The 55,938-nt window shown below is 73.5% G+C and carries 53 protein-coding genes and 1 pseudogene (1 of these 54 only partly in view); 20 read left to right on the top strand and 34 right to left on the bottom strand.

Annotated features, from left to right (window positions below; translation table 11 throughout):
* Positions 1–759, bottom strand: partial view of a DmpA family aminopeptidase gene (locus ACWCXC_RS11320; RefSeq protein ID WP_450888229.1) — the 5' portion only. Its footprint begins 354 nt before the window's first position; only the first 759 of its 1,113 coding nucleotides appear in the window; it begins with the start codon at positions 757–759; the stop codon falls past the left edge of the window.
* Between the two features lie 83 nt (positions 760–842).
* Positions 843–2,141 carry a multidrug effflux MFS transporter gene (locus tag ACWCXC_RS11315; RefSeq protein ID WP_450888227.1) on the bottom strand — a complete coding sequence of 433 codons (1,299 nt, stop codon included), beginning with the start codon at positions 2,139–2,141 and terminating at the stop codon, positions 843–845.
* Between the two features lie 66 nt (positions 2,142–2,207).
* On the opposite strand from ACWCXC_RS11315, the gene ACWCXC_RS11310 reads away from it, so the two are divergent.
* The 4 genes from ACWCXC_RS11310 (at position 2,208) to ACWCXC_RS11295 (ending at position 6,113) form a co-directional block, all read left to right on the top strand.
* The gene (locus ACWCXC_RS11310; protein ID WP_450681148.1) at positions 2,208–2,756 is read left to right on the top strand and encodes a MarR family winged helix-turn-helix transcriptional regulator; all 549 of its coding nucleotides are present in this window, start codon (positions 2,208–2,210) and stop codon (positions 2,754–2,756) included.
* A 169-nt stretch (positions 2,757–2,925) separates the two neighbouring features.
* Complete coding sequence (locus tag ACWCXC_RS11305; RefSeq protein WP_450888225.1) at positions 2,926–5,085, top strand: hypothetical protein; 2,160 nt, start codon at positions 2,926–2,928, stop codon at positions 5,083–5,085.
* A 261-nt stretch (positions 5,086–5,346) separates the two neighbouring features.
* Entirely contained in the window at positions 5,347–5,916 is a 570-nt protein-coding gene (locus ACWCXC_RS11300; RefSeq protein ID WP_450888223.1) for a DUF6069 family protein, read from the top strand.
* A gap of 26 nt (positions 5,917–5,942) precedes the next feature.
* A complete protein-coding gene (locus tag ACWCXC_RS11295; RefSeq protein WP_450888221.1) occupies positions 5,943–6,113 on the top strand; it encodes a hypothetical protein in 171 nt (56 codons plus the stop codon).
* Between the two features lie 13 nt (positions 6,114–6,126).
* On the opposite strand, the gene mnhG is transcribed toward ACWCXC_RS11295, so the two are convergent.
* From mnhG to ACWCXC_RS11260, 7 genes are all read right to left on the bottom strand, one after another.
* Positions 6,127–6,480 carry a monovalent cation/H(+) antiporter subunit G gene (gene mnhG, locus ACWCXC_RS11290; protein ID WP_450681151.1) on the bottom strand — a complete coding sequence of 118 codons (354 nt, stop codon included), beginning with the start codon at positions 6,478–6,480 and terminating at the stop codon, positions 6,127–6,129.
* Positions 6,477–6,806, bottom strand: a complete 330-nt coding sequence (locus ACWCXC_RS11285; RefSeq protein WP_450681152.1) for a monovalent cation/H+ antiporter complex subunit F — start codon at positions 6,804–6,806, stop codon at positions 6,477–6,479. Before ACWCXC_RS11285 ends, mnhG begins: the two co-directional genes overlap by 4 nt.
* Positions 6,803–7,447 carry a Na+/H+ antiporter subunit E gene (locus ACWCXC_RS11280; RefSeq protein ID WP_450681153.1) on the bottom strand — a complete coding sequence of 215 codons (645 nt, stop codon included), beginning with the start codon at positions 7,445–7,447 and terminating at the stop codon, positions 6,803–6,805. The genes ACWCXC_RS11285 and ACWCXC_RS11280 overlap by 4 nt, the downstream gene beginning before the upstream one ends.
* Positions 7,444–9,096: a Na+/H+ antiporter subunit D gene (locus tag ACWCXC_RS11275; RefSeq protein ID WP_450888218.1), complete on the bottom strand. Its 1,653-nt coding sequence runs from the start codon at positions 9,094–9,096 to the stop codon at positions 7,444–7,446. The genes ACWCXC_RS11280 and ACWCXC_RS11275 overlap by 4 nt, the downstream gene beginning before the upstream one ends.
* Positions 9,093–9,710, bottom strand: coding sequence for a Na(+)/H(+) antiporter subunit C (locus ACWCXC_RS11270; RefSeq protein ID WP_450681155.1), 618 nt, complete (start codon positions 9,708–9,710; stop codon positions 9,093–9,095). Before ACWCXC_RS11270 ends, ACWCXC_RS11275 begins: the two co-directional genes overlap by 4 nt.
* Positions 9,707–12,616 (bottom strand): Na+/H+ antiporter subunit A, encoded by a 2,910-nt coding sequence (locus ACWCXC_RS11265; RefSeq protein ID WP_450888216.1) that lies wholly within the window; start codon positions 12,614–12,616, stop codon positions 9,707–9,709. The genes ACWCXC_RS11270 and ACWCXC_RS11265 overlap by 4 nt, the downstream gene beginning before the upstream one ends.
* Before the next feature lie 116 nt (positions 12,617–12,732).
* Complete coding sequence (locus tag ACWCXC_RS11260) at positions 12,733–13,164, bottom strand: (4Fe-4S)-binding protein (RefSeq protein ID WP_450681157.1); 432 nt, start codon at positions 13,162–13,164, stop codon at positions 12,733–12,735.
* 324 nt (positions 13,165–13,488) lie between these two features.
* Here ACWCXC_RS11260 and ACWCXC_RS11255 point away from each other — a divergent pair, with 324 nt between their 5' ends.
* Genes ACWCXC_RS11255 through ACWCXC_RS11235 form a run of 5 tightly spaced genes read left to right on the top strand, consistent with a single transcriptional unit; the run spans position 13,489 to position 18,966 of the window.
* A complete protein-coding gene (locus ACWCXC_RS11255) occupies positions 13,489–16,359 on the top strand; it encodes a nitrate- and nitrite sensing domain-containing protein (RefSeq protein ID WP_450888214.1) in 2,871 nt (956 codons plus the stop codon).
* Positions 16,356–16,793 carry a roadblock/LC7 domain-containing protein gene (locus ACWCXC_RS11250; protein WP_450681159.1) on the top strand — a complete coding sequence of 146 codons (438 nt, stop codon included), beginning with the start codon at positions 16,356–16,358 and terminating at the stop codon, positions 16,791–16,793. The genes ACWCXC_RS11255 and ACWCXC_RS11250 overlap by 4 nt, the downstream gene beginning before the upstream one ends.
* A complete protein-coding gene (locus tag ACWCXC_RS11245) occupies positions 16,790–17,209 on the top strand; it encodes a DUF742 domain-containing protein (RefSeq protein WP_450681160.1) in 420 nt (139 codons plus the stop codon). The genes ACWCXC_RS11250 and ACWCXC_RS11245 overlap by 4 nt, the downstream gene beginning before the upstream one ends.
* 6 nt (positions 17,210–17,215) lie before the next feature.
* Complete coding sequence (locus ACWCXC_RS11240) at positions 17,216–17,782, top strand: GTP-binding protein (protein WP_383642320.1); 567 nt, start codon at positions 17,216–17,218, stop codon at positions 17,780–17,782.
* A gap of 50 nt (positions 17,783–17,832) precedes the next feature.
* Complete coding sequence (locus ACWCXC_RS11235) at positions 17,833–18,966, top strand: FAD-dependent monooxygenase (protein WP_450888211.1); 1,134 nt, start codon at positions 17,833–17,835, stop codon at positions 18,964–18,966.
* 123 nt (positions 18,967–19,089) lie between these two features.
* Here the strand turns inward: ACWCXC_RS11235 and ACWCXC_RS11230 are convergent, their stop codons facing one another.
* A complete protein-coding gene (locus ACWCXC_RS11230; RefSeq protein ID WP_450681162.1) occupies positions 19,090–19,491 on the bottom strand; it encodes a RidA family protein in 402 nt (133 codons plus the stop codon).
* Positions 19,488–20,618, bottom strand: a complete 1,131-nt coding sequence (locus tag ACWCXC_RS11225; protein WP_450888209.1) for an acyl-CoA dehydrogenase family protein — start codon at positions 20,616–20,618, stop codon at positions 19,488–19,490. Before ACWCXC_RS11225 ends, ACWCXC_RS11230 begins: the two co-directional genes overlap by 4 nt.
* Positions 20,619–20,767: 149 nt before the next feature.
* Between ACWCXC_RS11225 and ACWCXC_RS11220 the strand changes: the two genes are divergently transcribed.
* The 4 genes from ACWCXC_RS11220 to ACWCXC_RS11205 all read left to right on the top strand — a co-directional run bounded on the left by ACWCXC_RS11220 (position 20,768) and on the right by ACWCXC_RS11205 (position 24,585).
* Complete coding sequence (locus tag ACWCXC_RS11220; RefSeq protein WP_450888207.1) at positions 20,768–22,405, top strand: AMP-binding protein; 1,638 nt, start codon at positions 20,768–20,770, stop codon at positions 22,403–22,405.
* Between the two features lie 4 nt (positions 22,406–22,409).
* On the top strand, positions 22,410–23,225 hold the full coding sequence (locus ACWCXC_RS11215; protein WP_450888205.1) for a PaaX family transcriptional regulator: 816 nt from the start codon (positions 22,410–22,412) through the stop codon (positions 23,223–23,225).
* A gap of 90 nt (positions 23,226–23,315) precedes the next feature.
* Positions 23,316–24,152 (top strand): GNAT family N-acetyltransferase, encoded by an 837-nt coding sequence (locus tag ACWCXC_RS11210; RefSeq protein ID WP_450888203.1) that lies wholly within the window; start codon positions 23,316–23,318, stop codon positions 24,150–24,152.
* Complete coding sequence (locus tag ACWCXC_RS11205) at positions 24,145–24,585, top strand: hypothetical protein (RefSeq protein WP_450681167.1); 441 nt, start codon at positions 24,145–24,147, stop codon at positions 24,583–24,585. The genes ACWCXC_RS11210 and ACWCXC_RS11205 overlap by 8 nt, the downstream gene beginning before the upstream one ends.
* On the opposite strand, the gene ACWCXC_RS11200 is transcribed toward ACWCXC_RS11205, so the two are convergent.
* Both ACWCXC_RS11200 and ACWCXC_RS11195 read right to left on the bottom strand, forming a co-directional pair.
* Positions 24,572–26,887, bottom strand: coding sequence for a bifunctional salicylyl-CoA 5-hydroxylase/oxidoreductase (locus ACWCXC_RS11200; RefSeq protein ID WP_450888201.1), 2,316 nt, complete (start codon positions 26,885–26,887; stop codon positions 24,572–24,574). The genes ACWCXC_RS11205 and ACWCXC_RS11200 overlap by 14 nt on opposite strands.
* Positions 26,884–27,711, bottom strand: coding sequence for an enoyl-CoA hydratase family protein (locus ACWCXC_RS11195; RefSeq protein WP_450888199.1), 828 nt, complete (start codon positions 27,709–27,711; stop codon positions 26,884–26,886). The genes ACWCXC_RS11200 and ACWCXC_RS11195 overlap by 4 nt, the downstream gene beginning before the upstream one ends.
* Before the next feature lie 267 nt (positions 27,712–27,978).
* Here ACWCXC_RS11195 and ACWCXC_RS11190 point away from each other — a divergent pair, with 267 nt between their 5' ends.
* Positions 27,979–28,410, top strand: a complete 432-nt coding sequence (locus tag ACWCXC_RS11190; protein ID WP_450681170.1) for an ATP-binding protein — start codon at positions 27,979–27,981, stop codon at positions 28,408–28,410.
* A 13-nt stretch (positions 28,411–28,423) separates the two neighbouring features.
* Here ACWCXC_RS11190 and ACWCXC_RS11185 read toward each other — a convergent pair whose 3' ends face one another.
* From ACWCXC_RS11185 to ACWCXC_RS11165, 5 genes are all read right to left on the bottom strand, one after another.
* Complete coding sequence (locus ACWCXC_RS11185) at positions 28,424–29,839, bottom strand: amino acid permease (protein WP_450888196.1); 1,416 nt, start codon at positions 29,837–29,839, stop codon at positions 28,424–28,426.
* A gap of 179 nt (positions 29,840–30,018) precedes the next feature.
* Positions 30,019–31,029: an ornithine carbamoyltransferase gene (argF, locus tag ACWCXC_RS11180; RefSeq protein WP_450888194.1), complete on the bottom strand. Its 1,011-nt coding sequence runs from the start codon at positions 31,027–31,029 to the stop codon at positions 30,019–30,021.
* Between the two features lie 166 nt (positions 31,030–31,195).
* The gene (locus ACWCXC_RS11175) at positions 31,196–32,428 is read right to left on the bottom strand and encodes an arginine deiminase (protein WP_450888192.1); all 1,233 of its coding nucleotides are present in this window, start codon (positions 32,426–32,428) and stop codon (positions 31,196–31,198) included.
* 113 nt (positions 32,429–32,541) lie between these two features.
* Complete coding sequence (locus ACWCXC_RS11170) at positions 32,542–35,136, bottom strand: polynucleotide kinase-phosphatase (RefSeq protein WP_450888190.1); 2,595 nt, start codon at positions 35,134–35,136, stop codon at positions 32,542–32,544.
* A complete protein-coding gene (locus ACWCXC_RS11165) occupies positions 35,133–36,632 on the bottom strand; it encodes a 3' terminal RNA ribose 2'-O-methyltransferase Hen1 (RefSeq protein ID WP_450888188.1) in 1,500 nt (499 codons plus the stop codon). Before ACWCXC_RS11165 ends, ACWCXC_RS11170 begins: the two co-directional genes overlap by 4 nt.
* 165 nt (positions 36,633–36,797) lie before the next feature.
* On the opposite strand from ACWCXC_RS11165, the gene ACWCXC_RS11160 reads away from it, so the two are divergent.
* Positions 36,798–37,187 carry a RidA family protein gene (locus ACWCXC_RS11160; RefSeq protein ID WP_450888187.1) on the top strand — a complete coding sequence of 130 codons (390 nt, stop codon included), beginning with the start codon at positions 36,798–36,800 and terminating at the stop codon, positions 37,185–37,187.
* Between the two features lie 198 nt (positions 37,188–37,385).
* On the opposite strand, the gene mmuM is transcribed toward ACWCXC_RS11160, so the two are convergent.
* The 12 genes from mmuM to ACWCXC_RS11100 all read right to left on the bottom strand — a co-directional run bounded on the left by mmuM (position 37,386) and on the right by ACWCXC_RS11100 (position 47,105).
* Positions 37,386–38,333, bottom strand: a complete 948-nt coding sequence (gene mmuM / locus ACWCXC_RS11155; protein ID WP_450888185.1) for a homocysteine S-methyltransferase — start codon at positions 38,331–38,333, stop codon at positions 37,386–37,388.
* Positions 38,334–38,345: 12 nt separating this feature from the next.
* Positions 38,346–39,269, bottom strand: a complete 924-nt coding sequence (locus ACWCXC_RS11150) for an LLM class F420-dependent oxidoreductase (protein WP_450681178.1) — start codon at positions 39,267–39,269, stop codon at positions 38,346–38,348.
* Between the two features lie 71 nt (positions 39,270–39,340).
* Positions 39,341–39,859: a DUF6099 family protein gene (locus tag ACWCXC_RS11145; RefSeq protein ID WP_450681179.1), complete on the bottom strand. Its 519-nt coding sequence runs from the start codon at positions 39,857–39,859 to the stop codon at positions 39,341–39,343.
* A gap of 125 nt (positions 39,860–39,984) precedes the next feature.
* Positions 39,985–40,344 carry a nucleotide pyrophosphohydrolase gene (locus ACWCXC_RS11140; RefSeq protein ID WP_450681180.1) on the bottom strand — a complete coding sequence of 120 codons (360 nt, stop codon included), beginning with the start codon at positions 40,342–40,344 and terminating at the stop codon, positions 39,985–39,987.
* Positions 40,345–40,453: 109 nt separating this feature from the next.
* Positions 40,454–40,852, bottom strand: a complete 399-nt coding sequence (locus tag ACWCXC_RS11135; protein ID WP_450681181.1) for a cell division protein SepF — start codon at positions 40,850–40,852, stop codon at positions 40,454–40,456.
* 104 nt (positions 40,853–40,956) lie between these two features.
* On the bottom strand, positions 40,957–42,228 hold the full coding sequence (locus ACWCXC_RS11130) for a cytochrome P450 (RefSeq protein WP_450888181.1): 1,272 nt from the start codon (positions 42,226–42,228) through the stop codon (positions 40,957–40,959).
* Positions 42,225–42,839 carry a GTP-binding protein gene (locus tag ACWCXC_RS11125; protein WP_450681183.1) on the bottom strand — a complete coding sequence of 205 codons (615 nt, stop codon included), beginning with the start codon at positions 42,837–42,839 and terminating at the stop codon, positions 42,225–42,227. Before ACWCXC_RS11125 ends, ACWCXC_RS11130 begins: the two co-directional genes overlap by 4 nt.
* Complete coding sequence (locus tag ACWCXC_RS11120) at positions 42,817–43,170, bottom strand: DUF742 domain-containing protein (protein ID WP_450681184.1); 354 nt, start codon at positions 43,168–43,170, stop codon at positions 42,817–42,819. Before ACWCXC_RS11120 ends, ACWCXC_RS11125 begins: the two co-directional genes overlap by 23 nt.
* On the bottom strand, positions 43,167–43,592 hold the full coding sequence (locus ACWCXC_RS11115; protein WP_450681185.1) for a roadblock/LC7 domain-containing protein: 426 nt from the start codon (positions 43,590–43,592) through the stop codon (positions 43,167–43,169). Before ACWCXC_RS11115 ends, ACWCXC_RS11120 begins: the two co-directional genes overlap by 4 nt.
* Entirely contained in the window at positions 43,589–44,950 is a 1,362-nt protein-coding gene (locus tag ACWCXC_RS11110; RefSeq protein WP_450888178.1) for an ATP-binding protein, read from the bottom strand. The genes ACWCXC_RS11115 and ACWCXC_RS11110 overlap by 4 nt, the downstream gene beginning before the upstream one ends.
* Before the next feature lie 57 nt (positions 44,951–45,007).
* Positions 45,008–46,003 carry an MBL fold metallo-hydrolase gene (locus tag ACWCXC_RS11105; protein WP_450681187.1) on the bottom strand — a complete coding sequence of 332 codons (996 nt, stop codon included), beginning with the start codon at positions 46,001–46,003 and terminating at the stop codon, positions 45,008–45,010.
* 301 nt (positions 46,004–46,304) lie between these two features.
* Positions 46,305–47,105 (bottom strand): DeoR/GlpR family DNA-binding transcription regulator, encoded by an 801-nt coding sequence (locus ACWCXC_RS11100; RefSeq protein WP_450681188.1) that lies wholly within the window; start codon positions 47,103–47,105, stop codon positions 46,305–46,307.
* 186 nt (positions 47,106–47,291) lie between these two features.
* Here ACWCXC_RS11100 and ACWCXC_RS11095 point away from each other — a divergent pair, with 186 nt between their 5' ends.
* Entirely contained in the window at positions 47,292–48,176 is an 885-nt protein-coding gene (locus ACWCXC_RS11095; protein WP_450681189.1) for an SIS domain-containing protein, read from the top strand.
* 77 nt (positions 48,177–48,253) lie between these two features.
* Here the strand turns inward: ACWCXC_RS11095 and ACWCXC_RS11090 are convergent, their stop codons facing one another.
* Positions 48,254–48,811, bottom strand: coding sequence for a hypothetical protein (locus ACWCXC_RS11090; protein WP_450888175.1), 558 nt, complete (start codon positions 48,809–48,811; stop codon positions 48,254–48,256).
* A gap of 173 nt (positions 48,812–48,984) precedes the next feature.
* Positions 48,985–51,693 carry a cellulose binding domain-containing protein gene (locus ACWCXC_RS11085; protein WP_450888173.1) on the bottom strand — a complete coding sequence of 903 codons (2,709 nt, stop codon included), beginning with the start codon at positions 51,691–51,693 and terminating at the stop codon, positions 48,985–48,987.
* 295 nt (positions 51,694–51,988) lie between these two features.
* On the opposite strand from ACWCXC_RS11085, the gene ACWCXC_RS11080 reads away from it, so the two are divergent.
* From ACWCXC_RS11080 to ACWCXC_RS11070, 3 genes are read left to right on the top strand one after another with little or no spacing between them, the layout of a single operon-like run.
* Positions 51,989–52,657 carry a DedA family protein gene (locus ACWCXC_RS11080; protein WP_450681192.1) on the top strand — a complete coding sequence of 223 codons (669 nt, stop codon included), beginning with the start codon at positions 51,989–51,991 and terminating at the stop codon, positions 52,655–52,657.
* A 29-nt stretch (positions 52,658–52,686) separates the two neighbouring features.
* On the top strand, positions 52,687–53,841 hold the full coding sequence (locus ACWCXC_RS11075; RefSeq protein WP_450888171.1) for a sensor histidine kinase: 1,155 nt from the start codon (positions 52,687–52,689) through the stop codon (positions 53,839–53,841).
* Positions 53,841–54,476, top strand: coding sequence for a response regulator transcription factor (locus ACWCXC_RS11070; RefSeq protein WP_450681201.1), 636 nt, complete (start codon positions 53,841–53,843; stop codon positions 54,474–54,476). The genes ACWCXC_RS11075 and ACWCXC_RS11070 overlap by 1 nt, the downstream gene beginning before the upstream one ends.
* A 30-nt stretch (positions 54,477–54,506) precedes the next feature.
* On the opposite strand, the gene ACWCXC_RS11065 is transcribed toward ACWCXC_RS11070, so the two are convergent.
* The gene (locus ACWCXC_RS11065; protein ID WP_450681194.1) at positions 54,507–54,911 is read right to left on the bottom strand and encodes a zinc ribbon domain-containing protein; all 405 of its coding nucleotides are present in this window, start codon (positions 54,909–54,911) and stop codon (positions 54,507–54,509) included.
* A gap of 110 nt (positions 54,912–55,021) precedes the next feature.
* On the bottom strand, positions 55,022–55,744 hold the full coding sequence (locus ACWCXC_RS11060; protein WP_450681195.1) for a TetR family transcriptional regulator: 723 nt from the start codon (positions 55,742–55,744) through the stop codon (positions 55,022–55,024).
* Between the two features lie 110 nt (positions 55,745–55,854).
* On the opposite strand from ACWCXC_RS11060, the pseudogene ACWCXC_RS11055 reads away from it, so the two are divergent.
* Positions 55,855–55,938: pseudogene (locus tag ACWCXC_RS11055) on the top strand (electron transfer flavoprotein subunit beta); the annotation flags it as partial.

The raw sequence follows: 55,938 nt of genomic DNA, 5'->3' as shown, positions 1-55,938 counted from the left end.
CAGCAGCGGGGCGTCCGTCGCGACGACCACGATCACGGAGCCGGCGCCCGGCGGGACCTGGCGTTCGGCCTCGGGCTCCGGGCGGGGCGGGTCGGGCAGTTCACGGCCCACCGGCACCCCGGCCACGGTCAGCTCGCGCCGCGCCCCGAAGTTGGCCTGGACGAACGCGCCCACGGTGTAGCGGTCCGTGCCGTATCCGACCGTCCGCGAGGCGGTGCCGGAGCCGCCCTTGAAGCCGTAGCAGCGCATGCCGGTGCCGCCGCCGACCCCGCCCTCCTCGACCGGTCCGGAGACGGCCGCCTCGATGGCCTCGGCGGCGTGGTGGGGGCGGACGGCGTCGCCGTGGATGTCGTTGAGGTGGCCGTCCCAGGTCTCGGTGACGACCGGCAGCAGCCATTCCGGGGCCATCCCCCGGCAGTTGGCGCGCACCCAGTCGACGACGCCCCGGTGCACCGGGCCGACCGCGTAGGTGTTGGTGAGGAGCACGGGGACGGCGAGGGCGCCGCTCTCCTCGATCCAGGTGGTGCCGGTCATCTCCCCGTTGCCGTTGAACGAGTGCCAGCCGGCCGCGCAGGGCGTGCCGACGCCGTCCCGGCCGCGCGGGAGGAGCGCGGTGACGCCGGTGCGGACGTCCTCGCCCTCCTGGAGGGTCACATAGCCGACCTCGACCCCGGGGACATCCGTGACGGCGTTCCACTTCCCGGGTTCACCGGTCAGCCGGATGCCCAGGTCACGTGCCCTCGTGCGGCTCTCGTCCACTGCGTCCTCCCGCGTGCCGTCGTCGTCGTGCCGGTGAGGCTACGGGAACGGTGGTACGCCCCGACAGCGTGCCCCCGGCCGGTTCAGTGGGTGCCGGGTCCGGGGCGGACCTCGCCGTGGGACTGCCACGGACGGGCCAGCGCGGCCAGGCAGAGGGCCGCAGCGCCGAGGGAGGCGAGCACGACGACGGCCATCGGGGTCGCGGTGTCCTCGCCGAACAGGCCGACGAGCGGGGAGGCGACGGCACCGAAGAGGAACTGGAGGCCGCCGATGAGCGCGGAGGCGGCGCCGGGCGCGCTCCGGCCCAGGTTCTGGCCGATGCTCATGGTCGCGGGGAAGATCAGCGCTACTCCGGAGACCGTGACGAAGAGGCAGATCCAGGTGACGGCGAGATGCGTTCCGGTCAGGGCCGGAAGCACCAGCAGGGCCACCGCGCCCGCGCCGGAGAGCGCGAGGCCGGCGATGAGGAGCGTGTTGAGCCGGACGCGTGCGGAGAGGCGGGCGAAGGCGAATCCGGCGATCAGCATGCCCACCGCGTTCGACGCGAAGATCAGCGAGTAGCCGGTGGCCGAGACGCCGTGGACGTTCTGGAAGACGAAGCTCGATCCGCTGATGTAGGCGAACAGGGCAGCCGAGGTGAAGCCGAGCACGAGGACGTAGCCCATGAAGGCGCGGTGCCCGAGCAGGGTCCCCATGGTGCGGAAGGTGCCGCTGAGGCCCCCGGCGTGCCGGCGTTCGGGCGGCAGGGTCTCGGGGACGGTGTGCACCACGGCGAACAGCAGGGCCGCGCCGAGGACGGCGAGGACGCCGAAGACGGCGCGCCAGGTGGAGAGCGGGAGGACGGCGCCGCCGATGACCGGGGCCACGATCGGGGCGATGCCGAGGATCTGGGAGAGCAGCGCGAAGTAGCGGGGAACGTCGGCCCCGTGGAAGCGGTCGGTGATGACCGCGCGGGCCAGCACCATGCCGGCGGCGCCCGCGAAGCCCTGGAGGAAGCGGGCGGCGGTGAGCAGTTCGACGGTGGGCGCGGCGGCGCAGAGCAGCGAGAAGAGGACGAAGCCCGCGGTTCCGGCGATCAGCAGTCCGCGGCGGCCCCGGCCGTCGCTGACCGGGCCGATGAGCAGTTGGCCGACGACCATCCCGACGAGGAAGGCGGTGAGGGTGAGCTGCACGGCCGAACCGCTCGCGTGCAGCGCGGCGCTCATGGACGGCAGGCCGGGCACGTACATGTCGGTGGCGAGCGGGGCGACGGCGGTGAGCGCGCCGAGCACGGCGATGAGGGCGGCGGCGCGGGCGGGCGCGGCCGGGGTGGGGGCGGGCGTGTCCGGGGTGCGGGCAGCGCGGAGCGCCGCCTCGTCGGAGGCGGGGGAAGGGGATACCATGACGAAAAAGGTAACTAATGATTCACCGGTTAACAAATATGTCCACCGGCCGACGAAGGAGTGCGGGTGCAGTCCCATCCCGATGGTGTGCGTGACGACTGGGTACGCCACAACCCCGGGCTCGACGTCTCCGCGATGGAGATCGCGGGCCTGGTCAAGCAGGTGTCGGCGCTCTTCGACCGCGCGCTGGAGCCGATCTACGAGGGCGCCCCGCTCACCGCGCCCGAGGCCGATCTGCTGATCCCGCTGCGCCATGCCACCGAGCCGTCCATCGCGCGCCGGCTGGCCGACAACATGGGGTTGTCGCGCGCCGGGGTGAGCAAGACCCTGGCCAAGCTGGAGAAGCGCGGCCACATCGAGCGCACCCCCAATCCGGCCGACCGGCGTGCCGCGCTGGTCACGATCACGGAGTCGGGCAAGCGGGCCATCGACGCGATCTTCCCGCGCCAGCTCACCGCCGAGGCCGCGCTGCTGGCCGGTCTCGGCGAGGACCGGGCCGCCGTGGTCGACGCCCTCGCCCGGCTCGTCGCGGTGATGGAGACCGGCCTGACCGAGAGCCAGGGGCGCAGCCTCGGCCTGGGCCTGTCCAACATCCGGGGCCCCCAGGCCCCTTGAGCGTCCGGGAGGCCGGGGTGGACGTGCGGGGAGCCGGTTGAACGCGACGGGGGCCGGGGTGGACGTGCGGGAGGCCGGCGGGGGCCGTCCTTACCCCGTTGTCAGACCCATGTGATGGACTTCACTCATGGTGACGACAACATCAGTGACCGGAGCGGCCGGTGACGGCGTGACAGCCGTGACGGGGGCGGAGAGCCGGCCGACGACCGGCGGCGCGGACGACGGCCACACCGACCGGACCCGGTCCGGGGTCCACTGGGCCCCGTTCCGGTCGACCGAGCGGGCCGCCGTCGCGGCCATCGATCTGCTGCGGCGCCTCGCGGCGGACGGGGGCGACGGCCCGCCGCCCCTGCCGCGCGATCCCCGGACCGTCCGGTTCCTCGGCGCCACCCACCGGGAGCTCATGCCGAGAGCCACGGGGTGCCCCGACTGGCTGGTGGAGGCGTGGGCGGGCTGCGGATTCCCCGAGGGGCATCCGCGCGGACCGCGCTCGGTGTCCCTGCCCGGCCGGGCGGAGATCCTGGAAGAGCTGCGCACCAGGGCCGACCGGAACGCCCGCGGGATGATCGGTTACAAGAACACCCCGTCCCTCGCCGCCTGGCTCTCCCCCTTCTATCTGGGCGGTCTCGTCACGGCCGGGGACATCCTGGGCGTGCTGCCGGCCTCGCTGACGATGACCCACCGGGTGAAATGGCAGCTGCGCCCCCTGCGGTTCGCCATCGAGCGCGGGCTGCGGAGCCTGCTGAGCGGGGCGCTGGGCACCGACCGGGACGCCTGGCTCCGGCTCCTGACCGCCGTGGAGCTGAACTGCCGCGCCGACTCCGACCGCCCGGACATCACCTGGCCCCAGCTGCTCGACCTGGCGGGGACCGTCACGCCGGACCCCGGGATGCTGCGGCCCACGCTGGACCTGGACAGGCGGCGCGCGGTGGCGCGCGGGGGAAGCGGCCTGTCGCCGGAGGACGCGCTGTTCGGCTCGACGTGGTGGTGGCCGGCGGGAGAGGTGCTGCGCCGGGTGGACCGCACCGTGCTCGGGCTCGTTCTGCCGGCGCTGCCCGAGGACACCGGGACGCAGCTCGCCCGGTACGTGGTCGCCCTGCGCCACGGCACTCCCCCGGACCTCCTGGAGCATCTGATCGCCACGGACGACCGCGAGGCGCTGTGCGCGCTGGCGGGCGGGCCGGACCTGGACGAGCGGACGGCCGGTCCGCTCCTCCGCCTGGGCGATCACGAGCTCCACCTGAAGGTGGCCAGATCCTGGTACCGGGTGGGTCCGGACCGGCGGCGGGCGGTGTTCTCCGACCCCTCGGTGACGCTCGCCCCGCACGCGGCGCGCCTCAGCAACCTCGTCCACCGCGAACTGCTCCTGGCCCGGGAGCCCGAACTGGTCGAAACGGCGTTCACCGGACCGCGCGTGAAGAGCTTCAGGATCCAGGAGCATCTGACGGGCGCGCTCTCGATCCTGCGCGGGGGCGGCCCCGCCCGGCTGACCGCGTTCCTGGCCACCGGTCTGCTCTCCCCCGCCGTGAGCCGCGTCTGCGCGAAGGCGCTGACCGCCTCCGACCCGCTCGCCGCCCTGCGGACCCGGGCCGAGCGGGAGTTCACCACTCCCAAGCTGGCCGCCCGGCTGCGCCGGGTGGGCATCACCTCGGGCGCCTCCGAATCCGCCCAGCTGATGCTGCTCTTCGACGACTGGTCCATCGACTGGGCGTACCTGGAGGCGGAGCACCTGCGCGAGCCGTTCAAGCACTGGCCCCGGATCGTCAACCGGATGCCGACCCCGCCGGAGGTCCTGGCCCGGCACACCGCCGCGGCCGCCGAGGACCGCAGCCGGCCCGTGTGCCATCGCGAGAACCCGGTCGTGGCGCGCGGCATCCTGCGCGACGGCATCAGCTACTCCAGCACGCCCGACGGGGCGATCGACCGGCTGGACCGGATGCTGGAGGCCGGCACCGTCACCGCGGACGAGCTGATCACCGTCGCCGGAAAGGGCCCCTGCGTCCTGCGCTACCTCGGGGACACCCGCCACCGCCCGGACGCCCCCGAGGGGGTGGCCGAGGCCGTGGCGAAGGTCGCCGCGCTGGTGCGTACGCATCTGCCGGTCACCGACGAGGCCGCCTGGCACCGCCTCTACGCCCGGCTCGCCTCCCAGGAGCCGCATCCGCTCCAGGAAGGCACCATCGAGGCCCTCCTGACGGCCGGCCCCGACGACGAGGAGACGGAGGCCGGCGGGGGCGGGGCGGTTCCCGGGTCCGGGACCGCCGCCGGTGAGGGCGGGACCGGGGCCGCGCCCGGTTCGGGCCCGGCCCCGGAGGCGATACCCGCCTGAGCCCCGGACGCCGTGCCCGGGTGCCGGGCCGGGGCAGGTCCGGTTCCGGGCTGGGGGGGTGTCCCGGCCGGGCCCCGGGGATGGACCCCGGACGCCGTGCCCGGCCCCGGCCCCGGGGACGGACCCCGGCCCCCGCCCCGGTCCGCCGGGCAGCCTCGGCACCGCGTCCGCGGCACTCACCCGTTCGGACGGGTCCGGTCGCCGTCGCCCGTGCTCCGTTCGACGATCGGGATCCGGTCGATCGAGGGGAGAGGTCCGGGCATGGACCCACAGGACGGTTACGAGAGGCAGTCGCGGCAGGAGCCTTGGGACGAGGACGGCCGGCAGGCGTGGCAGGAGCCGCAGGGCGGGGCCGCCCGGCCGCGGCGGACCGGGTTCGTCCCGCCGCAGTCCCGGCCCCGGCCGCCGGGGCCCCGGCTCGACGCGGCGCGGCTGTGGGCGGGCGGTGCCGTGACGGCGCTGGTCGCCGCGCTCACCGCCGTCGTGGGCCTGCTGCTGATCCGGGGCGTGCTGGGCATTCCGGTCTTCGCCCCGGAGGGGGACGGGGCGATGGGCGACGCGTCGACCGGGGTGCTGGCCGTGGGCGCGGGGTTCTCCGCGCTGGTGGCCACGGGGGTGCTGCATCTGCTGATCCTGGCGACACCCCGGCCGGGCACCTTCTTCGGATGGCTCGTGGCGCTGGCCACCGCCGTCATGGTGCTGCTGCCCTTCACCACGTCCGCTCCCCTGGACGCCCGGATCGGTTCGGCGGCGCTGTATCTGGTCATCGGGATCGCGATCGGGTCGCTGCTGTCGGCGGCGGGGCGCGGCGCGGTGCGAAGGGACTTCTGAACGGCTGGGCCCGGGGCGGTGCGCAGGTGGGGCTGAGCGGCGCGGTGCGGCGCGGTGCGGCGCGGTGCGGCGCGGTGCGGCGCGGCGCGGTGCGGCGCGGCGCGGTGCGGCGCGGCGCGGTGCGGCGCGGCGCGGTGCGGCGCGGCGCGGTGCGGCGCGGCGCGGCGCGGTGCGGCGCGGTGCGCAGGTGGGGCTGAGCGGCGGGTCCCCTCAGCCCTCCTCGGTGAGCTGTTCGTCGAGTTCGTCGAAGAGCAGCTCGCCGTGGTCGATCTGGCCCGTGCGGTACGCGGAGCGCGCGACCAGATGGGCGGCGACCGGTCCGGTCATCAGCTGGAAGAAGCCGATCAGCCCCAGCGTGGCGAGGTCCATCCCGCTGCGCAGCCGCAGGGCGACGCCGGCCAGGACGAGCAGCATGCCCAGGGACTGCGGTTTGGTCGCGGCGTGGCTGCGGGAGAGCACGTCGGGCAGGCGCAGCATGCCGACCACGCCGAGCAGGCAGATGGCGGCGCCGATCAGGACGAGGACCGAGCCGGCCGTGTCGGCGATCCGGAGCCAGACGCTCATGGCGCGTCCTTGTCGGCCGGCCCGTCGGTGCGGGGGTGGCCGGGGGGCCGGTCGCGCACGGCGATGAACCGCGCGATGCCGACCGATCCGGTGAAGCCGAGGAAGGCCAGCACCAGCATGATCGGGAAGTAGAACGGGTCCCGGGCGAAGGCGGACTTGGCGCCGAGCCCGGCGATGATCAGGGCCGCGCAGACGTCCAGCGAGATCGCCCGGTCGAGCATCGAGGGGCCGCGCCAGATGCGGGCGAGGAGCCCGGCCCCGGCGAGGACGACGAGGACGACGGCGGCGATCAGCAGGCCCCGGTCGACGGTCTCCGGCACACTCATGCGTCTTCCTCCGGATCGTCCGGCCGGTGGCCGGAGTGCGGTGCGGTCGGGGGCGGTGCGGCGACGCGCTCGATCTCGTCGCGGGTGCCGAAGGCGCGGACGGTCAGCTCCTCCAGCCGCCACACCGAGCGCCGGGCGGCGTCCAGTTCGGCGGGCCGGTCGGCGTCGAGGACGTGCAGGAACAGGGTGGCGGTGGCGCGGCGGACCTCGACGACCGAGCCGCCCGGCACGTTCGAGACGGCGACGGCGGTCGCGGTGAGCATCAGGTCGGAGCGGCAGCGCAGGGGTACGGCCATGACGGCGGCCCGGTGCGGGTGGTCCACGAAGATCTGCCGGGTGACCTTCACGCCCGATGTGTACATGTCGTACAGCAGATAGACGGCCAGCCGCAGGATGCCCCAGGGGTGGAGCCGCAGTCCGAGGTCGACCTGCGGCAGCGGGAAGGCCAGGCAGACGGCGACGGCGACGAGGGCGCCGGTCAGCAGGTTGGCCCAGTTGAGGCTGGACCAGAGCAGCACCCAGATGACGGTGAGCCAGGCGATCAGGGGCAGGTCGAGCACCCGGGGCCGGCGGCGGCCGATGTCGAGGCTGAAGGGCGGCAGTTCGCGGTTGCGGAAGGAGAACGTGATGAGCCTTCTCACCGGCCGAGCACCGCCTCGATGTAGGGGGCGCGCGCGAGGAGTTCGGCGGCCGAGCGGTCGGTGTACGAGGTGAGCGGTCCGGCGAGCACGGTGAAGGCCAGGCCGAGGACCACGGCCGCAGCGGTGGCCCAGGTCATCGGTCGGGGCAGCCGGGTGGTGGTGGTCACGGCATGGCCGTGCAGGGTGGCGGCGACGGCCCGCCCGGCCGGTTCGTGGCGGTGGCGTACGCCTTCGTCGCCGGTGCCGGGCATCCGGTCGGGGCCCTCGTCGGTGTCGTCGTCGCCGTCCTCGTCGGTCTCCAGGACGGTGCCGTCGGCGGCCTGGCCGGGCGGCGCGGCCCGCCAGAAGGCCAGGTTCCAGACCTTGGCCATGACGTACAGCGTGAGCAGGCTGGTCACGGCCGATCCGGTCACCAGGGTCCAGGCCCAGAACCCGCCGGCGTCGACGCCCGCCCGCATCAGCCCGAGCTTGCCGATGAAGCCGGAGAGCGGCGGGATGCCCGCCAGGTTCATCGCGGGGACGAAGAAGAGCACGGCGAGCGCCGGGGCGGCCCGGGAGAGGCCGCCGAGGCGGGTGAGTTCGGTGGTGCCGCCGCGCCGTTCGATCAGCCCGGCCACCAGGAACAGCGTGGTCTGGACGGTGATGTGGTGGACGACGTAGACGATCGCCCCGCCGTACGCCTCGCGGGTGGCGAGCCCGATCCCGAAGACCATGTAGCCGATGTGGCTGATGAGGGTGAAGGAGAGGACCCGTTTCAGGTCGGTCTGGGCGACCGCGCCGAGGATGCCGACGGTCATCGAGGCGAGGGCCGCGGCCATCAGGAGGTCGCCGAGCCGGTTGCCGGGGAAGAGCAGCGTCTCGGTACGCAGCATGCAGTAGACGCCGACCTTGGTGAGCAGTCCGGCGAAGACGGCGGTGACGGGGGCCGGTGCGGTGGGGTAGGAGTCGGGGAGCCAGGCGGCCAGCGGGAAGACGGCGGCCTTGACGGCGAACACGGTCAGCAGCATCGCCTGGATGAGGGTCTGGACGCCCAGCGGCAGCACGGCGAGGCGGCCCGCGAGCTGGGCGAAGTTCGCGGTGCCGGTGGCCGCGTACGTCATGGCGATGGCGGTGAGGAAGAGCATCGACGAGAACAGCGAGATGATCACGTACGTGGAACCGGCGCGGATCCGGGGGCCGGTGCCGCCGAGGGTGAGCAGGACGAAGCTGGCGACGAGCATGATCTCGAAGCCGACGTACAGGTTGACCAGGTCACCGGCGAGGAAGGTGCAGGAGACCCCGGCGACCAGGATGAGATAGGCGGGGTGGAAGACCGCCACCGGTGTCTCCTCGTCCCGGTCGGCCATGCCCTGGCCCAGGGAGTAGACGAGGACGCAGAGCGTGACGGCCGAGGAGACGGTCAGCATCAGTCCCGAGAGCCGGTCGGCGACCAGGGTGATGCCGAGCGGGGGTGCGAAGTCGCCGAGGTGCACGGAGAGCGGGCCGTCCGTGTCGGCGACGATCATCAGGGTGACGGACAGGCCCAGGACGGCGGTGAGGACCGCGACGCTGATCAGGCGCTGGATCTGTTTGAGCCGGGTGCCGAAGGCGAGGCTCAGTCCGGTGGCGCAGAGCGGCAGCAGCACGGGCAGCGGGACGAGTGCGTTCATCCGGTCTCTCCTCGGTTCGGGCCGCCGTGGCCGGGGGCCCCGTCGCCGGGGGGTGTCGCGGGCTCCTGCGGGTCGGCGCCCAGTACGTCGTCCCACAGGTCGCCGGTGGCGTAGCGGCCCCGGGCCTGGAGGGCGCGGTCGGCGCGGAGGCGGGCGCGGAGCCGGCGGCGCTCCTCGCGGTAGCGGCGGCGTTCCTCGGCGGAGGGGTCGGCGGCGGCGCGGTAGCGCTCGCGCAGTTCGTCGCGTTCGTCCAGGACCTCGGCGCGGAGCACGATGCGCCGGTCCTCCAGGTCGTCGTGGACCTCGTCGGTGCCGTTGAGCTGGTGGCTGCGGTAGGCCATGGCGAGGAGGAAGGCGGTGGTGGCCAGGGTGATGACGATCGCGGTCAGGGCGATGGCCTGGGGCAGCGGGTCGGTGACCTTGGCCAGGTCGACGCCGTAGAGCAGCGGTTCGCGGCCGGCGGAGCCGCCGGCGGCCAGGACGAGCAGGTTGATGCCGTTGCCGGCGATCACCGCGCCCAGCAGGATCCGGGTGAGCGGCCGGGTGAGCATGAGGATGCCGCCGACGGCGCAGAGGACGGCGGCGGTGGCGAGCAGGGAGGCGCTGACGGTCACCGGGCGGCGCCTCCCGTCCCGGGTGCGGGCCGGGAGCGGGCCGCCTGTTCGGCCGCCGCCCGTTCGATCTGCCGGTCGATCTTGGCGCCCAGGGCCCGCACGATGTCCAGGACGACGCCGAGGACCAGCAGATAGACCCCGCAGTCGAAGATCACCGGGGTGCCGAAGTGGAAGTCGCCGACGAGCCGCAGGTGGCCGTGGTACGTCCAGGCGTGCAGGACCGTTCCGTCGGCGAGGCCGAGGAGCGCGACGCCGGTGGAGAGGAAGAGGCCGAGGCCGGTGAAGAGGCCCGGCTGGAGCGGGGCGGCCTCCGCGAGTTCGAAGCGGCCCCCGGCGAGGTAGCGGGTGATCAGGGCGACCCCGGCGACGAGCCCGCCGACGAATCCGCCGCCCGGCATGTTCTCGGCGCAGAACAGCAGATAGACCGAGAGGACCAGGATGGGGTGGAACAGCAGCCGGGCCACGACCTCGAAGACGACGGAGCGGTGCTCGGGGGCGAGGGTGGCCCCGGCCGCCAGCCAGCCGCGTTCGGGGGCGCCCTCGTCTCCGAGGGGGACACCGGTCAGCGGGGCGGCCGTCACCGACCAGGCGGTGTGCGCGGGCCGTTCGGGCGGGGCCCCGGTCCCCTCGGCGCGGCGGTGCAGATAGATGAGGCTGGTGACGCCGATCGCGGCGGCGGCCAGGACGGCGGACTCCCCCATGGTGTCCCAGGCGCGCAGGTCCACGAGGATGGTGGCGACGACGTCCTTGAGGCCGTGGTGCGCGGTCTCCTCGACCATGGCGGCACCCGCCGCGTCGGCGGTGCGCCCGGCGGCGGCCACCCAGACCACCACGCTCAGCGTCGCCGCGGCGGCCAGCGCCACGGGGACGCGGACGGCCCGCCGCCAGGTGCTGACCGTCTCCTGGAAGTGCACCGGCATCCGCCGCAGCACCAGCACGAACACGATCATCGAGACGGTCTCCACGCAGAACTGGGTGAGCGCCAGGTCGGGCCCGCCCTGGACGACGAAGAGCAGCGCGGTGCCGTATCCGGTGAGTCCGGCGAGGACCACGGCCTTCATGCGGCGGCGCACGGTCAGGCAGAGCAGCGCCGCGGCGCAGGTGAGCGCGGCGACGGCGCCCTGGAGCGGTACGTCCCACAGGCGCGGCGCGGCGGCGTCGCGCCAGGGCCGGTCGACGCCGAGGACGGTGAGCTGGGCGGCGAGCATCACCAGCAGGGTGGTGGCGAGGTAGACCGACAGGGAGCCGCGCTGGACGAAGCCGGTGGTCTGGAGGGAGAGCCGTTCCAGGCCCAGGACGAGCTGGTTGAAGACGCTGTCGGCGGTCGGCCAGGCGATGCGCCGGGAGAGCCGGGTGACGGGTCCGCGGGCGGCGAACAGGACGGCGCCGCCTGCCGTGGCGACGGCGGAGAGCAGCAGGGCGGTCCCCCAGCCGTGCCAGAGGGCGAGGTGGTACGGGTGGGCGGTGGGCGCGAAGGTGTCGGCGTAGGCGCTCAGCAGCCGGTCGGTCCAGCCGATGCCGGGGCCGAGGACGAGCCCGCACCCGGCGAGCAGCGCGGGCGGCGCGACGAAGGCGGCGCCGACGCGGTGGACGGGGGTGTCGGGGACGCCGGGTTTGCGCAGGAAGGCGCCCCAGACGAACCGGACGGTGTAGGCGACGGTCAGCATCGATCCGATGACGGCGACGGCCAGGGCCCAGCGGTCGGCGGTGTCGCCGTGCAGCAGGGCGCCGAAGGCGGTCTCCTTGGCGGCGAAGCCGAGCAGCGGGGGCAGTGCGGCCATGGAGGCGGCGGCGGCGGTGCCCACGGCGCAGACGTACGGGAGCGCGCGCCCGACGCCGGAGAGCCGGCGCAGGTCGCGGGTGCCGGCCGCGTGGTCGACGATGCCGGTGACGAGGAAGAGCGGTGCCTTGAACAGGGCGTGGCCGAGGATCATCACGACGGCGGCCAGCGCGGCGTCCCGGTTGCCGACGCCCGCGAGGAGGGTGAGGAAGCCGAGCTGGCTGACGGTGCCGTAGGCGAGGACGAGTTTCAGGTCGTGGAGGCGCAGTGCCCGCCAGCCGCCGAGCAGCATGGTGGCGCCCCCGAGGACGAGGACGAGGGGCCGCCAGACGGGGACGTCGGCGAAGGCGGGGGCGAGCCGGGCGATCAGGTAGACGCCCGCCTTGACCATGGCCGCCGCGTGCAGATAGGCGCTGACGGGGGTCGGTGCGGCCATGGCGTTGGGGAGCCAGAGGCCGAAGGGCCAGACCGCGGATTTCGACAGGGCCCCGCACAGCACGAGGACCACGGCGGTGGTGAGGGCGGGGCCGTGGGCGGGCGGATCGGCGAGGATCGCGGAGATGCGGTAGGTGCCCGCCTCGCGGCCGATGATCAGGAAGCCGACGAGCATGGCGAGGCCGCCGAGGGTGGTGACGGTGAGCGCCTGGAGGGCGGAGCGGCGGCTGTGGCGCTGGGTGCTGTCGAAGCCGATGAGCAGGTAGGAGAAGACCGTGGTCAGCTCCCAGAAGACGTAGAGCGTGATCAGGTCGTCGGCGAGGACGAGGGCGAGCATGGCCCCGGCGAAGGCCAGCAGGTTCCCGGCGAATCCGGCGAGCCCGGGGGTGCCGGTGCGGAAGTACGACGCGCAGTAGAGCAGCACGAGGGTGCCGATGCCGGCCGCGAGCAGCACCATGAGTTCGGCGAGCGCGTCCAGGCGCAGCTGGACGGTGACGTCGTACGCGGGCATCCAGGCCCAGGACCAGGTGTCGGAGCCGCCGGAGGCCGCGGTGTCCCACTGGGTGAACGCCCAGCAGGTGGTGGCGGCCGGGGCCAGGGCGAGGACGAGGAAGGCGCGGGCGCCGAGCCGGCGCACCAGGGGGCGCGCGCAGGCGGCCAGGACGAAGTGGCAGACGACGAGCGCGGTCATGCGGCGGGTGCGGGGGCACGATGGGGTGCGAAACGGGCTTTGGGCACTAAATACAGATATATCCCCGACCGGGCTTCACCCGTACGGCGCGCCGCGCCCGTCGCGGTGCGCTGGGATCAGTCGGGTGCGCCGCAGGGTCCGCTGTGGTCGCAGTAGGGCGTGTTCCGGGTGCGTCCGCAGCCGCAGAGCATGGCCCGGGTCTCCTTGCGGGGCCCGTCGGGGGTCTCCACCTCCAGATCGCCGCGCAGACGCAGCACTCCGTCGCCGCCGAGCGAGACACGGGTGGGCGTCTCGGGCTCCTCGGCGGACCCGCCGTCGGTGCGGCGGTACTGGAGCGCGCCGCTCGGGCAGCGGTGGACGACCTCGGCGATGTCGTCGGCGGGGGCGGCGCCGGGCTGGATCCAGGGCCTGCGGCCGGTGTCGAACACGGCCGGCAGGCCGCGTACGCACTCGGCGGCGTGCAGACAGCGGCGCACGTCGTACTCGACGGTGATGCCGTCTCCGTCGTACGACCTGACCGCGGGGCGCGGGGGCGGTTCGGCGGCCACCTGGAGCCTCCCTCGGGGCTGCGGGGTCCGCGTGCGGGGGCGGGGGCGCTCCCGTACGGATGTTTTCAGCCTCCCCCCGAACGGCGGCTCCCGCTACTCGGAGCCACCGCCGTACCGCCCATTTCCGGACAGCTCACCGCAGTGATGAACGAGGTGTGAGCGACTGGTGTTGCACATGTGAGCCCGCTTCCTTTCGTTTTTCGCAGTGTGACTAATATCTATCTGTCGAAGTTCTCAACGGAATTGACCAGTCGTGAGGCTGGCACCATCGTCAAGGAGCATGCCCTGCGCACGCGCGCGTCACGGCGGAGCGGCTCGACCACAATGTCGCTGCGGACGGCCCTGCTCGTACTGGCCATCGTCCCCGGTGTCGCACTGGCCGCCCTCTGGGCCGTCACCAGTGGTCAGACTCTGCTCGACTTCCAGAAGCAGGCGGCCCAGGGGCAGTTGGCCCAGAAGGCCGGCCAGCCGTCCAACATCGTGTACTACAACCTGCAGGAGGAGCGCCGGCTCAGCGCCGAGGCTCTGGCCCGCCACGGAGGTACCACCGACGCGCTGCGCAAGCAGCGCAAGCTGACCGACGAAGCGATCGACACCTTCCAGTCGCTCTCGGACATCGCCACCGACGACGCCCCCACCGAGGTGCGCGAGGCCGTCGTCGCCGCCCGGTCGGCGATCACCCAACTCCCCGCCCAGCGCACCCTCGTCGACGAGGGCGGCGACGGACAGCAGAAGGTCGTGTACCGCTACTACACGGACCTGATCGCCGTCGACCTGAAGCTCTTCACCGCGCTCAGCCACGTGGACAACGGCAAGATCACCACGCTGTCCCAGCCGCTGGTCGACGTGTTCTGGGCCAAGGAAATGATCTCGCGCTCCGACGCCCTGCTGGCCCGCGGCTGGCCCAAGGGCAAGCTGAGCACCTCGGACCTCCAGCAGGTCCGCCAGGCGGTCGCCGGGCAGTCCTTCCAGTTCACCACGAAGGTCGCCCCGTACCTCTCGGCCGAGGAGAAGGCCATGTGGGAGGAGATCTCCGCCAGTTCGGCGTGGAAGACCAAGACCCAGGTGGAGAACGAGGTCCTGCGCCCCGCCGACCCGGACGCCTCCGGATTCGTCACGCTCGGCGCGAAGGAGACGACCTGGCGCGGCGCCATGGACGAGGTCACGCCCCAGCTGGTGAAGCTCATGGAGCACCGCACCGATCTCGTGGTCGCCAACGGCAAGGACAGCGTCATCTCGCTGCTCATCCGCGTGGTGCTGACCACGGTCGTCGGCCTGCTCGCCGTCGTCGCGGTCATCTGGTTCACCTGGCGTCTCACCCGCAACCTGCGCCGCCGGATCGGCGGACTCCAGGAACGCGCCGAGGAGCTGGAGAAGGCCCTGCCCGATGTCGTCGAGCGGCTCGCCAACGGCGAGCGCATCGACATGGAGGCCGAGGTCCGCGCCATCGGCCAGCAGGGGGAGGCCGGCAAGGGCGACGAGCTGGCCCAGCTGGGCAACGCGCTCGACCTGGCCCGCACCAGCGCCCTGCAGGCGGCCGTCAAACAGGCCGACCAGCACCGCGGCTTCGAGCGGCTGCTCCAGCGCATCGCCCGCCGCACCCAGCAGCTGATCGGTCAGCAGCTGAAGAAGCTGGACGAGCTGGAGCGCAAGCACGAGGACCCCGAGGTGCTGGACGGCCTCTTCGACCTCGACCACCTCACCGCCCGTCTGCGGCGCTACGAGGAGAACCTGGTGATCCTCGCCGGCGGCTCCCCGCACCGCCGCTGGCGCAAGCCCGTACCGCTGCTGGACGTCATGCGCTCCGCCCAGGGCGAGGTGCAGGACTACCAGCGCGTGGTGCTCGACCTGGACGGGGCCCCCTGGCTCGCGGAGCGGGCCGTCGGCCCGGTCTCGCACGTCCTGGCCGAACTCATCGAGAACGCCCTCACCTTCTCCAAGCCGCCCAGCCCCGTCGAGGTCAGGGCCGCCCGGGTGAGCCGGGGCCTGGCCATCGAGGTCGAGGACCGCGGACTCGGGATGGAGGAGGAGCAGCTCGCCGAGGCCAACCAGCTGATGAGCGTGCCGCCCCGGATGGACGTGCTGGCCCACTCCGACGACATCCGTCTCGGTCTGCACGTGATCGCCCGCCTCGCCGACCAGCACGGTCTGCGGGTGGAGTTCCGCCAGTCGGCCTTCGGGGGCACCCGGGTCGTCGTCCTCGTCCCGGACGCGCTCACCGTCCCCGGCCCGCACTCCGGTCCGGCCGCCGTGCCGTCGCCCGAGCCGGCCGCCGCCCCCGCGGCGCCCGTGCCCCCGGCGGTGCCCGCGCCGACGGCCGACACCGACGCGCTGCCCAGCCGCGGCCGCGGCCAGGCGCTCGCCGACGTCACGGCCCTGCACGCCGCGGGCGCCCCGTTCACCACCGACGGCACGGCCTACACGGTGGCGGAGGACCCCTTCCCCGCCCGGGAGGAGCGTCCGTCGCCGGCCGCCGAGCCCTTCGGCGAGCCGGAGCACCCGTACGCCGCGTTCCCCGGCTCCACGCCGGACGGCGCGTACAGCCACGTGGCGCCCGCGTCGCCGTACCGGGGCGCGGACCAGAACGCGTACGTCGCCGCGCCGGACAGCGCCTTCGGCGGTGGCCGGCCGCACACGTACGAGGAGGGCGAACAGCCCTACATGAAGGCCGAGGGCCAGTACCCGGTGCCGCACCAGCAGCCGTACGCGACGCCCGAGGAGCCGTACATGCCTGCGCAGCAGCCCTACCCGGGCGCCTACGGAGGGAACGTCCCCGCCCCCGCGGGCTTCCCGGTGCCCGGTCCCCGGCAGCCGGAACCGGCCGCCGCCCCGCCCGGACGGTTTCCGGTCTCCGAGCCCGACCACCCGGCTCCCCCGCCGGCGGGCACCACCGGCCACGGCGGCGGGCCCGCACGGCCCGCGCTGCCCTCCGGCCCCGCGACGGAACCCCCGTTGCCGCGCCGGGTGCGCCAGGCCAGCCTCGCGGACGAACTGCGGATCAACCCCGCGGCCGGTTCCACCGGGTCCGCGCCGGCCGCTCCCTCCGCCGGCCCCGCTCCCAGCCCGGCCCCGCGCCGCGCCGGAGCCGCCATCGGAGCCTTCCAGCGCCGGTCCCGCGCCGCCCGCGCGACCGAGGAGCCGCCGAAGCAGCCCGAACCCCCCTCCCCCCTCCCCACGAGAGAAGAACGGTCATGACACGCACAACCGCCACGCATCAGGACCTCGACTGGCTCCTCGACGGTCTGGTGGACTCGGTGGCCGAGACCCTGAACGCCGTCCTGCTGTCCGACGACGGCCTGGTCGTCAGCCACTCGCGCACGATCGAACGGTCCGACGCCGAGCGGCTGGCCGCCATCTGCACCGGTCAGCAGAGCCTGGCCCGCGGTGTGGGCCAGCTCTTCAACGGCGGCGGCGTGCACCAGGTGATCGTCGAACTGTCGGAGCTGTGGCTCTTCATCATCTCGGCCGGCCAGGGCACGCATCTGGCCGTGGTGGCCTCCCAGGAGGTGGACGCCGAGATCATGTCGCTCGCCATGCACAACCTCGTCCAGCAGGTCGGCCAGAAGCTCAGCACCCCGGTGCGCAACGAGTTCGACGCCTTCGGCGGTGGGGACGGGCCGCGCGTGTGACCCCGCACTGGGAGGACGACGAGCTGCACCACGACGACGGTGAGGACGGGGCGGGCACCATGGTGCGCCCGTACACCATCACCCGGGGCCGGACCGCGCCCGAACGGGACGACTTCAGCCTCATCACGGTACTGACGACCGCGGACACCCCGCGGGACGACCGCGGCGCGCCGGTGCATCCGGGCAGGCTCCAGCCGGAGCACCGGATGATCCTGGACCGCTGCCGTCGCCCCGCGGCGGTCGCCGAGGTCGCCGCGGATCTCAACCTCCCGGTCTCGGTGACCAAGATCCTGCTGGCGGACCTGGTCGCCCAGGGCCTGCTGCTCGCCCGCGCCCCGATCTCGGTGGCACGGGCGGCCGGCGGTGCCGACATGGCCATGCTGGCCACTGTTCGCGAAGGACTCCGGAGACTCTGAGCCAAGATGACCATCAGTCAGGCGGCCCCCGCCGCCGTAAAAATCCTGATCGCCGGCGGCTTCGGCGTCGGCAAGACCACCCTCGTGGGCGCCGTCAGCGAGGTCGCGCCGCTGCGGACCGAGGAGTTCCTCACCAAGGCCAGCATCGGCGTCGACGATCTGGCCGGGATCGGGCAGAAGGACACCACGACCGTGGCCCTGGACTTCGGCCGCATCACGGTCAGTCCCGAGCTGGTCGTCTACCTGTTCGGCACCCCGGGCCAGGAACGCTTCTGGTTCATGTGGAACGACCTCGTCAACGGCGCCCTGGGCGGCGTCGTGATCGCCGACACCCGGCGGCTGGAGACGAGTTTCGCGTCGATCGACTTCTTCGAGAGCCGGGACATCCCGTTCGTCGTCGCGATCAACTGCTTCCACGGCCACAACACCCGCACCCCCGAGGAGATCAGGGCCGCCCTGGACCTCGACCCGCATGTGCCGATGCTCGTCGGTGACGTGCGGGAGCGGCATTTCGGCCGCGATGTGCTGCTGGCCCTGGTGGACCACCTGATGAGCCTCCCGGTCGCGGGCTGACACGCCCCCGCCCCCGTCCCTTTCCCCTTCCCCCGTTCTGGAGATCCGATATGGCAACACCCCTGCGCGTCCTGATCCACGGCGGCGGCATCGGCGGCCTCACGCTCGCCACCGCCCTGGGCCGGCGCGGCCACACCGTCGAGGTCGTGGAACTCCGCGAGGAGCTCGACGCCCTGGGCGTCGGCATCATCCAGCCGTCCAACGCCCTGCACGTCATGCGGGAGATCGGCGCCCTCGACGCCTGCCTGGAGGCGGGCTTCGAGTGGGACGTCCTCACCATCGCGGACCCGGCCGGCAACACCGTGGCCGCGATACCGCAGCCACGCATGGGCGACGCCCCGTCCAACAACGGCATCCCGCGCCCGGCCCTGGCCCAGGTGCTGGGCGCCGCGGCCACCGGGGCCGGCGCGAAGATCCGCTTCGGCACGACCATCACCGACCTCACGGACGACGGCGAGGGCGTGGACGTCACGCTGTCCGACGGTTCGTCCGGCCGCTGGGACCTGGTCGTCGGCTTCGACGGCATCGGTTCGCCGCTGCGCACCCGGCTGTACGGGGACCGCTACGCCCCGCAGTACAGCGGCTTCGCCAACTGGCGGGTCACCGTGCCCCGCCAGGAGCAGGTGCGCGGGGTCGTGATGGCCACCGCGGGCCAGGCCGCGAAGGCGCTGCTGACGCCGATCACGGACGAACTGATGTACCTGGGCTCGGTGTTCGCCGAGGCCGAGGACTTCCGGCCGGACCCGGAGCGGGCGCACGAGCAGCTCAAGGAGCGGCTGCCGATGTTCTCGGGCCCGATCGCCGAGGCGCTGGAGCAGGTCACCGGACCTGAGGGCGTCGTCTACTCGCGGATCTCCCAGGTGACCGTCGAGGAGCCGTGGCACGTGGGCCGGGTCGTCCTGGCCGGTGACGCCGCGCACGCCTGCACCCCGCACATCGCGCAGGGCGCGGCGATGGCCGTCGAGGACGCCCAGGTGCTCGCGGAGTCGCTCGACGCCGAGCAGGACCTCGCCACCGCGCTGGACGTCTGGGAGGCCCGTCGCCGCCCGCGCGCCATGTGGGTGCAGGCCATGTCGCGCGCGGTCCTCAAGCAGGAGACGGGCGGGGAGACCACGCCCGAGGAGGACGAGCTGCTGAAGACCGGTATCCCGGGCGCGGCGCACGTGCTGGTGCAGCCGTACTGACCCGGTCGCGAGCGGGCCGTCCGGCACTGCCGGGCGGCCCGTTCGCCGTTTCCGGACACCCCCCGGGGGGCGAGCGTGGCGTCGCCCGGCGGACGGGAAGGGCGGGGAAGGGCCGGCCAGGCCCTACGGCACGGCGGCCATGCCGTCGATCTCGACCAGGGCCTGTTCGTCCCAGAGGCGGACCACTCCGATGACGGCCATCGCGGGGTAGTCGCGGCCGGCCAGGCGGCGCCAGACGCGGCCCAGTTCGGCGGCGTGGGCGCGGTAGGCGGCGACGTCGGTGGTGTAGACCGTGACCCGGGCCAGGTCGGCCGGGGAGCCGCCGGCCGCGCGGAGGGCGGCGAGGAGATTGGTGAGGGCGGTGGTGAACTGCTCCGGCAGGGTGCCGGGGACGAGGTCGCCCCGGTCGTCCAGGGCGGTCTGGCCGGCGAGCAGGACGAGCCGGCCGCCCGTGACGGTGACGGCGTGCGAGAAGCCGGCGGGCGGGGCGAGTTCGGCGGGGTTGATCCGGTGGATCTGGCTCATGCGATGGGCTCCCGGTCGGCGTACAGCTCCTTGGCGATGACGGTGCGCTGGACCTCGCTGGCCCCCTCGTAGATCCGGGGGGCGCGGACCTCGCGGTAGAGGTGTTCGAGGAGGTGGCCCCGGCGCAGGGCGCGGGCGCCGTGCAACTGGACGGCATGGTCCACGACGTACTGCGCGGTCTCGGTGGCGTAGAGCTTCGCCATCGCGGCCCGCCGGGGCACGCCCGGCTCCCCCGCGTCGTACGCGGCGGCGGCCGCGTACACCAGCAGGCGGGCGGCCTCGGTGCGGGTGGCCATCTCGGCGACGCGGTGCGCGACGGACTGGAGGTCCTTGAGGGGGCCGCCGAAGGCGGTGCGGGCGGCGGTGTGCTCCAGGGTGGCGTCCAGGGCGGCGCGCGCCATGCCGACGGCGAAGGCGCCGACGCTGGGGCGGAAGAGGTTGAGGGTGTTCATGGCGACCCGGAAGCCCCGGTCCGGTTCCCCGAGGACGTCGTCGGGGGTGACCGGGACGGCGTCGAAGGCGAGGGCGCCGATGGGGTGCGGGGAGAGCATGTCCAGCGCGGTGCCGGTGAGGCCGGGCCGGTCGGCGGGGACGAGGAAGGCGGTGACGCCCCGGGCGCCGGCGCCCCGGGTGGTGCGGGCGAAGACGGTGTAGAAGTCGGCCTCCGGCGCGTTGGAGATCCAGCGCTTCTCGCCGGTCAGCCGCCAGCCGCCGCCCGGGGCGGGCGCGGCGTCCAGGGCGAGGGCCGCCGCGTCGGAACCGGCGCCGGGCTCGCTGAGCGCGAAGGCGGCGACGGTCCGGCCGGCGCGGACCCCCGGGAGCCAGCGGGCGCGCTGCTCCGGAGTGCCCGCCCGCACCACGGGGGAGGTGCCCAGGCCCTGGAGGGCGAGGGCCGTCTCGGCCTCCGTACAGCCGCGGGCGAGCGATTCGCGCAGCAGGCAGAGGTCGAGGGCGCCGGAGGCGAACATCCGGTCGAGCAGGCCCAGCTCGCCGAGCGCCGCGACGAGGGGGCGGTTGACGCGGCCGGGCTCGCCCCGGGCGGCGAGCGGGCGCAGCCGTTCCTCGGCCAGTGCGCGCAGTTCCTCGCAGCGGGCGGTCTGTGCCGGATCGAGCGAGAATGCCGTCATACGGCGCCTCTCCTGTCGCATCCCGTCGAAGGCCGCGTCCGGTCCCCGTGGCGGCGGAGTGCGGTCCCCGGGTCCGCTCCTTTATCGCGGACCGTTGACTACCGTCACCCGAACGATACGCTCCAAGGGCGACAAGGGGGCGATCCTTCATGGACCCGAAGACCTCAGCGCACGTGGACACCTTCGCCGCGGACCATCTGCCGCCCGCCGACGAGTGGCCGGACCTGCTCTTCGACCTGCCCGGACTGGACTACCCGGACCGGCTCAACTGCGCCGCCGAACTCCTGGACCGCACCGTCGAACGCTTCGGCGCGGACCGGGCCGCCTTCCGTGCACCCGACGGCGCCGTCATGAGCTACGGGGAGCTCCAGGGGCTCGTCGACCGGATCGCCCGGGTGCTGACCGAGGACCTGGGCGTGGTGCCCGGCAACCGGGTGATGCTGCGCGGCCCGACCACCCCGACGCTGGCCGCCTGCTGGCTGGCGGTGCTCAAGGCCGGGGGCGTCGCCGTCACCGTCCTGGCGCGGCAGCGCGCCGCCGAACTGGCCACGATCGCCTCGATCGCCCGGATCGGCCACGCGCTGTGCGACGCCCGTTCGCTGGACGACCTGGTACGGGCGGAGGTGCCGGGGCTGCGGATCACCGCGTACGGGGGTGAGGGGGCGGACGATCTGCTGTCGCTGGCCGACGCCCGGCCCGGCCCCTTCCGCGCGGTGGACACGGCCGCCGCCGACGTGGCGCTGATCGCGTTCACCTCGGGGACGACCGGCCGGCCCAAGGGGTGCATGCACCTGCACCGCGACGTGCTGGCCGTCGCGGACACCTTCTCGCGGCACGTCCTGCGGCCGGAGCCCGACGACGTCTTCGCGGGCAGCCCGCCGCTCGGTTTCACCTTCGGGCTCGGCGGTCTGGTGCTCTTCCCGCTGCGCGCCGGCGCATCGGCGCTGCTGCTGGAACAGGCCGGGCCCAAGCAGTTGCTGCCGGCCCTGGCCGCGCACCGGGTCTCGGTGCTCTTCACCGCGCCGACGGCGTACCGGGTGATGCTGGACCACCTCGACGGGCAGGACCTGCCGGCGCTGCGCCGCTGTGTGTCGGCGGGCGAGAACCTGCCGGTCGCGACCTGGCACGCCTGGTACGAGCGGACCGGGCTGCGGATCATCAACGGCATCGGGGCCACCGAACTGCTGCACATCTTCGTCTCGGCCGCCGACGACGCGATCCGGCCCGGCACCACCGGTCTGCCGGTGCCCGGCTGGCAGGCCAGGGTGGTGGACGAGGACGGGGCCGAGGTGCCGGACGGGCAGCCGGGACTGCTCGCCGTGCGCGGCCCGGTCGGCTGCCGCTATCTCGCGGACGCCCGGCAGCGGGAGTACGTCCGGCACGGCTGGAACCTCACCGGGGACACCTATGTGCGCGACGCGGACGGCTACTTCCGCTATGTGGCCCGCGCCGACGACATGATCATCTCCTCCGGGTACAACATCGCGGGCCCGGAGGTCGAGGACGCGCTGCTGCGCCATCCCGAGGTGGCGGAGGCCGCCGTGGTGGGCCGCCCCGACGAACTGCGCGGCGCGGTCGTCGCGGCGTACGTCGTCCGCCGGGAGGGCTCCGCGCTCACCGAGGACGCGCTGCGCGCCTTCATGCGCGCCGAGCTGGCGCCGCACAAGTGCCCCCGGCTGCTGACGTTCCTGCCGGAGCTGCCCCGTACCGCCACCGGAAAGCTCCAGCGGTTCCGGCTGCGCGAGGGCGAAGCCGCTGCGGGATCCGGCGCCACCGGACGAGAATGATCGGATGATCGAACCGCACACGCCCCGCTCGCTGATCGTCACCCTCTACGGCGCGTACGGCCGCTCCCCCGGCAACGCCCCGCTGGCCGTGGCCGAACTGGTCCGGCTGCTGGGCGCCGTCGGGGTCGATCCACCGGCCGTGCGGTCCGCCGTCTCGCGGCTGAAGCGGCGCGGACTGCTCGTGGCGGCCCGTACGGAGGCCGGCGCGGCCGGGTACGCGCTGTCGGACGACGCCCGGCAGCTGCTGGACGACGGGGACCGGCGGATCTACCGGCACCCCGGTCCGCGCGTCGGGGACGGCTGGCTCCTCGCGGTGTTCTCCGTCCCCGAGTCCGAACGGCACAAGCGCCATCTGCTCCGCTCCCGGCTGGCCCGGCTCGGCTTCGGCACGGCGGCGCCGGGGGTGTGGATCGCCCCGGCGGGGCTGTACGAGGAGACCCGGCACACCCTGGAGCGCCTCGGACTCGCGCCCTACGTCGAACTGTTCCGGGGCACGCACCTGGGGTTCGCGGCCACCGGGGAGTCCGTGGCCCGCTGGTGGGACCTGGACGCGCTGGACGCGCTCCACGCCGGTTTCCTGGCCCGGCACGAACCGGTGCTGCGCGACTGGGAGGCGCGCGTGGACCGGACACCCGAACCGGGTGCCGCCTACCGGGACTATCTGCTGGCGCTGGACTCGTGGCGGCGGGTGCCGTACGCGGACCCCGGGCTCCCCGCTGGACTCCTGCCCGAGGGGTGGCGGGGCGGGCGGTCGGCGGAGGTCTTCGGCCTGCTCCACGAGCGGCTGCGGGACGCGGGCGCGGCGTTCGTCCACGGATGACCCGGTCCCGCCGGAGTGCCTCCCCCGGGCCGGTCCGCCCCGGTTAAATCCCGTGCCCCGGCGGCGCCCCCGGCGGCAGAATGCCGAGGCATGACCTGGACCTTCACGCACGACGTCGACGTCTTCCTGGCCGCCGCCGGACCCTCGCTGGCCGCCCGCCCCGCCGAGAACACGGTGGTGCTGACCGTCACCGACGCGCTGCGCCGCCACGGCCGGCGCGCCTTCGGTGAGCGGGACCCGGTGCTGGGCTGGTGGAGCGGCCCGGACGGCGCGGTGGCGGGCACGCTGCTCCACACACCGCCGTACCCGGCCTCGTTGAACGGGCTGCCCCCTCAGGCCGTCGGGCCGCTGCTGGACGCCCACGCGCTGACCCGTGTCAACGCGGACCGGGAGACGGCCCTGGCGGTGGCCGCGCACTGGCCGGCCCACCGGGTCGAGGAGGAGCAGCGCCTGTACCGGCTGGGCACGCTGGTCCCGCCCTCGCCCGCACCGCCGGGCCGGGCCCGGCTCGCCGCCCCGGCCGACCGGGAGCTGTTGCTGGGCTGGTTCGCCGCGTTCGCCGCCGACATCGGCGGCCCCGAAAGCCCGGTCGACCGCCACGCCCAACGGGTGGACGAGCGCGTCGCGGAGGGCCGGCTGACGCTCTGGGAGCACGACGGCGCGCCCGTCTCGATGGCCGGGATCACGCCCCGGATCGCGGGGAGCGCCCGCATCGCGCCCGTGTACACCCCGCCGGAGCACCGGGGCCGGGGTTATGCGGCGGCGGTGACCGCCGAGGCGAGCCGCGCGGCGCTGGCGGCCGGCACGGAGGAACTGCTGCTCTTCACCGACCTGGCGAATCCGACGAGCAACGGTGTGTACACCCGCATCGGCTACCGGCCCGTCGCGGACCGGCTGGTGATCGAGGCACGGCCCGGCGATGAGTGAGCCGCCCGAACGCCCCGCACCGCTCTGGCTGGTCGCCGCGAACGTGGTGCGGTGGCGGCGGTACGGGGAACGGGGGCAGGAGTTCCGGCCGGGCACGAAGGCGTTCCGGGGCGGGGCGAAGGTCTATGTCGTGGACACCTACCCGGGGATGGGCAGCGAACAGCTCACCGCCGTCGGGCACGGCCGGCACCACGGGCGGTGGATCACCATCGACACGGGGACCCGCCATCTGCACACCTTCCGGGCGCGGTTGGTGTACTCCCCCGCCGTGATCCGGCGCTGCGCGGGCCTGCCGGTGCGCACCCGTGAGGAGACGGAGGAGCTGGCGGAGCGCCTGGAGCGGATCGCCCGTCTGGGCCGGGACACCTACCACGGGGCGCCGCACCCGGATCCGTGTCTCTGCCACACCTGCGAGGACGTCAGCCCAGGGTGAGGCGCGGCCGGGGCGCGTCGGTGCGGCCGGTGGGCGGGGTGCGGCTGCCCGCCCGGTACGGCGCGGGCCAGGGCGCGCCCGGTCCGGTGCAGCCCTGCTCGGCCGCCGCGTGGAGCGTCCAGTGCGGGTCGTACAGATGGGGGCGGGCGAGGGCGCAGAGGTCGGCGCGTCCGGCCAGGAGGAGGGAGTTGACGTCGTCCCAGGAGGAGATCGCCCCGACGGCGATCACCGGCACGCAGAGGGTGTTGCGGATGCGGTCGGCGTACGGGGTCTGGTACGAACGCCCGTACTCGGGGCGTTCTTGGGGCACCACCTGGCCGGTGGAGACGTCGATGGCGTCGGCCCCGTGGGCGACGAAGGCGCGGGCGATCTCCACGGCGTCCTCGGCGCGGGTGCCGCCCTCGGCCCAGTCGGTCGCGGAGATCCGGACGGTCATCGGCCGGTCGTCCGGCCAGACCGCGCGGACCGCGTCGAACACCTCCAGCGGGTAGCGGAGCCGGTTCGCGAGCGGGCCGCCGTAGGCGTCGGTGCGGTGGTTGGTGAGCGGGGAGAGGAAACCGGAGAGCAGATAGCCGTGCGCGCAGTGCAGTTCGAGGAGGTCGAACCCGCAGGCGGCGGCGCGGCGGGCGGCGGCCGTGAACTGCGCGCGGACGGTGTCGAGTCCGGCCCGGTCCAGGGCCTGCGGGACCTGGCTGACGCCCGGCGCGTACGGCAGCGGTGAGGCGGCGGTCAGGGGCCAGTTGCCGTGGTCGAGGGGCTGGTCGATGCCCTCCCACATGAGCCGGGTGGAGCCCTTGCGGCCGGAGTGGCCGAGCTGGAGTCCGATCGCGGTGCCGGGCGACTGCCCGTGCACGAAGTCGGTGATCCGGGTCCAGGCGGCGGCCTGCTCGTCGGTGTAGAGGCCGGTGCAGCCGGGGGTGATGCGGCCCTCGGGGCTGACGCAGACCATCTCGGTCATGACGAGTCCGGCGCCGCCGAGGGCGCGGGCCCCGAGGTGGACGAGGTGGAAGTCGCCGGGGACGCCGTCGGTGGCGGAGTACATGTCCATGGGCGAGACGACGACGCGGTTGCGCAGGTGGAGTCCGCGCAGCCGCAGCGGGGTGAACATCGGCGGGGTGTCCGGCGGGCAGCCGAACTCCTCCTCGACGGCCGAGGCGAACGCGGCGTCGCGCAGCCGCAGATTGCCGTGGGTGACCCGGCGGCTGCGGGTGAGGAGGTTGAAGGCGAACTGCCGGGGCGGCTGGTCGACGTACGTCGCCAGTTCCTCGAACCAGCGCAGGCTGGCCAGGGCGGCGCGCTGGGTGGACTCCACGACGGGCCGGCGCTCGGTCTCGTACGCGGCGAGCGCCTCGGGCAGGGCCGGCCGTTCCTCGACGCAGGCGGCGAGGGCGAGGGCGTCCTCGACGGCGAGCTTGGTCCCCGAGCCGATCGAGAAGTGCGCGGTGTGGGCGGCGTCCCCGATGAGGACGGTGTTGCCGTGCGACCAGCGCGCGTTGGCGACGGTGCGGAAGGTGAGCCAGGAGGAGCGGTGGGAGCGCAGCGGGCGGTGGCCGAGCGCCTCCGCGAAGATCGTGGCGCACCGGCGGATCGACGCGGCCGGGTCGGGGGCGTCGAAGCCGGCCGCGCGCCAGACCTCCTCACGCATCTCGATGATGACGGTGGAGGCGCCGCCGCCGTCGGGGGTGCGGGCGTAGGGGTAGGCGTGCAGTTGCATCACGCCGTACGGGGTCTCCGCGATCTCGAAGCGGAAGGCGTTCAGCGGGAAGTCGGCGGCGAGCCAGATGTAGCGGCAGCGGTGCGAGGTGACGCGGGGGCCGAAGTGCTCGGCGTGGGCGTCACGGGTGAGGCTGTGGACGCCGTCGGCGGCGATCACCAGATCGTGGGAGGCGGCGAGTTCGGCGGCGGACGGTGCCGGGGTGCGGAAGCGGAGGCGGACGCCGAGGCCCTGGCAGCGGGCGTGCAGGATCTCCAGGAGCCGGCGGCGGCCGAGCGCGGCGAAGCCGTGCCCGCCGGAGGTCTGGGTGTGGCCTCGGTGGACGATGTCGATGGCGTCCCAGCGGACGAACGCGCGCTGGAGGGCGGCGTACACGACGGGGTCGGCGTGCTCGATGCCGCCCAGGGTCTCGTCGGAGAGGACGACGCCGAAGCCGAAGGTGTCCTCGGGGGCGTTGCGCTCCCAGACGGTGATCTCGCGGCCGGGGCCGAGCCGTTTGAGGAGGGCCGCGGCGTAGAGCCCGCCGGGGCCGCCGCCGATGACCGCGATCTTCCGGGGGCCGTGGTCCGGGGCGGTGGGGCCGGTCATCGTCCGCGCCAGGCGGGCGGCCGCTTCTCGGTGAAGGCGGCGTGGAACTCGGCGTAGTCCTCGCCGTGCATCAGCAGGGCCTGGGTGGCGGCGTCCATCTCCACGGCGGCGGCGAGCGGCATGTCGAGTTCGGCGGTGAGGAGGGCCTTCGTCTGGGCGAGGGCGAGGGCGGGTCCGTCGGCGAGGCGGCGGGCGAGGGCGGCGGCGCGGGTGTCGGCCTCGCCCTCCTCGGTCAGTTCGCTGATCAGCCCGATCCGTTCGGCCTCGGGGGCACGGACGGGGTCGCCCAGCATGAGGAGGCGGGTGGCGTGGCCGAGGCCGACGACGCGGGGCAGCAGATAGGCCGCGCCCATGTCGCCGCCGGAGAGCCCTACGCGGGTGAAGAGGAAGGCGAACCGGGTGGTGGGGTCGGCCACCCGGAAGTCGGCGGCCAGGGCCAGCACGGCGCCCGCCCCGGCGGCGGCTCCGTGCAGGGCGGCGACGACGGGGAAGGGGCACTCCCGCAGGGCGCGGACCACCTGGCCGGTCATCCGGTTGAAGTCCAGGAGCCGGGCGGTGTCCAGGGAGAGCGTGGCGCCGATGATCTCGTCCACATCGCCGCCGGAGCAGAAGCCACGCCCCTCTCCGGCCAGCACCAGGGCCCGGACCGCGCGCTCACGGGAGAGCTCGGCGAGCAGATCGCGCAGGTCCGCGTAGGCGCCGAAGGTCAGCGCGTTGAGCTTCTCGGGGCGGGCGAGCGTGACGGTGGCGACGCCGTCGCGCGTGCTGACCCGCAGATGGCGCCACGTCTCGGTGCGGGAGGCCGAGCTGGGAAACGGACTCATGGAGGGGGGACCCTTCGGCCGTCGGGCTGCTGCCTGCCTCTCGAAGCTATCACCGGTACGTGACTTCCGTCACGAGTGCGCGATAGCCGGGTCCCGGGAGGCCCGTGCGGACCGGGACGGGCGGGTCGAGGGTGACGAACGTCCCCTTCGCACCGGTCGGGAGTCCCTTGCCCGTGTCGTGGGCGTTCGTAAGGTGGGAGCCACGAAGTCCTGCGCCCCCGGAACGGGCGATTCCAGGAGTGTCCACCCGCCCGAACGGACCCCGCCGTGCCGCCCGACGCCCCCGCCACCACCTGGCGCATCACCCTGCCGCACTCCACGGCGGCCGTGCCGATCGCCCGCGCGCTGATCCGCGCGGTCCTGGCGGACCTCGACGCCCCGGCCGACGCCGACACGGCCGAGCTGCTGACGGCGGAGCTGGTCGCCAACGCGGTGGAGCACACCCCGGGCGACGACCCGGTCGAGCTGGTGGTGGAGCTGCTGGAGAGCGTCTGCCAGGTGGAGGTGCACGACGGCGATCCGGCGCCGCCGGGGGACCTCTCCCGCCCGGGCCCGGACTGGATGCCCGATCCCTGGCAGGAGCACGGCCGGGGGCTGCTGCTGATCCGCACGCTCAGCGCGGCCTGCGGCCACCGCACGACCGAGCGCGGCAAGGCGGTCTGGTTCACCCTGCCGGCACCGGCCCGTCCGGCGACCTGAGCGCCCGGCCGGGTCAGCCGGCCAGCCGCGAGCGGCGGTGCCCGTATCCGGAGTACACCGCCGCCCCGGCCACCAGGAACACCGCGAACTGCACCCAGGTCGCCCAGCCCGTCCCGTACATCAGATAGACGCAGAAGCCGATGCCGAGCAGCGGGCTCAGCGGGTGGAGGGGGACGCGGAAGGCGCCCCGCACCTCCGGGTTGCGGCGGCGCAGCACGACGGCGGCGGCGTTGACGGCGACCATGGTGGCGAGGGTGCCGATGGTGGTCAGGTTCACCACCACGTCGAGCGAGGCGAAGGCGGCCGGGACGGCGAAGACGGCGGCGACGATCCAGGTGTTGGCGACCGGGGTCGCGGTGCGCGGCGAGACCCGTTCGAAGACCCTGGGCACCAGGCCGTCGCGCGACATGGACATCAGGATGCGGGTCTGCCCGTACATCACGGCGAGCACGACCGAGGCGATGGCGACGACCGCGCCGAAGGCGATGATCCCGCCGCCGATGTCCGAGCCGGTGACCCGGTCGACGATCAGCGAGAGCGCGGCCGGCTGGTCCGCGACGGCCCCGGGGCCCAGCGCCCCGATGGCGGCGAGGGCGACGGCGCAGTAGAGCAGCGTCACCAGTCCGATGCAGATCAGGATCGCGAGGGGGATGTCGCGGCGCGGATTGCGGACCTCCTCGCCGGTGGTGGTGATGGCGTCGAAGCCGATGTACGAGAAGAAGGCCAGCGAGGCCCCCGCGGTGACCCCGCCGGGGCCGTGGCTCAGGAACGGCGTGAGGTGGCCGCGTTCGAAGGCCGTGAAGGCGATGGCGCAGAACATGATCAGCACGGCGATCTTGAGGACGGCCATCGCGGCCGTGGCCCCGGCACTCTCCCGCACCCCGCGCACCAGCAGGGTCGCGGCCATCATGATCACGAGCACGGCGGGCAGATTGACCACGCCGCCGTCGCCGGGGCCCGCGGAGAGCGCCTGGGGCAACTGGTGGCCGATCAGGCTGTCGAGCAGTTCGTTGACGTACTGGCTCCATCCGACGGCCACGGCCGAGACGGAGACGCCGTACTCCAGGAGCAGGCACCAGCCGACGAGGAAGGCCAGGCGCTCGCCGAGGGTGGCGTAGGCGTACGAGTAGGAGCTGCCGGAGACGGGGATGGCGCTGCCCAGCTCGGCGAACGAGAACGCGGTGAACACGCAGGTGACGGCCGCGAGGACGTAGGACACCACGACGGCGGGTCCGGCTTCGGCGACGCTGTCGGAGAGCCCGACGAAGATCCCGGTGCCGACGACGGCCCCGACCCCGAAGCAGACGAGCTGGAAGAGGCCCATGGTGCGTTTGAGCCCATGGCCCTCCAGGTCGGCCCCGGACTCGGCGATCAGCTGGTGGGGATCCTTCAGGCGCGGGGGCGGGCCGGGCAGGCGCAGGGGGCTCACGGCGGTGGTCTCATTCTCCGGCGGTGGGGGGGTGGGGCGGTGCGCCGAGGGGTGGGGGGCGGCGTGCACACGAAAGCGGGGTTCGAGCGTGCGAGCTCGAACCCCACCGGCGGAGACCATCATAGGCACGTAGGTGCATATTCACCCAATTGGGTGCATGTTCATGCGGGATGTCCGGGTCAGCGGGTCCGGGTCCCCATCGTCGCCACCATGACGGCCTTGATCGTGTGCATCCGGTTCTCCGCCTCGTCGAAGACGACGGAGTGCGCGGACTCGAAGACCTCGTCGCTGACCTCCAGCTCGGACAGTCCGTAGCGGTCGTTGATCTCGCGCCCGACCTTGGTGCCGAGGTCGTGGAAGGCCGGGAGGCAGTGGAGGAACTTCACGTCGTCGTTGCCGGTGGCCCGGAGCACGTCCATGGTCACGGCGTACGGCGCGAGGGCGGCGATGCGCTCGGCCCAGACCTCCTTGGGCTCGCCCATCGAGACCCAGACGTCGGTGGCGACGAAGTCGGCGCCGCGCACGCCCTCGGTGATGTCCTCGGTGAGCGTGACGGTGGCCCCGCTGCTCGCGGCCAGCTCGCGCGCCCGGGCCACGACGGCGTCGGCGGGCCAGTACGCCCGCGGCGCGACGATGCGCACGTCCATGCCGAGCAGGGCGCCGGTGACCAGGTAGGAGTTGCCCATGTTGAAGCGGGCGTCCCCGAGGTAGGCGAAGGCGGTGCGCTCCAGCGGCTTCGCGCAGTGCTCGGTCATCGTGAGGACGTCGGCGAGCATCTGCGTGGGGTGCCAGTCGTCGGTGAGCCCGTTGAAGACGGGGACACCGGCGTGGGCGGCCAGCTCCTCGACGGCCTGCTGGCTGTCCCCCCGGTACTCGATCCCGTCGAACATCCGGCCGAGGACCCGGGCGGTGTCCTTCACGGACTCCTTGTGGCCCATCTGCGAACCGGAGGGGTCGAGGTACGTGGTGGAGGCGCCCTGGTCCGCGGCGGCGACCTCGAAGGCGCAGCGGGTGCGGGTCGAGGTCTTCTCGAAGATCAGCGCGATGTTCCTGCCGCGCAGGTGCTGGACCTCCGTGCCCGCCTTCTTCGCGGCCTTGAGCTCGGCGGCCAGGCCGATCAGGCCGCGGAACTCCTCGGCCGTGAAGTCCAGCTCCTTGAGGAAGTGGCGGCCTGCGAGGTCTATGGCCATGGTGACTGCTCCTGGGTCGGGCGGGGGGACGCATACGGTAACCCTGGAAGTCTATACGACGCAATGCATCGCTATACAGGGCGGTGCGGGCACCTTGACGCCGCGCCCGCACCACCGGCGGCGCCCGCCCCGCCCGCACCACCGGCAATGTCCGCCCCGCCCCGGGCTACACCGGGTCGCGGACCACCGGACAGCTCATGCAGCGCGGACCGCCCCGGCCCCGGCCCAGTTCGCTGCCCGGGATCTCGATGACCTCGATGCCCTCCTTGCGCAGATACGTGTTGGTGGTGGCGTTGCGCTCGTACGCCACGACGACGCCCGGCTCGACCGCCAGCACGTTGCATCCGTCGTCCCACTGCTCGCGCTCGGCGGCGTGCACGTCCTGGGTGGCGGTCAGGACCCGGATCGCGTCGAGCCCCAGCGCGTCCGCGATCGCCCGGTGCATGTGCTCGGGCGGATGGTCGGTGACCCTGAGGTCCCGGGGGCCGTCGCCCGGCTCGATCGTGTACGAGCGGAGCATCCCGAGGCCGGCGTACTTGGTGAAGGTGTCCCCGTCGACCATCGTCATCACCGTGTCCAGGTGCATGAACGCCCGGCTCTTCGGCATGTCCAGCGCCACGATCGTCCGCGCGGACCCGGCGTCGAAGAGGCCCCGTGCCAGCATCTCCACCGCCTGCGGGGTGGTCCGCTCGCTCATCCCGATGAGGACGGCGCCCCGGCCGATGACGAGCACGTCACCGCCCTCGATCGTCGACGGGTAGTCGTCCTGCCCCTCCGACCAGTGGTGGAAGGGGCCCGCGTCGGGGCCGGTGAACAGCGGATGGTGACGGTAGATCGCCTCGAAGTGCACGGTCTCGCGCTGCCGGGCCGGCCAGCGCATGGCGTTGATGGAGACCCCGTCGTAGATCCACGCCGAGGTGTCGCGCGTGAACAGGTGGTTGGGCAGCGGACCGAGCAGGAAGTCGTCCAGGTCCATGACGTGGAAGCGCACCGAGACCGGCTCCGGGGAGCGCTCCAGGAACTCCCGCTTCGTCATCCCGCCGACCAGCGCCGCGCACAGCTCGGGCGCGGGCAACTCCTCGAAGGCGGCGCGCAGATGCTCGGTGGCGAGCGGACCGTACTCCTTCTCGTCGAAGACCCGGTCCAGCACCAGCCGGCGGGCCGCCGGGATCTCCAGCGCCTCCTGGAGCAGATCGCCGAAGAGGTGCACCTCCACGCCCCGGTCCCGCAGCACGTCCGCGAATCCGTCGTGTTCCTGGCGGGCGCGGCGCACCCAGAGCACGTCGTCGAAGAGCAGCGCGTCCTTGTTGCGCGGGGTGAGCCGCTTCAGTTCCAGATCGGGGCGGTGCAGGATGACGCGGCGCAGCCGCCCGGCCTCGGAGTCGACATGGAATCCCATGCCCTCATCCTCACCGCGCGGAGCACCGTTCACCCGGCGAATCGCTCTCGGGTTCCGCCGGCGGCGGAACCCGAGAGCGTGGGGCCTGTCGGAGGGGAAGGGCCGGGCAGGCCCTACAGCCGCGGGTCCACCGGCTCCGACTCCAGGGCCAGCACCGCGAACACCGCCTCGTGGACCCGCCACAGCGGCTCCCCGTCGGCCAGCCGGTCCAGGGCCTCCAGACCGAGCGCGTACTCGCGCAGGGCGAGCGAGCGCTTGTGGCCGAGGAAGCGGCCGCGCAGCCGCTCCAGGTTCTCCGGCCGGGTGTACTCGGGGCCGTAGATGATCCGCAGGTACTCCCTCCCGCGCACCTTCACCCCGGGCTGCACCAGCCGGTCCTTGCCGTCGCGGACGAGCGCGCCGAGCGGTTTGACGACCATGCCCTCGCCGCCCCGGCCGGTCATCTCCAGCCACCAGTCGACGCCCGCCCGCACCGACGCCTCGTCGCCCGTGTCGACGACGAGCCGGCGGGTGACCTGGAGCAGCCCGGTCGGGTCGTGCTCCACCAGCCGGTCCAGCCAGGCCAGCTGCGCGTCGTGCGGGACGGCGGCGAGCGAACGGCCCCGCACCGCGAGGATCTGGAACGGTGCCAGGCGCACCCCGTCCAGCCCCTCGGTGCTCCAGCAGTAGCGGCGGTACGCCTCGGTGAACGCCGCGGCGTCCTCGGCCCGGTCGCGCTGCCGGTCCGCGAGGGCGCCCACGTCGACGCCCCGGGCGGCCGCCGCGGCGAGCGCCCCGCCCACCACGGGCAGCACGGCGCCGGAGGCGGCGCCGACCGCCGCGTACTGCGAGCGCAGCAGCCCGCCCGCCTTCAGTGACCAGGGCATCAGCTCGGCGTCGAGGAGCACCCAGTCGGTGTCCCACTCCTCCCACAGACCGGCGGCGGTGACGGCCGCCCGCAGCCGGGCCAGCACCTCCTCGGTGAGCGCCGCACCGTCCAGGAACGGCCGTCCGGTGCGGGTGTACAGCGCGCCCGTGGGGCCGTCCCCGCCCGTCTCGCCGATCCCGAAGCGCTCCCGGGCGGCGGCCGCGTCCTTGCAGACCAGCGCGACGGCGCGGGAGCCCATGTGCTTCTCCTCGCACACGACGCGGTCCACGCCGTCCGCCCGGTACTGGGCGAACGCCTCGGCCGGATGCTCCAGATAGCCCTCCTCGTGCGAGGTCGCGGTCGGTGCCATGGTCGGCGGCAGGTACGCGAGCAGCCGGGGGTCGACGGCGAACCGGCTCATGACCTCCAGGGCCGCCGCCGCGTTCTCCTCGCGGACGGCGACGCGTCCCAGGTGCCGGGTCTCCACGACCCGGCGGCCCTGCACGTCCCCGAGGTCCAGCGGGCGGCCCTCCCGGCTGCCCGGCGCCTCGGTGACCAGCGGCTTCGCCGGCTCGTACCAGACCCGCTCGGCCGGTACGTCGACGAGCTCGCGCTCCGGCCAGCGCAGCGCGGTCATCTTCCCGCCGAACACCGCTCCGGTGTCCAGGCAGATGGTGTTGTTGATCCACGAAGTGCTGGGGACCGGGGTGTGGCCGTAGACGACCGTGGCGCTGCCCCGGTAGTCCTCGGCCCACGGGTAGCGCACCGGCAGCCCGAACGCGTCGGTCTCGCCGGTGGTGTCGCCGTAGAGCGCGTGCGAGCGGACCCGGCCGGAGGTGCGGCCGTGGTACTTCTCGGGCAGGCCGGCGTGGCAGACGACCAGCCGCCCGCCGTCCAGCACGTAGTGGCTGACCAGTCCGTCGATGAACGTCGCGACGCGCGCCCGGAACTCCGGGTCCTCCGTGTCCACCCGCTCCAACTGCTCGACGGTCTCCGCGAGGCCGTGGGTCAGCTGGACCTTGCGGCCCTTGAGGTAGCGGCCGAGCTTGTTCTCGTGGTTGCCGGGCACGCAGAGCGCGTGGCCGTCGGCCACCATCGCCATGACCCGGCGCAGCACCCCGGGGCTGTCGGGGCCCCGGTCGACGAGGTCGCCGACGAACACGGCCGTACGCCCCTCGGGGTGCGCCCCGTCCACGTAGCCGAGCTTTCCGAGCAGGGTCTCCAGCTCGGAGGCGCAGCCGTGGACGTCACCGATGATGTCGAAGGGGCCGGTGAGGTGGCGCAGGTCGTTGTAGCGGCGCTCCAGCACCACCCGGGCGTGCTCGGCCTCCTCCTCGGTGCGCAGGATGTGCACCTTGCGGAAGCCCTCGCGCTCCAGTCCGCGCAGCGAGCGGCGCAGCTCGCGGCGGTGGCGCTGGACCACGTGCCGGGGCATTCCGGCGCGGTCGGGACGCCCGGCGTTGCGGGCGTGGCAGACCTCTTCGGGCAGATCGAGGACGATCGCGATGGGCAGCACGTCGTGCTCCCTGGCCAGCCGGACGAGCTGCCGGCGCGCCTCCGACTGCACGTTCGTGGCGTCCACGACGGTCAGCCGGCCGGCGGCCAGCCGCTTGCCCGCGATGTAGTGCAGGACGTCGAAGGCGTCCCCGCTGGCGCTCTGGTCGTTCTCGTCGTCCGCGACCAGGCCCCGGCAGAAGTCGGAGGAGATGACCTCGGTCGGCTTGAACTGCCGGCGGGCGAAGGTGGACTTGCCCGATCCGCTCGCCCCGATGAGGACGACGAGGGAGAGGTCGGTGACCGGAAGGACGCGTCCGGCGTCCTCGCCGCCGGTACTCGTACGGGTGGTGCTGGTGGTGCTCATGCGGCGTCCGCCTCCTTCTCGGTCGTGTCGGTCCTGCGGGTGTCGCCCCGGGGGGACGGCGTCGTGGTGAAGACGGCCATCTGGGTGGGCGGGCCGACCTCGGGGTCGTCGTCGCCCACGGGCACGAACTCCACGCCGTACCCGTAGCGGCCCGCCACGCGCCGCGCCCAGGCCCGGAACTCGGCGCGGGTCCACTCGAAGCGGTGGTCGCCGTGCCGGGTGTGCCCGGCCGGCAGCGTCTCCCAGCGGACGTTGTACTCGACGTTCGGCGTGGTCACGAGGACGGTACGGGGACGGGCGGCGCCGAACACCGCGTACTCCAGGGCGGGCAGCCTCTCCAGGTCCACGTGCTCGATCACCTCGCTGAGCACCGCCGCGTCGTACCCCGCGAGCCGCTTGTCGGTGTACGCGAGGGAGCCCTGCCGGAGGGTGACCCGGGATGCCTGGCGCTCGCCCATCCGCTCCAGCCGGAGCCGGCGCGAGGCGATGGTGAGGGCGCGCATCGAGACGTCGACGCCCACGATCTCCGTGTACCGGGGGTCCTTGAGGAGGGCCTGCACCAACTGGCCCTGGCCGCAGCCCAGGTCGAGCACGCGGCTCGCCCCGGCCCCGGTCAGCGCCGCCAGGATGGCGTCCCGGCGCCGCACCGCGAGCGGAACCGGCCGCTCCTCGGTGTCGGCGGTCTCGTCGACCGCGTTGTCGATGGCCTCGACGGTGAGGTCGTCGGACTCGGCGAGCCTCACCAGCTCCAGGCGTTCCATGGCCTGCCGGGCCAGTCCCCAGCGCCGGGACAGATAGCGGCTGGTGATCAGCTTCTGCTCCGGGTGGGCGGCCAGCCAGCCCTCGCCCGCGCGCAGCAGCTTGTCGACCTCGTCGGGCGCCACCCAGTAGTGCTTGGCGTCGTCGAGCACGGGGAGCAGTACGTACAGCTGCCGCAGCGCGTCGGCGAGCCGCAACTCGCCCTCCAGCACCAGCCGCACGTAGCGCGAGTCGCCCCACTCGGGGAACCGCTCGTCCAGCGGCACGGGCCGCGCGTCCACGACCGGCCAGCCCAGCGGACCGAAGAGCCCCCGCACCAGCTCGGCACCACCACGGGCCGGGAGGGCGGGCACCTCGATCCGCAGCGGCATCGGGGCCGCCGCCCGCTCCGGCATCGCCTTGCAGTCACCGCGCAGCGCGGACTTGAAGACGACGCTCATCGCGGTGGACAGCAGCGAGGACGCCGCGTAGGGGCGGTCGTTGACGTACTGCGCGAGCGCCGCGTCGGGAGCGCCGCCCCGGCCCTTGCCCTTGCCGCGCCGCACCAGCGCCACCGGATCCACCTCCAGCAGCAGTGCGGCCGTGCACCGCTCCGCGGACGCTTCGGGATAGAAGACGTGCGCGACGCCGTGCGAGGTGGAGAACGTCTGCGCCTTCTCGGGATGCTTGTGCAGCAGGAAGCCGAGATCGGTGGCGGGACGCTCCGGGGTGCCGGTGGTGCTGATCGTCAGGAACACCCGTCCGAGTATGCTGCGCCTCCTCCCCCGTCACCAGGCATTTTCCCGGTGCCGGGCGGCCGGCCGGGCGTGCCCCGCGGCGGGCGGGTCCGGGGGCTCCGGACGCCGGGGTCCCTCGCTCCCTGATCCGGCCCGATCCGAACGAAAGGCCCTAGCATGCTGCGCATGACAGAGCGACGCTCCCTCCTCGGCGGGTCGATATTCGAGGAACAGATCGGCTACGCCCGTGCAGTGATGGACGGCGACTGGGTCCATGTCTCCGGGACGACCGGATTCGACTACGCCACCATGACCATCTCGGACGACGTGGTGGAACAGGCCGAACAGTGCCTGCGCACCATCGGGGCCGCCCTGGCCGAGGCGGGATGCACCTTCGACGACGTCGTGCGGGTCCGCTATCTCCTCCCCGAACGCGCCGACTTCGAGCCCTGCTGGCCCGCGCTGCGCCGCACCTTCGGCGGCATCCGCCCCGCCGCCACCATGCAGGTGTGCGGTCTCGCCGACCCCCGCATGAAGATCGAGATCGAGGTCACCGCCCGGCACCGCCCCGCCTGAGGCGGCGCCCCGCCCTCGCCGTACCGGTCCCCCGCTGTCCGTGGCCGATGACAGGATCGGGCGATGCCGCTCACGGAATACGCCCCCGGCCCGCTCGTACCGGGCGAATCACTGCGCTGGCGGCCCACCTCGCGAGGCGCTGCCACCACGACCCCGCCCGGGCCTCTCCGCTGAGTGGCTGCCCCTCGGCGCGCCCGGCTACCGTCCGGCCAGGGACGCGATCGCCCCGGGGCCCACGCGGCAGCAGCCGCCGATGAGCCGGGCGCCGGCCTCCCGCCACGCCGGGAGCAGGGCCGGGGAGAAGGTGGTTCCCCCGGTCCAGGCCCGGCGGCGGGCGTCCCAGCGCTCACCGCTGTTGGGGTAGGCGACGGCCGGTTTACCGGTCGTCGCCACGGCGACGCGGACGGCCGCCCCGACGTCGGAGGGGTCGCAGCAGTTCACGCCCACGGCCACCACCTGGTCGTTCCCCTCGGCCAGGCCGAAGAAGTCCGCGAGGGGCTGACCGGCCCTGGTCCGGTCCCCGCTCACGGTGCAGGAGAGCCAGACGGGCAGCCCGCACCCCTCGACCGCCCGCAGCAGCGCCCGCGCCTCGTCCACGTCCGGCACCGTCTCCAGCGCCAGGACGTCGGGCCCCGCCGCGGCCAGGGCCTCGACGCGGGGGCGGTGGAATCGCTCCAGCTCCCGGACCGTGAGGCCGTAGCGGCCCCGGTACTCCGAGCCGTCGGCCAGCACCGCCCCGTACGGGCCGACCGAGGCCGCCACCCAGACGTCCTCGGGGCTCTCCCCGGCCGCCCGGCGCGCCAGCTCCACGCTCCGGGCGAAGAGCCCGGCGGCGCGGGCGGAACCGATCCCGCGCCGCCGGAAGCCCTCGAAGCTCGCCTGGTAGCTGGCGGTGATGAGCACCCGCGCGCCCGCCCGCACATAGGCGGTGTGCGCCGCCTCGATCTGTTCGGGCCCGTCCGCGAGCAGCCGGGCCGACCACAGCGCGTCGGACAGATCGCAGCCCTGCGCCTCCAACTGGTTGGAGAGCCCGCCGTCCAGCAGGACCGTCCCCGCCGCCAGCGCCTCGGCGAGCGGGCGGCCCGGACCGGCGGGAGGCGGGGCCCCGGACGGTCCGGGGGCCGGCGGACCGGGGACGGGCGGCACGGACGGCTCCTCTCAGCCGAGCTGGGACTGGACCTGCGAGGAGATCAGCTCCAGATGGTCCAGGTCGTCGAGGTCCAGCACCTGGAGGTAGATGCGCGAGGCGCCGATCTCCCCGTACCGGCCGATCTTGTCGACCACCTCGGCCGGCGAACCGGCCAGTCCGTTGGCCTTCAGCTCCGCGACGTCCCGCCCGATGACGGCGGCGCGGCGGGCCACCTCCGCGTCGTCCTTGCCCACGCAGACGACCAGGGCGTTGGAGTACACCAGGCTGTCCGGTGCCCGGCCGGCCTCCTTCGCGGCGTCCCGGACCCGGCCGAACTGCCTTTCGCTGTCCTCCAGCGAGGCGAACGGGATGTTGAACTCGTCCGCGTACCGCGCGGCCAGCCTCGGGGTGCGCTTCGCGCCGTGGCCGCCGATCAGCACCGGCACCTTGGCCTGGGCCGGCTTGGGGAGCGCGGGCGAGTCCGTGAGCTGGTAGTAGGTGCCGTCGTAGGTGAACGTGTCGCCGACCTCGGTGGCCCAGAGGCCGGTGACGATGGCCAGCTGCTCCTCCAGCCGGCCGAACTTCTCCTTGGGGAACGGGATGCCGTAGGCCCTGTGCTCCTCCTCGAACCAGCCCGCGCCCAGGCCCAGTTCGACGCGGCCGCCGGACATCTGGTCGACCTGGGCGACCTGGATGGCGAGCACGCCGGGCAGGCGGAAGGTGCCCGCAGTCATCAGGGTGCCGAGGCGGATCCGCTTGGTCTCGCGCGCCAGTCCGGCGAGCGTGATCCAGGCGTCCGTCGGGCCGGGGAGCCCGTCGCCCTGGCCCATGCGCAGATAGTGGTCGGAACGGTAGAAGGCGTCGAAGCCGAGGTCCTCGGTCGCCTTCGCGACGGTGAGCAGAGTGTCGTAGCTGGCCCCTTGCTGGGGCTCGGTGAAGATTCGAAGATCCATGCCTCCATCCTGCACCTCCGGGCCCCGCACCGGCCCCTCCCACCCCGCGGCCCCGCCCGCGCCGCCGGGTCTCACCCCGCCGGCCCGTGGAGCACGCCGTGCGGACCGTCGCGCTCCCGCTGGCGGTCCATGTCCTCCTGGCGCTCGCGGTCCCGCTCGTCGAGCAGCCGGAGCATGCCGCGCACCCGGTCCGTCGACTCGTCGGCGGCGTCGATCGCCTCCATGCACTGCCAGTACAGACCCTGCTCGTCGGTCTCGCAGGCCACACCGACCAGGGCCATGCCCACCTCTCCGAGCAGCGCGCCCAGTCCGCTCAGGGCCGCGCGCGGGTCGGCCACCGAGGAGAGCCGCGCGGCCCGTGCCACGCCCGCCCGGGCAGCCGGGTGGTCCAGGGCCCCGTTGCTCCGGCCGCCGATCTCACTGAGCCCGGCGGCCTCGCCCCGTAACTCCTTCGGCCCGTCGGCGGCGAGCCTGCTCCCGATCGCCTGGGCCAGGGCCTGGGCCTGCCAGGCCTCCGCGATGATGTCCGGTGTGCCCCGGCTCTGCGCCAGTGCCTGCCGGATGATGGCTACCAGCCGCTCCGCTTCCATCCGATGCCCCCGCTCGATAGGAAAACCCGCTCACCCTCTCCATTACCCACAGTGAGGGAGGTGGTACCGAAAGGCCAGGGGATTTCGGAAATCTGTGGACACTCGATCGAGTGTGAATAAGTCGATCACTCCGAAGAGTGACGATCGGGTGTACGGGTGGGGTCGGCCACCGGAAAGCGCGTCTCATTCCGCTCGATCTTGGCGGCGAGCGCCGCCAGGACATCGATGCCCAGCACCTCGCAGAACTGCAGCAGGTAGGCGAGCACATCGGCCACCTCGTCCGCCACCCTGGGTGCCGTACCGGGGTCGTCCATGACGCGCGCCGACTGCTCCGGCGTCAGCCACTGGAAGATCTCGACGAGTTCGGCGGCCTCGACGCTCAGGGCGGAGGCGAGGTTCTTCGGGGTGTGGTACTGCCCCCAGTCGCGGGCGGCCGCGAACGCGGCGAGCCGCCGCTGGAGGGTCCGTACATCGAGTTCCGTCACGGCCCCAGGTCTACCACCGCGCATCGGGACACGGGAAAGGGGACGAGGGGGACGGGAGGGACGAGGGCCGGGCGGGGAGCCCGGGGCGTCCGCGCCCGCCCCCGTACGCCTACATTCCGGGGACGCCCGCCGCCGTCACTCCCTCGACCTCCATGCCGACCGGCGAGAGGAGGAAGACGTTGCGGTCCACCCGGTGCATCCCGCTGCCGAGGCCGAAGACCACGCCGCTGGCGAAGTCCAGGATCCGCTTGGCGACATCGCTCTCCGCCCCGGTCAGGTCCAGCAGCACGGGGACCTGGGCCACCAGGTACTCCGCGACCTCGCGCGCGTCGGCGAAGACCTGGACCCGCAGCACCACCATGCGGCGCTGTTCGGCGCTCTCCCGCTCGTCCGGAACCGAGCGGTGGTCGACCCGCGAGGGCCACTCGTTGCGACTGCGCAACGGCACGACCTGAGCCAGTCCCTCCCACTGCTCGTCCGTGACGTCATACCTGTCGTACCTGCTCACCGGACCACCCCGTCTGTGCGCCGGTTGGCGTCCCGCCGGCCGCGCTCTCTGTTCATCGGGCAATTCTCTCGCCCCTCACCCGTTCGGCCTACCAGCGACACGGGTCAGGAGGCGGGAGAACCGACCGGTTCCGCCGCCCGGTCCTCACCGGTGCCTCCCGCTCCCGCCGGGGCCGTGGTGTCCAGGGGGGTGAACCGTACCGGAAGATGGACCAGGGCCCGGTGGAAGGGGCCGGGGCGCCACAGCAGTTCCCCGGCCGGAACGGCGAGTTCCGCGTCGCACAGCAGACTGGTGAACTGCTCGATCGCGGTCATCGCGATCAGCAGGGCCGGCTGCCGGGCGGGGCAGCGGTGGGGCCCCGCCGACCAGGCCAGGTGCGCACTGCCGCCGGAGCGGACGTCCTGCTCCGCGACCCCGGGCGCCGACTGGGTGTTGGCCGCCCCGAAGGAGACCATGACGAGCTGTCCGGCGCGGAGCCTGACGCCGTGGAACTCGGTGTCGTGGCGCGGGTAGTGGGCGGCCAGATTGGCGATCGGCGGTTCCTGCCAGAGGACTTCGTTGATCGCCTCGTGCGCGGTCATGGCGCCGCCGTGCAGCGAGCCGGCGTACCGCCGGTCGGTGAGCATGTGGAGGATCGTGTTGCCGATGAGGTTGGTCGAGGGGTCGTGGCCCGCGCTGAGCAGCAGGGTGAGCTGGCGGACGGTCTCGTCGTTGTCGAGCCGGGCCGGATGGGCGAGGAAGTACGAGGCGAGGTCGTTGCGCGGCCGGGCGCGCCGGTCGGCGACGAGCCGGGTCACCACGGCGACGAGGTCCGCGTAGGCGGCGGCAGCGTCCTGCGCGGAGTTCATCATCCCGCTGATGCCGTCGACGATCCGTTCGCCGTCGGCGGGGTCGACGCCGAACCACGTGACGAAGACGTGGAGCGGGAGCCGGCGGGCGTACTGGGCGATGAGGTCCCCACTGCCGGTGGCCGCGAACTCCCCGATGAGCTGCTGGGCGACCTTGGCCACCTCGGCGCGCAGCAGGTGCGGTTCGATGAGGGCGAGGGTGTCGTTGATCGCCTCGCGGTAGCGGGCGTGCTCGGCGCCGTCGCTGAACAGCGCGGTGGGGCGGTGTCCGAGGACGGGCAGGACCGGGGAGTCGGCGGGGACCGTGGCCTGCCAGGCCCGGGGGTCCTTGCTGAAGGTGTGGGTGTCGCGGAGCAGGTCGACGGCGGCCTGGTAGTCGGTGACGAGGAGCGCGTCGACGTCGGGGGCGAGGCGGACCGGGGCGACCGGGCCGTGCTCACGCAGTCTGCGGTAGTGGCCGTGCGGGTCGGCGGCGAAGGCGGGGCCGTACAGCGCGAGGGGCTGCGGCGGCTGCGGCGGGTGGGTCATGACGGGTCCTCGGGCTGCGGCAGTCGGGTCAGCACGTGTTCGGCGAGGGCGATCAGGGCGTCGATGCTGCCGCGCCGCTCCCGGGCGTCGCACTGGACGAGCGGGGTGCCGGGGGCGAGGTCCAGATGCTTGCGCAGGACGTCGTCGGCGTGGGCGGGAGCGTCGGGGAAGCGGTTGACGGCGACGGCGTACGGCAGGCCCTGCTCCTCGACCATGTCCATGACGGCGAAGGAGTCGGCGAGGCGCCGGGTGTCGACGAGGACGAGGGCGCCGAGCGCGCCGCGCGCGATGTCCTCCCAGAGCGGCAGGAAGCGTTCCTGCCCGGGGGTCCCGAACATGTAGAGCACCAGGTCGTCCAGGACGGTGAGGCGTCCGAAGTCGATGGCGACGGTGGTGGTGGTCTTGTCGGGGAGTCCGGCGGTGCTGTCGAGTCCCGTGCTGGACTGGGTCATCGCCTCCTCGGTGTGGAGGGTCGCGATCTCCGAGAGCGTCCGGATCAGGGTGGTCTTGCCCACGCCGAAGGGACCCGTGACGACGAGCTTCATCAGGGTCCGGGCACCGGCCGGCAGATAGCCGACGCCCGTGCGGTCAGTGGAGGGAGCGGAGTCCAACGAGCAGCCTCTCGACGAGCGGCCGGTCGATGTCCCCGGCACTGGGTATCGGCGGTCGCGTGAGCAGAAGTCCGGCGGCCGCGAGGTCCGTGGCCAGGAATACGGTGGCGCTGACCGGCAGTTCCAGATGGGCCGCGCACTCGACGACGGTGAGGGCGCCGGGTTCCAGCAGCTCGCAGAGCCTGCGCTGCTCCGAGCCGAGGTCACCCGGGAGTGCCTCCCCGGTGCGCAGGAGGACGGCGAGCCGGTCGAGCGCGGGGCCGGCGGGCCGGGTGCGGCCCCCGGTGACGAGGTAGGCGGGTATCAGACGGCGTTCTGGGCCGGCGGTCATGGCCGGTCGGTGGCGTCCGGCCGGCGGGTGGGCGCGTGCATCGCCCGGGTCAGCGCGGTGACCTGCACCTGCATCTGGTAGGCGATGTCACCGAGCTTGGCCCCGGGTTCGGCGAAGAGCGCCAGGGTGGTGTTCTTGCCGGCCGGGACGACGATCGCGAAGCCGAGATCGGATTCGACGACGGTCTGGGCCAGCTGCGGGGTGTCGGCGCCGGTGAACGCGGTGGTGAAGGCGCGGGCGGCGGCGTGCAGGGTGGCCGTCATCGCGGCGACGCGTTCGCCGGAGGCCCGGTCGAGGCCGGGTGAGGCGCCTTCGACGAGGCCGTCTCCGGTGGCGACCACGGCGTGCTGGACCCCGGGCAGTTCGAGCAGCGGGGTGAGCACCCATGCGAGGTCACCGGTGAGGGGGCTGGGGGCGCTCACTTCTCGTCGTCTCCTTGGTCGTCCTGGTCGCCCAGGTGGTCGTGGCCGTCCTCGTCCGGTGCGGGGGCCCGCCCGGTGACGCTCCTGCCGATCTGGGTGCCCTGCTGGAGCGCCGCCCAGGAGGACTCGGCCTGCTCGGGTGTGCGCGGTGCCGCTACGGAGGCCGGGGCGGCGGGCGCCGCGGCCGGTGCGGGGCGCGGCGAGCGGCGGCGCCGGGTGGGCAGCCCCGACGGTTCGGCGGCGGCTTCCGGCGCGCCCTGTCCCGCTTCCCGTTCCCTGGCGGCGGGCCGGCCGGGCTCCGGGTGCGCGGAGACCGGGGCCGGGGCCAGCACGGAGAGCGTGTGGTCGTCCTCCATGACGGTCAGCAGATGCGCGGGGACCCGGAGGATGGTCCGCATGCCGCCGAAGGGCGAGGCTTCGATGTGGCAGTGGAAGCCGTACTGGACGACGAGCCGGCCCACGACGGCGAAGCCGGTCTGGGGCGGGTCGCCGAGTTCGGTGAGCAGGACCTCGGAGGGGCCGGCGAGCAGGGCGCGGGCCCGGTCCAGCGCGTCGTCGTCCATGCCGATGCCGGCGTCGTCGACGACCAGGAACGCGCCGCGTCCGCCGCTCTGCTGGACCGTCACCTGGACGTCGGTGTCGGGGTGGGAGTAGGCGGTGGCGTTGGCGAGGAGTTCGGCCAGCGCGATGGCGAGGGGTTCGGCGGCACGGGCGGCGAGGGCGAGGCGTTCGTCGCGCAGGTGGTTGGAGACCTTGATGCGTTCGTAGCCGGCGACGCGGGACTGGGCGCCGAGGACGATCTCGACGAGGGGCGAGTTCTGCCGGGCGAGGCCGGGCCAGGCGTCGCAGAGCACGGCGGTGGCCTGGGTGCGGCGCAGGGCCAGTTCGTTGCGGAAGTCGAGCTGGAGGATGCGCGGGTCGTCGTACTCGTGCTGGAGCTCGTGGAGCAGGCGCTGGGACTGGTTGAGCAGGGACTGGATCTTGGCGGAGGTGCCGCGCATCGCGGCGCGGGCGGCGGCGTCGACGCGCCGGCGCTCGTCGAGTACGGCGGTGCGGGTGGCCTGGACGGCCTCGGTGAGCAGCCCGGCGGCGTCGCCGTCGATCTCGGTGGCCTCGCGCAGTCCGGGGACCGGGGCGCTGGGGTGGGAGAGGGAGAGCGCCGCCGCGGGTATCCGTTTGCGGGCCAGCTGGCGTATCTCGTCGACGAGCGCCGCGGTGCGGGCCTCGGCCGTCTTCGCCTGGCGTTCGTACAGTTCGGCGTGGGCCACGGCGAGTTGTTCCGAGCGGGCCGCCCGGTAGGAGCGGACCGTCGCCGCCACGGCGGCGACGACGGCGACCATCGCCACGATCCATGCCATGCCGTTACCGCGTTTCTGTCGTCGGGGTGCCTCCGGCCGGACTGCCGGGGGCCGGGGTCAGTCGGCCGCGCGGGCCGTGGTGCGGGCCTCCACTTCCCGGGCGACCTCGGCGACCTCGGTCATGACCTGGAGGACGCCGGGGAGTTCCGAGCCGTCGAGGTGGCGGTACTCGCTGCCGATGGTGACCACCAGCCGCTCCGGGAGGCCGAGTTCGGGGTGGCGGCCCTCGGCGATGACGCGGCGGGCGGCCTCGGTGGAGGGCACGCCCGCGGTGTGGAAGGCGTGGGCGCGTTCGCGCACGTACTCCAGGTACACGATGTGGTCGCGGACTCCGGCGCGGTCCAGGACCGGGCCGTGGCCGGGGACGATCGTCTCGGCGCCGGTGGCGAGGACCTGTTCGCAGGCGGCGATCACGTTGTCCAGGGGTCCGGCCCAGTGGATCGGGTGGTCGCCCGGCTGCTGGGGCGTGCTGGAGAAGATGATGTCGCCGCTGAAGACGGTGCTCTGCGCGGGCAGGTGGACGATGAGGTCGCCGGCGGTGTGCGCGGGAGGCAGGGAGCTGACGCGGACGGGGTAGTCCCCGACGGTCAGTTCGAGTTCTCCGGTGAAGTACGTGGTCGGGCGGACCGGTTCGGTGGCCGACCAGTCGAAGGGGCCGAAGTGGCGGCCGAGGTAGGCACCGAGCGGGGTGGCGGCGTCCCCGCCGGTGACCAGCGCGTGCTGCTGCCGAGGCGTGGGCTCGTAGTGGATGTGTTCCTTGGCCTCGCGGGTGACGATGATCTCCGCGTCGGGCAGGACCCCCGCGCCCCAGAAGTGGTCGCCGTTGGCGTGGGTGACGACGATCCGGTCGATGGTGACGCCGTCGGGCAGCCGCTTGGTCGATTCGGCGAGGAACTGGCCGGCCAGCACCGCGTCGTACGGGGTGTCGATCCACAGCGCGCCCCGGGGCGAGACGAGCAGGCCGCAGTTGGCCAGCCCCCAGCCCCGCTTCGGCGGCAGCCAGGCGTACAGGCCACGGCCCAGGTCAGCGACTTCTCCACCCGTGATCGACATGGACGCGATTATGCCGACCCCGATCCGGGCGCGCGTTCGAACCAGGTCTCGATTTGATTGCGTTGGCGGGAAATCGACGCTTCCCTGTCTGGACTCGGTGCGGTGGGTAACGGTACGAGAGCGGCCGAACGCCCCAGCGAGACGAACGATCGGGTCATACCCCCCGCAACTCACGCGATCCGCGCACCGCTTGCGGGAGAACGTGACGACCCGCCATCAAACGAGCAGCGGCCGATTACCCACCGAGCATGACTGAAAACCGACGCGTGAAAGCCACCGGAGCGGCCACCGCCGGGACGGCTCAGACGGCGATCACCGTGACGCCGGCCTCCGTGAACCGCGCGCCGGCCTCGGGGGTGATGCCCCGGTCGGTGACCAGGAAGTCGACCAGGCCGAGATCGCAGACCCGGGCAAAGGCCCGCTTGCCGATCTTCGACGAGTCGGCGGCCACCACCACCCGCTGCGCCTGCTGGGCGAGCAGCCGGTTGATGCTGGCCTCGCCCTCGTGGTGGACGTACACGCCGCGTTCGGTGTCGATCGCGTTGATCCCCAGCACGGCGACGTCCAGCGTGATCTCGCCGAGCACCCCGCTGGCCAGCGGCCCCGTCAGCTCGTACGACTGGGGCCTGGCCACACCGCCGGTGACCACGATCTTGATCTGCGGCCGGATCACCAGCTCGTTGGCGATGTTCAGCGCGTTGGTGACGACCGTCAGGGTCGGCTGGCCGGGGGCGGCGCCCGCGCCCTCGCCGACGAGGTCGGGGCGCACGGCCAGCGATCTGGCCACCTCGGTGATGGTGGTGCCGCCGGTCAGACCCACCACCTCGCCGACCGCGACCAGGTCGGCCGCGGCACGGCCGATGGCCTGCTTCTCCGGGGCGTTGCGCCCCGCCTTGTAGCGCAGCGCCAGCTCGTAGCTGACCCCGTGCGCCACCGCGCCACCCCGGGTGCGGGTGAGCAACTGCTGCTCGGAGAGCTGGTCGAGGTCGCGGCGGATGGTCGCGGCCGAGACGTCGAGCGCCCTGGCGGCGTCCTCGACGTCCACCCGGCCGTGCTTGCCGACGAGTTCCAGCAGTGCGTTCCACCGGGCGTCCCTGGACACGAACTCTCTCCTCACGGGTCCGGTCTGCGGGCACCCGGTCCCCGGGGCGCGATCACCGGAACAGGCGCAAGCGTCGCACACGGGTCCTCCGAGTCAAGCCGCCTGCACGCTGCGTGCTTGATAGTGCTCGCTCATCGCGAGTAACGTGCGTAATCGAGCATCCCATCACCAGTTCGGAGTGCAAAAGTGTCTTTTGTCGAGATCGAGACCGCCAGCCAGCCGGAGTGCTGGCGCCGCGCCGCGCAGCTCGCTCCGGGCCACGCCGACGTCCTGCCCGCCGCCGGCGAGCGCATCGCCGTCGTCGGCTGCGGGACCTCGTTCTACATGGCTCAGGCATACGCCGCACTCCGCGAGGACTCCGGACAGGGCGAGTCGGATGCCTTCGCCGCCTCGGAGTTCCCCTCCCGGCGCCGCTACGACCGGGTGGTCGCCCTGACCCGCTCCGGCACCACGACGGAGGTCCTCGACCTGCTGAACCGGCTGCGCGGGACCACCCCGACCGTGGCCGTCACCGCGGACCCGGACACCCCGGTCATGTCGGCCGCGGACGCGGTCGTGGTCCTCGACTTCGCCGACGAGCGGTCCGTCGTGCAGACCCGCTTCGCCACCACGCTCCTCACCCTGCTCCGCGCCCACCTCGGCCTGCACGACGAGTCCGTGGTCCGCGACGCGGAGACCGCGCTGGCCGAGCCGCTGCCCGAAGGACTCGTGGACTGCTCGCAGTTCACCTTCCTCGGCCGCGGCTGGACGGCGGGCCTGGCCAACGAGGCGGCGCTGAAGATGAAGGAGGCCTCGCTGTCCTGGACGGAGGCGTACGCCGCGATGGAGTACCGCCACGGCCCGATCAGCATCGCCACCACGGGCACCGCGACCTGGAGCTTCGGCCCCGCCCCCGAGGGGCTGCGCGAGCAGGTCCTCGCCACCGGCGCGCGCTGGATCGAGAGCGGGCTCGACCCGCTGGCCGAACTGGTCCGCGTCCAGCGCCTGGCGATCGCCCGCGCCGACGCCCGCGGCCTGGACCCCGACAGCCCCCGCCACCTCACGCGTTCCGTGGTCCTCGCGGAGGCCTGAACCGGCCGGGCGCGCACCGCACACGGCCGGGGCGCGCTCCGCACGGAGCGGCCCCGGCCGGTGCCGGTGTCGCCGGGTCAGGACTCCTCGAAGTAGGCGTCGAGGACGGCGTCGAAGCCCTCCGTCCACCCCTTCAGCTCGCTCCGGGCGGCGGCCTCGACCTCGGCGTTGAACCAGCGCTGGGTCGACATGTGGACCGTGACGGTGAACCGGCGGCCGAACCGGGCCGGCTTCAGCTCCACGGCACCGATCTCGTCCCAGCGGAAGTCCGCCTCCTGGTCGTCCAGCGTGAACCGGATCCCGGTGCGGTCCGCGGTGATCGACCCGCGCCGGTCCTTCACCTCGAACGAGGGCCCGTCCGCGGCCTCTTCGTCGCTCTCGTCCTCCTCGTCGTCCGCCGCCTTCGCGGTGGCGGGCTCGTCGCCGGGGGCCGCGTCCTCGGGCACGGCCTCCGCCGCGACCTCGTCGGCCGCGTCCCCGGACACGGTCGCCCCGGTCGCCTCGGGCTCCTCGGTCTCCTCCGCGTCCGCGCCCGCCGTCGGGGCGGTCCGGGGGGCCGTGAGACCGGGGATGTACGCCGGGTCTGTCCCCGCGGCGTACGCGGGCTGGGTCTTCGGATCTATGCGCTGCTCCACGGCGGGCAGTATGGCCGACGAACCTGTACGGGGCCAGTAAGGCCGCCGTCCGCCGCCCCGCTCCCCCGCGCCGGGGAGAGCCGGGGAGCGGCGGAGAGCGGCAGGAAGCGACAGGGAGCGGGTCCGCGTCGCCGCGGCCCGCCCCCCGGTGTCCGCCGCGGCGCGGCGGACGGTCAGTTCACGGTGCAGGCCCTGTCGCCCAGGGCGAAGGAGGCCGGTGCGGTGTTGCCTCCCGTCAGGGTGCCGGTGAAGCCGAAGGCCACCGAGGATCCGGGGGCCACCGTGCCGTTCCAGGAGATGCTGGACGCCTTGACCTTCGCGCCGTCCTGCGCGGGGGTGGCGTTCCACATCTGGCCGACGCGCTGCCCGTCCGGGAAGGTCCACCCCAGCGTCCAGCCGTTCAGTGCCGTCTTCCCGGTGTTGGTGAGCGTCACATCCGCCTGGAAGCCGCCCGACCACTGGTTGGTGACCTTGTACGTCACCGCGCAGACGGCGTCACCGGGCGGGGTGCCCGGGTCGGTGCCGGGGTCCGTGCCGCCGTCACCGCCCCCGTCGCCGTCCGAGGAGTCGCCGTAGATGACGCCGCGTCCGTTGGTCGCGACGTAGACCCGTCCGTAGACCCTCGGGTCGCCGGTGATCGCCGCCCCGGTCCAGCCCCACTGGTGGGCGTCGTCGTTGATCCGGGTCCAGGTGGCGCCCGCGTCCGTGGACCGGAAGATCCCGCGCACCCCGCCGATCTTCGCGCTGACGAACAGCGTCTGGTACGAGGCTCCCGCGGCCGCCTTGCCGAAGCCGACCGCGTCCGCCTGGTCCACCCCGGTCAGCCTGGTGAACGTCGTCCCGGAGTCGGTGGAGTGCCACAGCCCGTACGCGCCGTTCGCGCTGCCGCCCGCGAGCCACACGTCGCCCTCGGTGCCCGGCACGGCCTTGAAGCGCACATTGCCGTCGGCGGGCAGTCCGGTCGACGCCTTCGCCGTGAAGGTGGCGCCGCCGTCGGTGGAGACGTAGAAGGTGCCGGCCTTGTAGCCGTAGAACTTCTTCGGGTTCTTCCGGTCGGACTCGACGGTGGCACCGGCCGGGATGCCGGCCGACGCCGACCAGGAGCTTCCGAAGCCGGTGGTGTGCTGGACGCCCGCGCCCTCCGGGGACCAGACGAAGCCGGTGCCGTCGGCCGCCGCGGCGACGGTGCCGCCGCCGGTGACGCCCGAGGGCTCGGAGCCCTGGAACCAGTTGGCCCCGTTGTCCGTGGAGAAGCCGATGTGCGGGGCGGCGTCGGCGTTGCCGACCCGGACCACCGTGTTCGGGCTGCTCTCCGCGAAGTCCAGGCTGGTGGTCGAGGTGAGGTTGGGCGAGGTGAACATCATCCCGGGCACGGCGTCCAGATCGGTGTGCCGGAAGCCGCCGACGTCACCGAGCGCGCTGAGCAGCGGGGCGCCGGTCGGCGGGCTGGCCAGGTCGTTGACGGCGGTCTCCTCCAGGCCCTTCACCATCGGGGTGATCCTGAACTGGCTGCCGGAGTCCCAGTTGGTGAGGTCCTCCGTGCCGTAGATCGTCGCGCCGGTCCCGTACATCATCCGGTTCGAATCGAAGGGGTCGATCTCCAGCGCCTCGGTCATCCAGCCCAGCTTCGGCGTGGTCTCCGGGGGTGCGGGGTTGGCGTTCCAGGTCAGCCAGGGCACGGAGGAGACGTCCTGGGTGAAGCGGTTGGCGCGGTTGGGGTAGCTGGTGTAGTCCCACGCCCGGGTCCAGGTGGCACCGCTGTCCGTGGAGCGGAAGATCTGCGTGTCCGGCCACCAGGAGCTGTAGGCGGTCGCCATCACGGTCCCGGGGTGCTGCCGGTCCACCGTCAGTCCGCTGAAGCCGTAATAGGTGTCCGCCTCCGCGACCGGGCTGACGTCCTTCCACGCGCCGGTCGCGGTGGTGTAGCGCCAGATCCGCCCCTTGCCGCCGTCGTACGGGCCGCCGGTGTCGCTGAGGGAGAGGTAGAGGTAGCCGTTCTCGGAGTCCAGAACGCCCTTGTGGGCCAGATATCCGGTGGGCTGGCCGGCGATCCGGGACCAGGTGGTGCCGCCGTCCGTCGAGCGGTAGACGGTGTTCTCCTTGTCGGCGACGCCCACGTAGATGTCCTGGGTCGCGCCGCCGGCGGTGCCGGTCCGCTCGTCGAACGTCACCCAGACGATGCCCTGGTTGTCGTTGCCGTAGCCGCTGGTGTCGGTCGGGTCCTGGGAGTAGTTGCCCGGGTTGGGGAACGCCGTCACCTGGGACCAGGTCACCCCCGAGTCCGTGGACCGCCACAGGCCCTTGCCGCTGGGCGCGCCCAGGTAGAGCACGGAGTTCTTGTTCGGGTCGACGGCCAGGCGCTCGCCCATGCCCCGGCCGGGCATGTTGCCGCCGAGCTTGAACGGGAGGGCGCTCGCCTTCCAGCTGGCGCCCCGGTCGGAGGAGCGCAGCACGGCGCCGTTGGTCGGGTCCCAGTCGTTGGTGTACGTGCCCACGGCGGCGTACACGTTGTCCGGGTCGGCGGAGTCCGAGGCCAGGCTCACCACGCCGGTCCAGCCCCAGTGGTCCCAGTCCACCCAGTCGAGCAGCGGTGTCCATTGCTTGCCCGCCTGGTCCCAGCGGTAGGCGCCGCCGATGTCGGTGCGGGCGTAGGCGAGGTTCTTCTCGGAGCGGTTGAAGACGATGCCGGGGACGAAACCTCCGCCGTCGATGCGGACGTTCTTCCAGTCATAGGTGTCGGCGGCCGTCGACACATCGGATGCCTCGGCGGCCGGGGCGGCTGCACGGGCCTGCGCCGACGCCGGGGCGCCGGTGGCGAACAGCCCGGCGGTGAGCGTGAGCGCGGCCAGCAGGGTGGCCAGGGGTCTTGCGCTTGAGCGCACGGAAACGTCCTCTCCGAACAGGACCGCCGACAGCGGCGGTAAGGGCGTGCACGGATGTGGGAGCGCTCCCATTGCGCGTCCCGATGGTAGCGGCGCCACCCCCGGGGGAGAAGGGTGGCGACAGAGTTCATCGGATGACTTGATCCGTCCCTGTCATCCAAGGCGTGTGATGCCCTGCGGAAAACCGCAGGAGGTGCGGAGGCGAACCGCATACCGGCGCGGGCCCCCCGATTCCTAGCGTGGCGGGGAAGCCGCGGCGCCGTGCCGGGGCCGCCACCGGGACCGGAGACCTCGTATGGAACACCTCGTGCTCGCCCTCCCCCAGGAACCCGCCGGCGGGGTGGCGGGGTGGGCAGCCGGGCTCGTCGACACGCTCGGCGGCCCCGGCGCCGGACTCGCCATCGCCCTGGAGAACCTCTTCCCGCCCCTGCCGAGCGAGGTGATCCTGCCGCTGACCGGCTTCGCCGCCGGGCAGGGGGTGCTCTCCCTGGCGTCCGCCCTGTTCTGGACGACACTGGGCTCGGTCTCCGGCGCCGCCGCGCTCTACGCGCTCGGGATGCTCTTCGGCCGGGCCCGGATGTACGCGCTGTGGGCGCGCCTCCCCCTGGTCAGGACGTCCGATCTGGCGCGCACCGAGGCGTGGTTCGCCCGGCACGGCACCAAGGCGGTACTGCTGGGCCGGCTGGTCCCGGTCTTCCGCAGCCTGATCTCGGTGCCGGCCGGGGTGGAGCGCATGCCCGTCGCGCTGTTCCTGGGACTGACGGCCCTCGGCAGTCTGGGCTGGAACACCGCGCTGGTGATGGCGGGTTACTGGCTCGGGGACCAGTGGGACACGGTGGGCGACTGGGTCGGCGTCCTGTCCAAGGCCGTCCTGGCCCTGGCCCTGGCGGCCCTCGCCCTGTACGTCGCGGCCCGCCTCCGCACCCCGAACGGCCGGGCCCAGCACCGCCGTACGCGCTCGTGACCGACACGGCACCTCTAGGATCGGTGGACGTGACGGGGGACGCGGTGGCGGTCAGGGGCTCCGGCCGGGTGCGGCCGGTCGCGGGCACGTTCCTGGGCTGCCTGACGGCGTTCGCCGGTCTCCTCCACTTCACGGGGTCCGGGGTCCTGCTGGGCGCCTTCCTGCTGTGGCCGCGCACCCGGGCCCGCGCGCGGGCCCGGTTCCTCGCGGGCGCCCGGTGGCTGACGGCGGCCGAACGGTGGCGCCGGACCGTCTTCTTCGGCGACCGCTTCCCGGACTACGCCCCCTCGGACCGGCAGGTCCTGCGCTATCTGTCCGTCCGCACCTACGCGGGGCTGCTCTGCGCCGTGGTGGCCGGGCTCCTCGGCTTCGGGGTGGTCCTGGCGGTCCTCCTCGCGGTCGGGGTGGCGCGGTCCACGACCGACTGGGCGGAGTTGCCGGCCCAGGTCCTGCTCGGCTCCGTGCTGCTCTTCCTCAATCTCCAGGGCCTGGTCTCGCTGGCGGCGCTCGATACCCGGCTCGCCCGGGCATGCTTCGTGCCCGACGACCGGGAGCTGCTGGAGCGCCGCATCGGTGAACTCTCCGCGAGCCGCGCCGCGGTGGTCCGCGCGGTGGACGCCGAACGGCGCCGCGTCGAGCGCGATCTGCACGACGGGGTGCAGCAGCGGCTGGTGGCGCTGGCCATGCTGCTCGGCCGGGCCCGCCGCGCCCGGGACGCCGAACGCGCCGACGCGCTGCTCGCCCAGGCGCACCGGGAGGCGGGCGAGGTCCTGGCCGAACTGCGGGACGTGGCCTGGCGGGTCTATCCGACGGCCCTGGACAGTCTGGGGCTGCGGGAGGCGCTGGGCGGGGTGGCCGAGCGGTGCGCGATGCCGGTGCGGCTGGAGTACGAGGTGGCCGGGGAGCTGCCGCCGCCCGTCGAGACGGCCGCGTACTTCGTGGTGTCGGAGGCCGTGACGAACGCCGCCAAGCACGCGGGGGCCGGGGAGCTGTACGTGGGCGTCGTGCGCCGGGGCGCGGTGCTGACCGTGCGCGTCCGCGACGACGGGGCGGGCGGCGCGGACCCGGAGGGCACCGGCCTCGCGGGGCTGCGCGGCCGGGTCGCCGCGCTCGACGGCATGCTGGACGTCCACAGCCCCGCCGGGGGCCCCACCACCGTGACCGCGGAGCTGCCGTGCGCGTGATGCTCGCCGAGGACTCGACCCTGCTCAGAGAAGGGCTGGTCCGCCTCCTCACGGAGGAGGGCCATGAGGTGACCGCCGCCGTGGGCGACGCCGAGGCGCTGCTCGCGCGGGTGGCGCAGGATCCGCCGGACGTCGTGGTCACCGACATCCGGATGCCTCCGGGCCACAAGGACGAGGGGCTGCGCGCGGCGGTGGAGATCCGCGACCGGTTCCCGGACGTGGGCGTGCTCGTGCTCTCGCAGTACGTGGAACGGGCCTACGCCGCGCAGTTGCTGGCCGTCCACGCCGAGCGGGTCGGCTATCTCCTCAAGGACCGGGTCGCCCAGGTCGAGGAGTTCCTGGACTCGCTGGACCGGATCCACGCGGGCGGGGCGGTCTTCGACCCGGAGGTCGTACGGCAACTGGTCATCCGCAGCGCGCACGGCGATCCGCTGGCGCGGCTGACCCCGCGCGAGCGGAGTGTGCTGGAGGCGCTGGCGCAGGGGCACACCAACGCGGCCATCGGGCAGCGGCTGCACATCTCGCAGAGCGCGGTGGAGAAGAACCTCAACACGGTCTTCGACAAGCTGGGCCTGGAGCGGGCCACCGGATACAACCGGCGGATCCTGGCCGTGCTGCGCTATCTGGAGGCGTGACCGGGGCCCGGGGCAGGCGGGGAGGGGCGGTCAGTACCAGTCGCCCCGGCCGGGCGGGTCGCAGAGTTCGAGCACCACCTCACCGGCCTCCGAGGTCGTGCCGCCCACCGGCCTGACCCGGTCGCCGACGTTCACCAGGTGCGGGGCCGCGCCGACGATGCGGCAGCGGTAGACGAAGCCCTCGGGGAAGCGGACCAGCGACTCGTTGCGCATGATCCGCGAGTAGCGGTTGACGACGCTGGAGCGGACGACGACCCCGTGGCCGTCGCTGTGCCGGGACACCAGATCGCTCGACGCGCAGACGGGGCACAGGAGTTTGCGGAAGGACGCGGTGCCGCACCAGCGGCAGACCTGGTAGACGAGGCCCTCCGTGCGGCGTTCCTCGGCCGGGTGGCGAACCGCCGCCGGTCCCCTGTCGATTCCGGTGCTGATCACGGCTCGGCCTCCCGCTCTCGACTCGGTGCGCCGCGTCGTCGACGGCACATCGGCACCGTATGGCACTTAGTTCCATGAAGTAAAGGTACTCAGTACCGAAGAAGAGTGAACTACCTCTCAGCCACGGCCTCTTCCTCTCCGATGGCCGCTTCGATGCGCTGTACGACGCGCCACATCGGGGCCCCCTTGGGCGCGATCATCACGATCACGTCCTCCTCGGCGGCCGGCGGCAGCGGCCGCTCGGCGGCCGAGCCCCACAGCGAGCGGACAAGTTCGAGCGCCCGGTCCACCTCGGCGCCCGCGTCCCCCCGGCCGCCCGAACGCAGCCAGGACCGGAGCCCGTTGTTGTGGGCGGCGACGACGGCGGCGGCGATCACCTCGGCGCGCAGGGCCGCGTCGGGGGTGTCGCCCCAGCGGCGCTCCAGATAGCCCGCCATGGTGCGTTCGTACCGGCGCACGACGGACAGTTCGTACGTACGCAGCCCCGGCACCTCCCGGGTGAGCCGGTAGCGCTGGACGGAGAACTCGGGCTTCTCCGCGTACATCCGGAAGACCAGCCGGGCCGCGTCGCACACGGTGTCCACCGGGTCGCCGTCCCCGGCGGTGTCCAGGAACGCGGTCATCTCCGCGAGGCACCGCTCGTGGTCGGGGAAGACCGCGTCCTCCTTCGAGGGGAAGTAGCGGAAGAACGACCTCCGCCCCACCCCGGCGCTGGCGACGATGTCGTCCACCGTGGTCCGTTCGAACCCGCGCTCCATGAAGAGGGCGAAGGCCGCCTCGGCGAGCACGTCACGCATGGGCGGCTTCTTGGCGGGCCGACGGTCCTCAGTCATGCCGGAAACGTAGCACCAGAACGGCGTATCCGACACTGGGTACCTTTACGCAGGGTACTGAGTGCCATAGGATGACCGCAGAGACACCACCAGGTACAGGGAGAGCCGGCGTGAGCTTGAGGATCGTTGTCTGTGTGAAGTACGTGCCCGACGCGACCGGTGACCGGCATTTCGCCGATGACCTGACGTTGGAC

Source organism: Streptomyces sp. NPDC001515 (genome assembly GCF_053597115.1).
This window is presented reverse-complemented; position numbering and strand designations above follow the sequence as displayed.

What these genes read in the sequence shown, in the direction of transcription:
- ACWCXC_RS11105 (WP_450681187.1), bottom strand. Translation starts at nt 46,003, where the DNA reads ATGTCGATCACGGGTGGAGAAGTCGCTGACCTGGGCCGTGGCCTGTAC.
- ACWCXC_RS11060 (WP_450681195.1), bottom strand. Translation starts at nt 55,744, where the DNA reads ATGACTGAGGACCGTCGGCCCGCCAAGAAGCCGCCCATGCGTGACGTG.
- ACWCXC_RS11225 (WP_450888209.1), bottom strand. Translation starts at nt 20,618, where the DNA reads ATGACGGCATTCTCGCTCGATCCGGCACAGACCGCCCGCTGCGAGGAA.
- ACWCXC_RS11145 (WP_450681179.1), bottom strand. Translation starts at nt 39,859, where the DNA reads ATGGAAGCGGAGCGGCTGGTAGCCATCATCCGGCAGGCACTGGCGCAG.
- ACWCXC_RS11285 (WP_450681152.1), bottom strand. Translation starts at nt 6,806, where the DNA reads ATGAGTGTGCCGGAGACCGTCGACCGGGGCCTGCTGATCGCCGCCGTC.
- ACWCXC_RS11230 (WP_450681162.1), bottom strand. Translation starts at nt 19,491, where the DNA reads ATGAGCCAGATCCACCGGATCAACCCCGCCGAACTCGCCCCGCCCGCC.
- ACWCXC_RS11240 (WP_383642320.1), top strand. Translation starts at nt 17,216, where the DNA reads ATGACCATCAGTCAGGCGGCCCCCGCCGCCGTAAAAATCCTGATCGCC.
- ACWCXC_RS11300 (WP_450888223.1), top strand. Translation starts at nt 5,347, where the DNA reads ATGGACCCACAGGACGGTTACGAGAGGCAGTCGCGGCAGGAGCCTTGG.
- ACWCXC_RS11110 (WP_450888178.1), bottom strand. Translation starts at nt 44,950, where the DNA reads ATGGCATGGATCGTGGCGATGGTCGCCGTCGTCGCCGCCGTGGCGGCG.
- ACWCXC_RS11120 (WP_450681184.1), bottom strand. Translation starts at nt 43,170, where the DNA reads ATGACCGCCGGCCCAGAACGCCGTCTGATACCCGCCTACCTCGTCACC.
- ACWCXC_RS11275 (WP_450888218.1), bottom strand. Translation starts at nt 9,096, where the DNA reads ATGAACGCACTCGTCCCGCTGCCCGTGCTGCTGCCGCTCTGCGCCACC.
- mnhG (WP_450681151.1), bottom strand. Translation starts at nt 6,480, where the DNA reads ATGAGCGTCTGGCTCCGGATCGCCGACACGGCCGGCTCGGTCCTCGTC.
- ACWCXC_RS11130 (WP_450888181.1), bottom strand. Translation starts at nt 42,228, where the DNA reads ATGACCCACCCGCCGCAGCCGCCGCAGCCCCTCGCGCTGTACGGCCCC.
- ACWCXC_RS11205 (WP_450681167.1), top strand. Translation starts at nt 24,145, where the DNA reads ATGAGTGAGCCGCCCGAACGCCCCGCACCGCTCTGGCTGGTCGCCGCG.
- ACWCXC_RS11265 (WP_450888216.1), bottom strand. Translation starts at nt 12,616, where the DNA reads ATGACCGCGCTCGTCGTCTGCCACTTCGTCCTGGCCGCCTGCGCGCGC.
- ACWCXC_RS11250 (WP_450681159.1), top strand. Translation starts at nt 16,356, where the DNA reads ATGACACGCACAACCGCCACGCATCAGGACCTCGACTGGCTCCTCGAC.
- ACWCXC_RS11255 (WP_450888214.1), top strand. Translation starts at nt 13,489, where the DNA reads ATGTCGCTGCGGACGGCCCTGCTCGTACTGGCCATCGTCCCCGGTGTC.
- ACWCXC_RS11235 (WP_450888211.1), top strand. Translation starts at nt 17,833, where the DNA reads ATGGCAACACCCCTGCGCGTCCTGATCCACGGCGGCGGCATCGGCGGC.
- ACWCXC_RS11200 (WP_450888201.1), bottom strand. Translation starts at nt 26,887, where the DNA reads ATGACCGGCCCCACCGCCCCGGACCACGGCCCCCGGAAGATCGCGGTC.
- ACWCXC_RS11215 (WP_450888205.1), top strand. Translation starts at nt 22,410, where the DNA reads ATGATCGAACCGCACACGCCCCGCTCGCTGATCGTCACCCTCTACGGC.
- ACWCXC_RS11315 (WP_450888227.1), bottom strand. Translation starts at nt 2,141, where the DNA reads ATGGTATCCCCTTCCCCCGCCTCCGACGAGGCGGCGCTCCGCGCTGCC.
- argF (WP_450888194.1), bottom strand. Translation starts at nt 31,029, where the DNA reads ATGGCCATAGACCTCGCAGGCCGCCACTTCCTCAAGGAGCTGGACTTC.
- ACWCXC_RS11080 (WP_450681192.1), top strand. Translation starts at nt 51,989, where the DNA reads ATGGAACACCTCGTGCTCGCCCTCCCCCAGGAACCCGCCGGCGGGGTG.
- ACWCXC_RS11210 (WP_450888203.1), top strand. Translation starts at nt 23,316, where the DNA reads ATGACCTGGACCTTCACGCACGACGTCGACGTCTTCCTGGCCGCCGCC.
- ACWCXC_RS11150 (WP_450681178.1), bottom strand. Translation starts at nt 39,269, where the DNA reads ATGGATCTTCGAATCTTCACCGAGCCCCAGCAAGGGGCCAGCTACGAC.
- ACWCXC_RS11195 (WP_450888199.1), bottom strand. Translation starts at nt 27,711, where the DNA reads ATGAGTCCGTTTCCCAGCTCGGCCTCCCGCACCGAGACGTGGCGCCAT.
- ACWCXC_RS11175 (WP_450888192.1), bottom strand. Translation starts at nt 32,428, where the DNA reads ATGGGATTCCATGTCGACTCCGAGGCCGGGCGGCTGCGCCGCGTCATC.
- ACWCXC_RS11070 (WP_450681201.1), top strand. Translation starts at nt 53,841, where the DNA reads ATGCTCGCCGAGGACTCGACCCTGCTCAGAGAAGGGCTGGTCCGCCTC.
- ACWCXC_RS11160 (WP_450888187.1), top strand. Translation starts at nt 36,798, where the DNA reads ATGACAGAGCGACGCTCCCTCCTCGGCGGGTCGATATTCGAGGAACAG.
- ACWCXC_RS11170 (WP_450888190.1), bottom strand. Translation starts at nt 35,136, where the DNA reads ATGAGCACCACCAGCACCACCCGTACGAGTACCGGCGGCGAGGACGCC.
- ACWCXC_RS11220 (WP_450888207.1), top strand. Translation starts at nt 20,768, where the DNA reads ATGGACCCGAAGACCTCAGCGCACGTGGACACCTTCGCCGCGGACCAT.